We start from the raw sequence: 57,671 nt of genomic DNA, 5'->3' as shown, positions 1-57,671 counted from the left end.
TGCCGGACACCTCCGCGCCGGCCCCCCGCCGGGAACGCCCCGCCACGAGACCGGCCTCGGACGACGAGCTCGCGTTCTCCACCGTCCGCGATCTCGGCCGGCTCCTGCGCGCGAAAAGGATCTCCGCGACGGAGCTGACGAAGCTCTACCTCGCACGGCTCGCGAAGTACGACCCGGTCCTCTCGTGCGCCGTGACCGTGACGTCGGAGCTCGCGCTGGCGCAGGCGAAGCGGGCCGACGAGGAGCTCGCCGCGGGGAAGGACCGCGGCCCCCTCCACGGCATCCCGTGGGGCGCGAAGGACCTGATCGCCGTCCCCGGCACCAGGACGACCTGGGGCTCCGTGCCGTTCAAGGACCAGACGAGGCCCGAGACCGCGACGGTCTACCGCAGGCTCGAGGAAGCGGGCGCCGTCCTCGTCGCCAAGACCGCGGTCGGCGAGCTGGCCTGGGGCGACGTCTGGTTCGGCGGGACGACGAAGAACCCGTGGAAGCTCGACCAGGGCTCGAGCGGCTCGTCGGCGGGCTCGGCGTCGGCGACGGCGGCCGGCCTCGTCGGTTTCGCCATCGGGACGGAGACGCTCGGGAGCATCGTCTCTCCCTGCACGCGCTGCGGCGTCACCGGCCTGCGCCCGACCTTCGGGCGCGTCAGCCGGCACGGCGTGATGGCGCTCGCCTGGACGATGGACAAGGTCGGCCCGATCGCCCGGTCGGCCGAGGACTGCGCCCTCGTCTTCTCGGCGATCGAGGGGAAGGACGCCCTCGACCCGTACTCGGCGGACGGCCCGTTCGCGTGGCCGCCGCGCCGGAGCCTCTCGGACCTGACGATCGGATACGTGGAGGAGCTTTTCGAGGAGGAGCGGGGGAAGAACGCGAAAACGGACGCGGAGAAGGCGCGCGCCGCGGAATGGCGGCAGATCGACCGGCGGAGCCTCGACGTCCTCCGGCAGCTCGGGGCGAGGCTCGTCCCGCTGAAGCTCCCGTCGAAGACCCCGGCCGGCCCTCTCTCGCTCATCCTGACGGCCGAGGCGGCGACCGCGTTCGACGCGCTCGTGCGCGACGGCCGCGTGAAGACCATGGTGCGGCAGACGGCGGACGCCTGGCCGAACGTCTTCCGCCAGGGACGGCTCATTTCGGCCGTCGACTACCTGAGCGCCCAGCGGGCGCGGACCCTTCTGATGCGCGAGATGGACGAGAGCCTGTCGGGCGTCGACCTGTTCGTGGCGCCGACGTACGGTGGCAGCTCGCTCCTCATGACGAACCTGACGGGGCACCCGTGCGTCGTCCTGCCGAACGGCTTCAGGACGGCGGACGGGACGCCGACGAGCATCACCTTCACCGGGAAGCTCCGGGGCGAGAGCGACCTGCTCGCGGTGGCCGACCTGTTCCAGAGGGCGACCGACTTTCACTCCCGCCGCCCGAGGCTCCAGGAGGCGCCGGCGACGAAAGGGTGAGAATCGCAGGGATGTCCTTCCGGCGGCTCCTCGCGTGCGGCGCCTTCGTGACTCTGCTTCTGGGTGCCGGGGGCGCCCGGGCGCTCGACCCGTCCACTCCCCTTTCCCAGTACGGCCTCGACGCCTGGCAGGACGGGCTTCCCCAGAACAGCATCCACTCGATTCTCCAGACCCGTGAGGGGTACCTCTGGTTCGGAACCTACGAGGGCCTCGTCCGCTTCAACGGGGTCTCCTTCGTCGTCTTCGACACGCGCAACACGGCGGCGCTGAAGAGCAACAGCGCCTGGGCGCTCCTCGAGGACCGTCTCGGGACGCTCTGGGTCGGGACGCTCGGTGGTGGTGTCGTCCGTTCTCGCGGGGGGGTCTTTTCCCGCTACGGCGAGCGGGAGGGGCTCCCGTCGGAGTATGTGTGGGCCCTCTGCGAGGACAGCGGCGGCACCCTGTGGGCCGGCACCGACCGCGGGCTGGCCCGGTTCGACGGGACGACCTTCCGCGTCGTCGCGCTCCCGGGGGCCCCCGAGAGGCCCTCGATCAGCAGCCTCCTGGGCGACGCGGCGGGCGGCCTCTGGATCGGCACGGCGGCGGAAGGGCTCCTGCACTGGGACGGGAAGAAGGTCCGCCGGATCCACCCGACGGAGGGCCGTCCTCCCGGCGCCGTCTACTCTCTCGCGCCCTCGCCGGGCGGGGTCGCCGCGGCGTTCTACGGGCTCGGACTCGTGGAGGTCGGCGAGGACGGGACCGTGCGGATCCGCGGGAAGAGGGACGGTCTCCCGAGCGACCTCCTCTGGTCCCTCCACCGCGACCGCAACGGAGCGCTCTGGGTCGGGAGCGACGGGGCGGGGCTGGTCCGGATCTCGAAAGAGCGGATCGAGTCCTTCAGCGCGGGCGATGGGCTCTCGCACCCCTTCGTCCGCTCGATCGCCGAGGACCGCGAGGGGAGCGTCTGGATCGGGACGAACGGCGGCCTGAACCGCTTCCGCGACCGCAAGGTCCTCGTCTACGGAGCGCGCGAGGGGCTCGCCGACCAGAGCGTCCGCTCCGTCGCGCGGACCACCGACGGGACGCTGTGGGCCGGGACCGACTCCAGCGGTATCTGGGCGCTTCGCGGGGAGCGGTTCGTCGTCCCGCCCGAAGCCGCGGACCTGCGCGGCGTGCCGATCCGCTCCGTCGTGGCGGCACCGGGGAACGTCCTCTGGATCGGGACGAACGGCGCCGGCCTCATCCGCCTCGCGGGCGGGAAGCTCACCCGCTTCACGAAGAAGGACGGCCTCCCCTCCGACATCGTCTACGCGGTCGCGGTCGATCCGAAGGGGGACGTCTGGGCCGGGACCTACGGAGCGGGCGTGGCGCGGTACGACGGGCGGACCTTCACCGTGATCGATCGCGCGCGCGGCCTCCCCCGCGACGTGATCCGCTGCCTTCTCGCCGGCCGCGACGGCGCGATGTGGATCGGTACCGACGCCGGGGGGCTCGTGAGGCTGATGGACGGCGTCCTCACCGTCCTCGACACGCGGCACGGCCTGGCCGCCGACGTCGTCTTCTCGCTTCACGAGGACGCCGAGGGGCTCCTCTGGATCGGTACGGCGGGCGGCCTGTCCGTCCTCCGGCGGGACGGGAGCCTGCGCTCCGTCGGCCTGGCCGACGGGCTTCCCGACGAGAAGGTCTTCCAGATCCTCGAGGGGGACGGTGGCGGCCTCTGGATGACCTCGAACAAGGGGATCTTCCGTGTCTCCCGCGCCGACGTTCTCGAGAGGATGGCCGGGCGGCGCGGGCCGTTTGCGGCCCTCTCGCTCGGGCGCTCCGACGGCCTGCCGGCGGCGCAGTGCAACGGTGCTTCGTCCCCGGCGGGCCTGGGCGACGCCGACGGGCGCCTCTGGTTCCCGACCTTGAAAGGCCTCGTCGGCGTCGACCCGGCCCGGCTCCGCTCCAACGCGATGGCTCCTCCGGTCGTGATCCACCGCGTTCTCGTCGACGGCCGCCCCGTGGCGGGCGTCTCGCCCGTGGAGCTGCCGCCGAGGACCGGGAAGATCGAGATCCACTACGACGGCCTCAGCTTCCAGGCTCCGGAGAAGGTCCGGTTCCGGTACCGGCTGGAGGGGTTCGAGGCGTCGTGGGTCGACGCGGGGACGCGCCGCTCGGCCTTCTACACGTCCCTCCCGCCGGGCGACTTCGTCTTCCGCGTCGTCGCCGCCAACAACGACGGCGTCTGGAACGAGACGGGGGCCCGCTTCGCCTTCCGGCTGAAGCCGGGCCTTCACCAGAGGCTCGGCTTCAGGGTCGGGGCCGTCGTCGTCCTCCTCATCGCCGCAGGGACCGGCTACGCCCTCCGGATGAGGGGCGTGAGGGCCCGGCACACGGAGCTGCAGCGCCTCGTCGACGAGAGGACGCGGAGCCTGGTGGCGGAGATCCAGCGGGCCGAGGAGCTGAGACGGCAGTCCGACGGGGCCCTGCGCGAGGCGGCCGAAGCGAATCGGGCCAAGAGCCGGTTCCTGGCGAACATGAGCCACGAGCTCCGGACGCCGCTGAACGCCATCCTCGGCTACGCCGAGCTTCTCGCGGACGAACCGGAGGTCGCCGCGAGCCCGAGGGCGCTGGAGGACGTCGGAAAGATCCGCGGCGCGGGCGGCCACCTCCTGCAGCTCATCGGCGACCTCCTCGACCTGTCGAAGATCGAGGCGGGCCGGATGGAGGTCGTCGCCGAGACGTTCCTGGTGGAGGAGGTCGTCGAGGAGACCGCACGCACCGTGCGCCAGCTCGTGGAGGCCAACCGGAATCACCTCGTCGTGACCGTCGACCCGGACGCCGGGCGGATGACGTCCGACGCCTTCCGCCTCAAGCAGGTCCTGTTCAACCTTCTCTCGAACGCCGGGAAGTTCACCCAGGACGGCACGGTGGAGCTGCAGGCCAGCCGCGTGCGTGGCCAGGGCGCGGACGTCCTCGTGTTTCGCGTGGCCGACACCGGAATCGGGATGAGCGCCGAGCAGCTCGAAAAGGTCTTCACACCGTTCGTCCAGGGCGACGCCTCGCTCACCCGCCGCTTCGGCGGCACGGGCCTCGGCCTCGCGCTCTCGCAGCACCTCGCCCGGGTGATGGGAGGGGGAATCTCGGTGTCGAGCGCCGAGGGGCAGGGGACGACCTTCCTCGTCGAGCTCCCGGCCGAGGCCCCGTCGCCGCGCCCGGCGTGACGTCGGTCACATTCGCGGTCGCGGCGTAAACGCCGATACGACCGCGTGCGTCGATACGGGCAACCCACCGAAATCGGCGCCGGAAACACACCGACCGTCGCCGAACAGAACGGTAAGGGAAAAGGAGCTCGGGTATGAAGCAGTTCCTCCGGACGTCCCTCGTCCCCATGGCCGCGGCCCTCGCCTTCGCGCTGGTCGCCGCCCCCCTCCTCGCCGTGGATCCCCCGGCCGGCCCGCGCCCGGAAGCGCACGGACCTCAGGGGCCCCTCGCCGATTACCTGCGCTGCCTGGGCGTCGTCGGCCTGACCGACGTCCAGAAGGCGGACGTCCGGACGCTGCTGGAAGCGTCGAAGCCGCAGATGCAGGCGCTCCACGAGGCGCTGAAGGCCGACCGCGAGGCGCTGCGCACCGCCGTGACGGCCGCGACCCCAGACCCGTGTGTCGTCGGTGCCGCCCTTCTGAAGGTCGAGGCCGATCTGAAGGCGATCGGTGAGGCCGCGAAGGAGCTCCGGACCGCCATCGAGGCGCTCCTGACACCCGAACAGAAGGCGAAGCTCGAGGGGTGCCTGAGGGCCCCGAGACCGAACGCCGGCGAGAACGAGGGCGACGAGGGCTGACGTCCCTCCGAGCGCCCCCGGGGCCGACCGCCCCGGGGGCGCTGGTTCCCTGCGGCTATCTCACGAGCAGCGCGAGGCGCGCGAGCGAGGCCAGAGCAGCATCGAGCCCCTCGGCGACGGCCACCTCGGCGTCTCCGTCCGAAGGGGCGTTTCCGTCGTCGGTGCGCAGGAGGCCCTCGCCGACGAGGCGTCGCGCGAGGCTTCGGGCGACGACGTCGCGCGGGCGGCCGTCCAGCTCGCGCAGAAGAAGCCGCGAGGTGGGGTCGAGCTCGACGACCCGGTGCGCCAGGGACGTCACGAGAGGCCCCTCTTCCGTCTCGAACCGTGCAAAGGGTGAGGCGACCGGCGCCTCACCGGGGGAGACACAGCACGGCACCTCGTCCATGCGGGCTTCGACGAGCCCGATGGCGACACAGCGCAGGAGCGCCGGACGGAGCTCCTCGGGTGCTCCGGCCGCGAGCTCGGAGAGGCCGAGGGTGCGCGGCGCCGCCGCGTGGAGCGCGCCCAGCGCCGCGACGAGGTGGGGGTTGTCGGTGGTGACGGTAGCGGCGGAGCTTCGGAACGTCACAGAGGAACCCGAATCCGACGTCGGGACGAGGCTCGTCGTGAACCTCAGTTCGTCGAGCGCGGCGGGGTCGGGCTCCTCCCGCCCGGGCCCGCCGGCGCGAACGAGCAGGGTCTGGCGAAAGGCGCGATTCCGGAGGACGTCGAGGAGCTCCTCCTTCTCGAGCCGCCCCGGAGCGCGCGCCGAGAGGAGGTCGTCGATGTCAGGCTTGACACGGCCCATGGGCATCGATCCGAGGTGGGCGTCGGCCAGCGGCGCCAGCCCGTGACGGGCGGCCTGCTCGACGAACTCGAGGAACCAGAAGGCCCGGTTGTAGGGCTCGAGCCACTCGTGAAAAAGGTAGGTGTCCTTGAACCTTGCAAACTGCTCCAGGATGTCCCGGAGGGCGCCGCCGTAGGTCGCGGTCCGGTCACCGGAATTCGCCGTGACGAATGCGAGGAGATCCCGCGCGGCGGCGAGCCGTCCGGAGGGAGCGGGGATGCCGCGGGTGCCTCTGAGGAGGATGTCGCGGACGAGGCCCTTCAGGTGCCAGCCCGGATAGGTGTTGTAGGAGACGTACGCGACGCCGGAGGGAGAGAGGACGTCGCCGATCAGCGCGAGGACGGCGTCGGCAGCTTCCTCGGGGATCCACGAGAAGAGGCCGTGGGCGAGGACGTAGTCGAAGGTCCCGATCCCGGGTCCGAGGGTCGCCACGTCGCCGACGCGAAGCGACACGTTCCCGAGGCCGAGGGAGGCGCGTACCCGCTCTCCGGTCGCGATCTGCTTCGCAGAGATGTCGATGCCGACGAACGTCGCTCCGGGCGCGGCCACGGCCATCGGAAGGAGGTTTCCCCCCTCGGCGCAGCCGAGCTCGAGGACGCGCGCCGTCGCCGGAGGGGGCGGCGCGGCCCCGAAGAGCCGGGCTATCGCGGCGAGCCGGGAAGGAAGCGTTTCCGGTATCGACTGGCTCCCGTACGGCAGGTCGTCGTACGTGCTCGCCGCGCCGCCTTCCGTCGGGAAGGTGCGGATCTCCGAAGGGGCCCCGTTCCAGCGCCACGGCGATGCGTCCATTGTCCGATCCTGCCACAGGGCCCGTCGCACCCGGCAGCCGTTGCCGGTACCCTTCCGCGAATGGAATCGGAGCGAGAGGCGGACGGGTTCTTCCGCGGCTGGCGACGGCCGGGGCCGCTGCCGCCCGGAGGGCTGGCCCCGGGAGAGGGAGAGACGCTCGACTACCTGTGCGGGAGCTTTCGGATCTTCCAGGCCGCCCGCGGCCACCGCTACTCCACCGACGACCTCCTCGTCGCCTGGTGGGGCGTGCAGTGCGCGGCGCGCGTGGAGCGGCTGCTCGACCTCGGCTCCGGCATCGGCTCGGTCGCGATGGCGGCGGCGTGGAAGCTGCCGGGGTCGCGCGTCGTCACGATCGAGGCGCAGCCCTTCTCGATGGCGCTCGCCAGGAGGAGCGTCCTCTACAACGGCCTGCAGGAGAGGTTCCGGATCCTCGAAGGGGACCTCCGCGAGCCCGCGACGCTCGCGGGCGAGGCGCCGTTCGACCTCGTCCTCGGGGCGCCGCCGTACTTCGAGCCCGGTACGGCGACGCAGGCGCGGCACCCGCAGGCGGTTCCGGCACGCATCACGCTGCGCGGGACGGTGGACGCCTACGCCGCCGCCGCGCGTCGCAACCTCGCCCCGGGCGGGCTCTTCGCGTTCGTCTGGCCGGTGGCTCGGGAGGTCGAGGCGGACGAGACGCTCTTGCGCGAACGCCTCGTCCTGCTGCGGCGGCGCGACGTCGTCTTCCGCGAAGGGGATCGGCCGCTCGTCGCCCTCTTCGCCGCCTCTCGAGCGGAGGACCTGCCGAAGGACCTGCCGCGGGGACGCGGGGGATTCCCGGCCGCCGAGCCGCCGCTCGTCGTGCGCCGGCGCGACGGCCGGCACACGACGGAGTACGCCGCGGTAAGGCTTTCAATGGGCTTCCCTCCGGGCGAACTTTCGTCGCGCGGGATGCCGTAACGGGCGTCCCCGACCCGGCGGGGCGCTCACCCGGTACGGCGTGAGACCGAAGGGGCCGGCTGCCGAAGCGCGGATGCCGTATCGTCCTGCCTCACGTGGTTCCCGATCCTCCGCTGGCGCCCCTGCCGCCTCTGACGACGATTCCGTTCGGACGCGGACTCGACGGCCGGCCCATCCGGCACGTCAACGGGAAGATCATCGTCGGGACGATCCGCCACGCGGTCGACCTGACGCTCGACCGCGAGCTCCAGGCGTCCCCGGCCGATCCGTCGCCGGGGGAACGCGCCGCCAGGGCCCAGGCCGTGACGGCCCGCCTGATGGCGCGCCTCGTCGATCGCCTGAACGGGCTCATTCCGGACGCCCGCTACCACGTCACCTCCGAGTCCCTTCTCGTCGACGGGAACAACTACTCGCGCGAGCTCGAGGTCTACGTCGGCGAGATCTGCCGGGAGTTCGCCGGCGTGGAGTTCTTCTACTTCACGCGCGGGGCGAAGGTCGTCCCTCCGGCGATCGCGGCGATCTTTCGCCCGTTCGGCGTACGCCAGGCCTACTCCCTCATCGCGCGCGCGACGGAGAAGTTCGTCGAATCCGACGTCGAGGTCCTGGAGACGACCGCGCGCTCGGCGGTCGTGAGGTGGTACGCCGCCTCGCAGGTCGCCGACGTGCGCGAAGAGCTGCAGGAGCGCTGGCTCCTCCTCTCCTGCGCCGCCTACCAGGGGGTTTACGCCTCGATCCCCGCTCTCATCTACCCGGGGCAGCCCTGGGCCGACGTGGACGAGCTGAAGTGCCAGACGCGCGGGGACGACTGCTGCGAGTGGCGTTTCACGTGGGAGGACCCGCACCCGCGGGGACAGCGGCTTCTCCTCGCCGGGGCGGCGGGGACGGCGGGCCTCCTCGGCTGGGCCGTCTCGGGGGTCGCGGGCGCGGCTCTCGCGGCGCCCCTGGCCCTCCTGCCGCTCGCAGTCTCGTGGCACGTCGTGAGGCTCAGGCGGCTTCGGCACGATCGGCAGGAGCAGGACCGCCTCCTCGAGGAGCAGCGCGCGACCACCGAGGTGCAGGTGGACCGCGTCCAGGCCGCCTACGCGGAGGTCCAGCAGTCGACGCTGGCGCTGCGCGGCAAGGTCGCGGAGCTCTCGGCGCTCCGGGAGGTCGCGCTCGCCGCCTCGGCGTCCCTCGACCCGCTCGAGGTCGTCGACCGGAGCCTCGAGGCGGTGACGCGGAACCTGAACTACGACCGGGGGGTCGTCCTCCTCGTCGACGAGGCCCGTAACGCCCTCTGCGGCGCCCGGAGCCGCGGCGTGACGCCGGAGCAGGCGGCGCTCCTCGGGCGGCTCTCCGTCCGCCTCGACGACCCGCTCTCGCCGATCGTCCCGGCCGTCCGCGACGGCGTCGGGTTCCGCCTGCGCAACCTCCCCGACGCCAGCGGCGCGGCGACGCGCCACCTCGTCCCGATCCTGGGGTCCGAGGAGGTCTTCGTCGCTCCGCTCATGGCGAGGGGCCGGAGCGTGGGCGTCCTGATCGTCGACAACGGTCCGACGCGGCGGCCGCTCCCGGGCGAGGGGCTCGAGCTGCTGACGGCCGTCGCCTCGACGATCGCCGTCGCCGTGGAGAACGCGCGGCTCTACTCGCAGATCGAGCAGCAGCGCCGGACGCTGGAAGAGCGCGTGAGGGACCGGACGGCCGACCTCGAGGGCGCGCGGATCGCCGCCGAGGCGGCCAACCGCGCCAAGAGCGCGTTCCTCGCCAACATGAGCCACGAGCTCCGGACGCCGCTGAACGCGATCATCGGCTACAGCGAGATGCTGCTCGAGGACGGGGCGTCGACGGCCCCCGCCGAGGTCGGGGCCGACCTGGGGAAGATCCAGACCGCCGGCCGCTACCTCCTAGGCCTGATCAACGACGTCCTGGACCTTTCGAAAGTGGAGGCGGGCAAGACCGAGCTGAGCCTCGAGCGGTTCTCCCTCTCGGCCCTCGTCCGCACCGTGGCGGGCGACGTGAAACCCCTCGTGGAGAGAGGCGGCAACCGGCTCGACGTCGACGTCGAGGCAGGCGTGGAGCTCGACGGAGACCCCCGCAAGGTCCGGCAGATCCTGCTGAACCTCCTCGGCAACGCCGCGAAGTTCACCGAGCGGGGGACGGTGGAGCTCCGCGCCCGCCGCGAGGGCCAGGGCGTTCTTCTCGCAGTGCGCGACACCGGCATTGGGATGACGCCCGGGCAGATCGACAGCCTCTTCACGGCCTTCTGGCAGGGAGACCCCTCGTCGAACCGCAACTACGGCGGGACCGGGCTCGGCCTGGCCATCAGCAGGCACTACGCGCGGCTGATGGGGGGCGACGTGGCGGTGGAGAGCCGCGAAGGGGAGGGGTCGACGTTCACGGTCCGCCTCCCGCTCGGCGCCGCTCCAGCCGATGCCTCCCCACCGGCGAGCGCCCCGGAGGAACCGGGGCACGGCTCGAGGAGAGACGATGCCGACCCTCTATGACGTCAAGCCCGCGTTCGTGAAGAGCCTTTCGCCGGCGATCGCGTTCTGCGAGAGAAGGGGCATCACGCCGAACGCGCTCACGGCGGCCGCGCTCGTCCTGTCGGCCGCGATGGGGGCCGTCCTCGCCCTCTTCCCGAAGGAGCGAGTCGCGTTCGCCGCCGTCGCGGTCTCCCTCCTCCTGCGGATGGCGCTCAACGCCATGGACGGGGCGCTCGCGAGGAGGACCGGTCAGTCGACGCCGTCCGGCGAGATCTTCAACGAAGCCGCCGACGTCCTCGCCGACGCGGTCCTCTTCCTGCCGCTCCTCGTCGTCTCCTCCTCGGCTCCGCTCGCGGTCCTCCTCTTCGTCCTCCTCGCCGGGTGGAGCGAGCTCTGCGGCGTCCTGCCGAAGGCGGCCGGCTTGGCGCGCCGTTACGACGGACCGTTCGGCAAGAGCGACCGGGCGCTCGCCGTCGGCCTCTACCTCGTCGCCCTCGCGGCGGGCGTACCGGCCGGCGGGTGGGAGACCGCCTTCTTCGTCCTCCTCGACGCGCTCCTCCTCCTGACCTGCGCAAACCGCCTCCGGAAGGGGCTCACGCGGTGAAACTCCTCTCGAGCCCTCTCATCGTCCCGGTCGCCGTCGTGGCGGGCGTCCTCGTCGTCGCGACGCTCGCCTGGATCCTCCTGACGCGACTGAAGCCGGGCTCGGACTTCCGTGAGCTCGGCCTGAGGATCCGCTCCTGGTGGGTCATGGCGACGGTCGTCCTCGGGGCCGTCCTCCTCGTTCCCTCGGCCGCGCTCGCCTTCTGGGCGCTCGTCTGCTTCTGGGCGCTGCGCGAGTTCTTCTCGCTCGTCCCGGGGCGGTGGGAGGACCGGACGGCGCTCTTCCTGGCCTACCTCGCCGTCCCGATCCAGTTCCTCTGGGTCTTCCTCGGCTGGTACGGCATGTTCATCGTCTTCGTACCGGTCTACATGTTCCTCGCCGTCGCGGTCGCGCTCATCGTCGTGGGGCAGCCGAAGGGCTTCGTCGCGTCGGCCTCGCGGATCCACTGGGGGTTGATGTCGTTCGTCTTCGGCCTCTCCCACGCGGCGTTCCTCCTCCGGCTCCCCGAGAAGACGGGTTTCGAAGCGGGCCCGCGCGGCCTCTTCCTCTACCTCGTCCTCCTCGTCCAGCTGAACGACGTCTTCCAGTACGTCACGGGGAAGCTCCTCGGCAGGCACAAGATCGCGCCGGTCGTCTCGCCGAACAAGACGTGGGAAGGATTCCTCGGCGGGCTCCTCCTGACGGCCCCGCTCGGCGTCCTCCTCCGCTTCCTCACGCCGCTCTCGCTTCCCGAAGCCGTCGGGGCGGGGATCCTCCTTCCGGTCTTCGGCTTCTTCGGAGACCTGGCTGTCGGCTCGGTCAAGCGCGACGTCGGCGTGAAGGACGCCGGCAGCTCGATCCCGGGGCACGGCGGCGTCCTCGACCGCGTGAACTCTCTCTGCTACGCGGCGCCCCTCTTCTTCCACTACGTCCGCTACCTTGCGTACTGAGACGGCGGGAGCGGCAGCGGCCGGCGGCGCGAGCTCTGCCCGCCTGAGGGTCGTTCTCGCGACGCTCCTGCTGCGTCCGTTCTGCCGCTGGGTCGTCGGAGTCGACGTCCGCGGGGCGGAGAACCTCCCGCGGCACGACCCGTTCCTCCTCGTGGCGAACCACGACAGCCACCTCGACACCCTCGTCCTCCTCTCGCTCTTTCCCCTCCGGCGCCTCGCGCGGATCCGGCCTGTCGCGGCCGCGGACTACTGGTCGGCGTCGGCGTCGAGGCGGTTCGTGGCGCGCACCTGCCTGAATGTCCTCCCGGTCGCTCGCGGCGGCGCTTCGGCGGGCGAGGACCCGCTCGCGCCGCTCTCGGCGGCCCTGTCCAGGGGCGAGTCGCTGATCCTCTTCCCGGAGGGAACGCGCGGGGAGCCCGAGGTCCTCGACCGATTCAAGACCGGCGCCGCGCGGCTCGCGCTCGCGCACCCCTCGGTAACGGTCGTCCCGGTCTTCCTCGCGAACACGGGACGGAACCTGCCGCGGGGCACGGCGCTCTTCGTACCGTTCGTGGTCCGCGTGGAGGTCGGTGCACCGGTCCGGCTCCCGGCCGGCGTCCGCGAGGCGACGGTGTGCCTGGAGGAGGCTGTCCGGTCCCTCGCAAGCTCGGCGTCCACCGGCGGCTGAAGCAGGACCCAGAAGGGCGCTCTCCCCGAACGGTATTCTCCGGTCGTCGTGTCTTCGCCTCCGCCCGTCGCCGTTCTCTCGTTCGTCACGACGCTTCACATTGCAGCCGTGCTTCTGCTCTCTCACCGGCGAGCCGGCCCGGGACGCCGGCTGCTCCTCCTCCCCTCGGTCTCGTTCGCCGTCCTCGTCTGGGTCCTGCCCGGCCAGGCGTGGCTCCTCGCCGGCCTGGTGGCGCAGGCCACGTGGGTCGTCGCGTGCGAGAGGCTCCTTCCGGCGGAAGGCCCGGCGAGCGCGTCCGGTCCTGAGCCGGCGGCTGGGTCACCGGCCGGCCGGCCGGCCGTTGGAGGCACACCGAAGAAGCCGGCGGCTGCGGCGGGGTTCGTTCCCGTCAAGGTCCTCGCCGTCATCGACGAGACGCCGGAGATCCGGACGTTCCGGATGGAGAGACCCGAGGGATTCGATTTCCGGCCGGGCCAGTTCCTGATGATCCGCGTTGCCGCGCAGGGCAAGGACGAGGTCCGGTGCTACTCGATCAGCTCCTCCCCGGAGGCCGCGGGGTATCTCGAGATCTCGGTGCGGCGGCAGGGGCGGGCGTCCGGCGCGCTCCACGAGACGATCCGCGCCGGGGGAGTCCTCCCGATCCGGGGACCGGGAGGCGATTTCGTCTATCCGGTGGAGCCGGACGTGCCCCTCGTCCTCCACGCCGGCGGCGTCGGCGTCACCCCGATGATCTCGATGCTCCGGCACGCGGCGAAGTCCGAGCCGGGGCGGCCGGTGACGTTCCTCTACACCGTGAAGGCCGAGCCGGACGTGGCCTTCCGCGACGAGCTGGCCGTCCTCGCCCGCCGCGCGCCCGGCGTCCGGGTCTACGTCACGCTCAGCCGGGGCGAGCCGAAGCCGGGATTCCTGACGGGCCGGATGGACCCCCAGAAGATCGCCCGTTACGTGCCCGACCCCGCGAAGGCGATCCACCTCATCTGCGGGCCGGCCCCGATGATCGCGTCGCTGCGCGAAGGGCTCGCGAGCCTCGGCGTGCCCGACGACCGGATCCGGTTCGAGGCCTTCGAGGCGGCCGTGGCCTCGGCGTCGGGCGAGGCGGACGACGGTGCCACGTACGAAGTGAGCTTCTCCCGGTCCGGCGGGGCGACGACGATTTCGGGCGGGACGAGCCTTCTCGACGCGGCCGAGGCGGCGGGAGCGCCCGTGGACTCCATGTGCCGGGCCGGGACCTGTGGCACGTGCAGGACCCGGCTCGTCTCCGGGCGCGTCGAAGGGGAGGGAACGGCGCTCCGCCCGGACGACCGGAAGGCCGGCTGGATCCTCGCCTGCGTCTCCTACCCCAGGAGCAACTGCGACCTCGATGCTTAACGGTTGCCGAACGGGCGACGCCAACGGGGATCTCCCCCTTGCGTTGGATTTTCGGAATCACGACACTCCTGCAAAACCGGAGCGAGAGGTACGCCGGTAAGGGGCGGGATCTCCCACAGCGCTGACGGGAGGAACATGGAGGACAGTCGTTCGGCCCCGGCGGGGGTTCTGCTTCGAGGTGTACCCGGCGCGCACTCAAGCGCCGGAGTGGGGTCGCGCAGAAACATCAGCGTCCTCCCGATCGCCGCCGCCGTTGCCCTGGCCGCCTTCCTCGTCGTCCTCTTCCCGCTCGGCGGGCTCGACTATTACCGGACCCCGTACAGGGTGCGGGCGTACGCCCCTCAGCACCGGGTCCTCCGGCCTTCGGGCCCGGTGGGGCGGGCTCTCGGGATCGCGGGCGCGGCCCTCCTGTTCGGAGGGACGGCGGCCTACGAGGCGCGAAAGCGGATGCGGGTGCTCTCCGACGCCGGAAGCCTCAAGACGTGGCTCGACATGCACATCTTCTGCGGACTCGTGGGTCCGGCCCTCATCACCCTGCACACGTCGTTCAAGTTCAACGGGATCGTCTCCGTGGCCTACTGGTCGATGCTCAGCGTCGTCGCGTCGGGTTTCGTCGGCCGGTACCTCTACGCGAAGATTCCGCGAACGCAGCGCGGTGTCGAGATGGACCGGAAGGGGATCGAGGAGCGCGCGGCGGAGCTCAGACGCACGCTTTCGGACATGACGGTCCCGGTGAAGCTCCTCCTCCGGATCGAAGAGATGGAGAAAGACCTCCTGCCGCGGGAGGGCGAGCGCTACGGGCTCGCGAGCATGCTCTTCGGAGGCTTTGCCGTGAGAAGGAAGACCCGGGCCATCGAACGGACCATCCGCTCGGCGGGCCTCACCCGGCAGCTGATCCGGGAAGCCCTCCACGCCGAGGGCGAACGGATCAACCTCCTGCGCAGGGCGGCCTCCCTCGACCTGTCGCGCCGCCTCTTCGCCCTCTGGCACGTCTTTCACATGCCGTTCGTCTGGATCCTCGCGACCGTCTTCGTCCTCCACGTCGGGGTCGCCTTCTACTTCGGCTACGCGATGGGCGGCCGGTGAAACGCCTCGCGCTGGCCGCCGCGGCGGCGCTTCTCCTCGCGGCTCCGGCCGCCGCGCAGCTGGGCGACCTCGTGTCGCCCGGTCCGCTTTCCACCCCCCACGCGAAGCTCGACGGGCTGAAGAACTGCGAGAAGTGCCACGAGAAGGGGAACCAGGTCTCGGCGGACCGCTGCCTCGCGTGCCACAAGGACGTCGCCTCCCGGATCGCGCAGAAGAAGGGCGTCCACCGGGACGTGAAGGACGAGTGCGCCGCCTGCCACGCCGAGCACGCGGGGCGCGACGGGGAGCTGCGTCCGTTCGACCCGAAGGGCTTCGAGCACGCGAAGGAAACCGGCTTCCCGCTCGACGGCAAGCACGCCCCTCTCGCCCAGAAATGCGCGTCGTGCCACAAGACGCGCTCCTTCCTGAAGCTCTCGCCCTCGTGCGTCACCTGCCACGCCGACGCGCACAAGGGAGCGCTCGGCGCCTCGTGCATCACCTGTCACTCGGCGTCCGTGGCTTTCAGGGAAACGCGCCAGTCGTTCGACCACGGGAAGACGAAGTACCCGCTGACCGGTGCCCACGTGAAGGTGGCCTGCGCGAAATGCCATGCCAACGGCGTCTTCCGCGGCGTGAAGTTCGCGACCTGCGCCGACTGCCACAAGGACCCGCACCAGAAGGCGTTCGGAGCGAACTGCTCCTCGTGTCACGAGACGGCGACCTTCCGGACGGGCAAGGTCGACCACGGCAAGACCGCCTTCCCGCTCCGGGGCCGGCACGCGGAGATCCAATGCGCCGCCTGCCACAAGGAGCCGGCGACGAAGGTCAGGCTGAAGGCGGGGACCTGCGCCACCTGCCACCAGGACCCGCACAGGGGCGAGTTCAAGCAGGACTGTGCCAGCTGCCACGACGAGAAGTCCTTCCGGGGCGCTCCCTTCGACCACGCCGCGAAGACGAAGTTCGCCCTGACCGGCAGGCACGCCACGGCGAAGTGCGCGGCGTGCCACGTCCCGCCGGGCGCCGCGGCGGCAGGGGCGAACGGGAAGAAGAGCGGAGGCAACGGCGCCGCGAAGGCGAACGGCTCCCTGCCGAAGGTGGTCGTCTTCAAGGGGCTGAAGACCGAGTGCGCCACCTGCCACAAGGATCCCCACAAGGGTCTTCTCGGTGCCGCGTGCGGGACGTGCCACGGGACCGAGAGCTTCCGGCCGAAGGACTTCAGGCACCCGCGGTTCCCCGAGTTCTTCGCGGGGCTCCACGAGAACCTCGCGTGCGAGAAGTGCCACGGCGGGGCGAAGACGGGCCCGAACGGAAAGCCGGTGGCGATCGGCGAGAGGACGTACCGCGGCCTGGCGACGGCGTGCGCGACTTGCCACAAGGACCCGCACCTCGGCCAGGTCTCCGCCTCCTGCGAAACCTGCCACGCCGTCACGGGAGCGAAGTTCGCCCCCGTGAAGTTCGACCACGCGAAGTCGGCGTTCCCGCTCGCCGGCAAGCACGCACCCCTGGCGTGCGAGAAGTGCCACAGGAAGGAAACGGCGAAGTTCCCCGCGGCGAGCGGGACGGCGGTCCGGCTGAAGGGGCTCGGCACGGCGTGCGCCACCTGCCACAAGGACCCGCACCTCGGCCAGCTCGGGACGTCGTGCGCGACGTGCCACTCGCCCGAGACGTTCAAGGTGCCCACGTTCAAGCACCCGGGATCTCCCGAGTTCTGGAAGGGCGCGCACGCGACCGCGCCCTGCGCGAAGTGCCACAAGGCAGAAGCCGGGACGTTCCCCGCGGGGAAGGGGACGGCGGTCCGCTACAAGGGCTTCAAGTCCTCGTGCGCCTCCTGTCACAAGGACGCGCACCAGGGGACGCTCGGTCCGAGCTGCGAGAGCTGCCACACCCCCTCCGGGGCCTGGAAAAGCGCCTCGCGCGCCTTCCACAAGACGTCGTGGCCGCTCGAGGGCAAGCACCTCCTCGTCCCCTGCGCGTCCTGCCACGTCAAGGGGCAGACGAAGGGGACGCCGCGCCTCTGCGCCGACTGCCACTGGTACCGCAGGCAGGACGACCGGTTCAAGACGCGGCTGGGTCTCGACTGCCAGAACTGCCACCGGCCGGCCTCCTGGACCGCCGTCACCTGGAGCCACGCCGCGGCGACCGGCTTCGCGCTTTCCGGGGCGCACGCCGGAGTCGACTGCGAGAAATGCCACACGGGCGGCCTCTTCCGGAAGAGCGAGTCGTCGGGCTGCGTCGGTTGCCACAGGGAGGACTACGACCGGGCGAAGGAGCCGAACCACGTCGCGGCGGGGTTCCCGACCACGTGCGAGACGTGTCACAGGGTCTCCGACACGTCCTGGGAGCAGGCCCGCTTCGACCACCAGGCGTCTTTCCCGCTCGCCGGCAGGCACGCGACGGCGGCCTGCGCCTCCTGCCACAGGAACGGCGTCTACCGCGGGACGGCGCGCGACTGCTCGGGGTGCCACATCTCCCTGTACCAGAAGGCGACGAACCCGAGCCACATCCAGGCGGGGTTCCCGACGACGTGCGAGTCGTGCCACAGGTCTTCGGACCCGTCGTGGAAAGGGGTCTCGTTCAACCACCCGCAGTGGCCCCTCGTGGGCCGGCACGCGGGCCAGGCCTGCACGACGTGCCACCGGAGCGGCGTCTTCCAGGGTCTCCCGTCGACGTGCGCCTCGTGCCACCAGGTCGACTACCAGAAGGCCGCGAACCCGAACCACGCCGCCGCGGGGTTCCCGACGGCGTGCGAGACGTGCCACAAGGTCTCCGACGCGACCTGGCAGCAGGGCAGATTCGACCATGCCACCGCCTTCCCCCTCGTCGGGAAGCACACCACGCAGGCCTGCGTCGCGTGCCACGCGAGCGGCGTCTACCGCGGCACGGCCCGCGACTGCGCCGGCTGCCACCTCCCGCTGTTCCAGAAGGCGACGAACCCGAGCCACATCCTGGCGGGCTTCCCGACGACGTGCGAGACGTGCCACCGGGCGACGGACGCGTCCTGGACCGGGGTGGCGTTCGATCACTCGAAGTGGCCGCTCGCGGGGCGGCACGCGAACCAGGCGTGCACGACCTGCCATCGGAGCGGCGTGTTCCAGGGGCTCCCGTCGACGTGCGCCTCGTGTCACCAGCCCGACTACCAGCGGGCCGTGAATCCGAACCACGCCACAGCGGGGTTCCCGACGACGTGTGAAACCTGTCACAGGATCTCCGACTCCTCCTGGGCGCAGGGGACGTTCAACCACTCGAAGTGGCCTCTCTTGGGCCGCCACTCGGGCCCGCTCTGCGCCACGTGCCACAGGAACGGGGTCTTCCAGGGGCTCCCGAGCGACTGTGTGTCTTGCCACCTGCCCCAGTACCAGGCGACGAAGGATCCGAATCACCTGACCGCGGGTTTCCCGACGGCATGCCAGACCTGTCACAAGGTGGCGGACCTGTCCTGGAGCCAGGGGACGTTCAATCACGCGTCGGCGTTTCCGCTCGTGGGGGTTCACGCGACGCAGGCGTGCGCCTCGTGTCACAGGAACGGGGTCTACAAGGGGACTGCGCGGGACTGCGCGGGGTGCCACCTGGCGAAGTACCAGGCGACGAAAGAGCCGAATCACGTACAGGCAGGTTTCCCGACGACGTGCGAGACGTGCCACAAGGCGACGGACACGTCGTGGGGGCAGGGGACCTTCGACCACGCGGCGGCGTTCCCGCTGCAGGGCCGGCACGCGACGGCGGCGTGCGCCGCGTGTCACGCGGGCGGGGTGTATCGGGGAACGCCACGAACCTGCGTCGGGTGCCACCTGGCGAAGTACCAGGCGACGAGGGACCCGAACCACGTGCAGGCGGGGTTCCCGACGACGTGCGAGACGTGCCACCGGGCGACGGACACGTCGTGGGGGCAGGGGACTTCGACCGGCGCGTTCCGCGGGGCGGGCGGCGTGGCTCCGGCGGGGTGTATCGGGGAACGCCACGAACCTGCGTCGGGTGCCACCTGGCGCAGTACCAGGCGACGAAAGAGCCCAATCACGTGCAGGCGGGGTTCCCGACGACGTGCGAGACGTGCCACAGGGCGACGGATACGTCCTGGGGCCAGGGGACGTTCAACCACACGTGGTTCCCGATCACGACGGGCAAGCACGCGGGGAACCCCTGCTCGGCCTGCCACACCTCGCCGGCGAACTACCGCGTCTTCACCTGCGTCACGTGCCACGGCCGGACGGAGACCGACCGGGAACACCGGGGAGAGGCCGGTTACCGGTACGACTCGGCGGCCTGCTATGCGTGCCATCCGCAGGGAAGGTCCTGAGGAGGACCGATGACGCCGCGCACGGCTCGCCTCGCCCTGGTCGCCCTCGTCGCGTTCGCAGCTCCATCGGGCGCGCGCGCCCAGTCGGCCGGCTGGGGACGCGTGTCCCTGTTCCTGCAGGGTGGCCAGAGCCGCCCGGACGACGGAAGCGAGACCTTCTCCTCGAACGAGGCGGTCGCCACACTGACCCTCCGCTCGGCCGAGCAGGAAGAGAGCGGATTCGAATACGGCTTCGACGGGCGCGGATCTACCTACGGGGCGGGCGGAGACGATCGCCAGAACCGGTTCTCGCTCTGGGACGCCTGGGCCGGCGGCCGGTTCGCGGGCGGCCGGATCGGGCTCCGCGTCGGACAGCAGTGGATCACCGAGCTGGGGGGGCTCGGATCGGTGGGAGGTGCCCTCGTCGAGTGGCGCGGGCGGAAGGGTTCGGGGAAGCGGAAGCTCAGGCCGCGCTTCGGTCTCTTCGGAGGGCTCGAACCCAAGGGCTGGGAAGCGGGCTGGGTGAGTGGCGTGAAGAAGGGCGGGGTCTACGCCGCGCTCGACGGGGAGGGAGGGCAGCGGCACGTTCTCGGCTTCGTGACGATCCGCAACTCCAGCCTGACCGAGAGGTCGGTCCTCAGCACGACGAACTTCATTCCGGTCGGCAAGAAGCTCTTCTTCTACGTGGCGGGCGAGTACGACGTCGCGCAGCCCGGCGGCCAGGCGGATGCCGGATTGAGCTACGCCTTCGTCAACGCGCGCTGGTCCGTCTCCACGCGCGTCGAGCTTCAGGGCCTCTACCACAGAGGTCGTTCCTACGATGCCAGGACCATCACCCAGGACCAGATCGACGGGAGGCCGGTCGACCCGCGCCTCCTCACCGGCTTTCTCTACGAGTCGGCCGGCGGACGGCTCACGGTGGAGGTCGCACGCGGCGTCCGCGTCTTCGCCGGCTACGCCCGCGACCGCGGCAACCGGGACGACGGCTCGACGGGCCGGATCACCGCAGGATTCCACGCGAGCAACGTCTTGCGCTCCGGGATCGACGTGACCGTCTCGGACAACCGGATCGACCGCCCGGACAACACCTACGATTCCTGGTACGCGTCGATCGGACGCAGCTTCGGCGGGCGCGTCTACGTCTCTCTCGACTACGCGACGGCGCTCTCCGTCCTGAGGTTCACGTCGTCCGACGGCGTCGTCGTCGAGTCGCGACCGCAGACGAACCGCTTCTCGCTGAACGGTTCCGTGAACCTCGGGCGCTCGGTCTCGCTCCTGCTGGCCGCCGAGCGCGGTACGGATGACCGCGCCACCGACCTGCGCGGGACCGCGGGCCTCTCCGTGAGGTTCTGAAGGGGAGAACAGGCGCGCCGTCGTCTCGTTCTGGCGCAGGCACGCGAACGTCCGCATCCTTCGTCGTCGTGCCGGACGTCTTTCTCCTCGGCCCCGGAATCGACATACTGCGGTCGTGCGCGTCGCCGCCGTCCTCACGGACCTCGACGGGACGCTCCTCGATCACGGGGGCGTCCTCGGTGAGGATGCGCGAGAGGCGGTCTGCGAGCTGCGGAGCCGCGGGATTCCCGTGGTGCCGCTCACCAGCAAGACCGAGGTCGAGCTCCGCGAGATGCTCTGCGAGCTCGACCTCGGCGGCATCGGCGGCTTCGAGAACGGTGCGGGAGTCGTCTCTCCCGCCGGCGTCGCGGTGTCGGAGAAGGCGGTCGGGGTGGGCCGTCTCGGACAGCATCTGGCCGATTTGTCGAGCCGTTGCGGCGCGGCGTTGACACCCGTATCGGAGCTGTCGGTGGCTCAGATCCGGCGGATCACGGGCCTGCCCCGAGAGAAGGTTCCCGCGATGCTCGCCCGGCGATTCGGCCTCCCGTTCCTCGCGCCGGAAGGGGCGGAGGGCGCGCTTGCCGCCGCCGCGGCCCGGATGCCGGGAGTGCGGCTGACGCGCGGAGGCCTCTTCTGGCACCTCTCCGGGCCGCACGGAAAGGAGGACGCCCTCGCGCTGCTTCTCGGGGCCGGGCTCGTCTCGCGCCCGCTTGCGGGGTTCGGCGACGCGCCGAACGACGCGGGCTTCCTGGCGCGCTGCGACGTCGCGGTCCTCGTTCCACAAGCGACCGGAGGCGTCGAGGCCGGCCTCGCTGCGGCCGTGCCCCTCGGACGCGAGGCGCCGTTTCCCGCGGGGCGAGGCTGGGCCGCGACCGTCGGGGAGATACTCCGGGAGGAGAACCGATGAGCTCACGCCTCCCGTCTCTCTCCCGGGAAGTCACCGACGCGATCGGCCGGATCGGGAAGGTCGACGTCCTCGTCGGGATCCCCTCGTTCAACAACGAGCGGACGGTCGGGCACGTCGTCCGAGCCGTCGTCGCCGGCCTCGCCCGCCACTTTCCCGACGCGAGGGCCGTCCTCGTCAACTCCGACGGGGGCTCGACGGACCGGACGCGCGAGATCGTCGAGCGGACGGAAGTGGGGAATCTCGCCGAGATCCTCGTCGACGCGGTGCCGTCGGGCGCCACCGCCAAGATCATCACGCCCTACGACGGCATCCCCGGCAAGGGGAGCGCCTTCCGGACGATCTTCCGGATCGCGGCCGAGCTCGAGGCGAAGGCCTGCTGCGTCCTCGACAGCGACCTGCGCAGCATCACTCCGGAGTGGATCGAGCTCCTCCTCGAGCCGATCGTGAGGCACGGGTACGAGTTCGTCGCGCCTCTCTACGCGCGGCACCGCTACGACGGGACGATCACGAACACGATCGTCTACCCGCTGACGCGCGCGCTCTACGGGCGCCGGGTCCGGCAACCGATCGGCGGCGACTTCGGCTTTTCGGGCGACCTCGCCGCCCGCTTCCTCGCCTTCGAGGACTGGGAGGGGCCGGTCGCGCAGTACGGGATCGACATCTTCATGACGACGACGGCCCTCGCCGAGCGGCGGAAGGTGGCCCAGGCGTTCCTCGGCGCGAAGATCCACGACCCGAAGGACCCCGGCTCGGACCTCGGGCCCATGATGGTGCAGGTCGTCTCGACGCTCTTCTCGCTCATGGAGAGGCACGAGAAGGCGTGGCGCGGAGTCTCGGGCTCGGAGGCGGTTCCGGTCTTCGGTTTCCCCTACACGGTCGGCCTCGAGCCCGTGCCGGTGAAGCTCGACCGCCTCCTGGCACAGTACCGGCAGGCCGCGCACGACCTTCCGCCGATCTGGGAGGCCTTCCTGTCGCCGCTCTCTCTCTCGGCAATTCGCGAGGCGGCCCACGCGCCCGCGGTCGACCTCGGGGACGAGGCGTGGGTGCGGATCGTCGCCGAGGCGGCAGTGGGCTTCCGGCGCCGGGCCCTGCCGCCCGCCACATTGATCCGCTCGCTCGTTCCGCTCTATCTCGGGAAGGTGGCGACGTTCGTCGCCGAGACGGAGGCGGGCTCGGCCGAGGAGGCCGAGACCCGCCTCGAGGAGCTCGCTCTCGCCTACGAGCGGGGCAAGGGCGGGCTCGAGGCCCTGTGGGGCCCGGCCCACTGATAGGAGACGACATGGGAAGAACTCTCGGCCAGCAGATTGCCCTCGCCTTCGATCGCCTCCTCGAAGCGTTCCTCTCGGTCGTTCCCGCGGCGCTCGTTCTGCTCGTGTCGCTCCTGGTCGGGGTCCTGGCGGGGCTCCTCCTCCGGACGCTCCTGAGGTTCGCGATCGTGCTTCGGAAGCGATATCGCGGCGAGGAGGGATCCTCCTCGAGGCAGCTCCTGCGCGCCGCCGGCCTGAAGGCCGAACCCGAGCGGGTCGTGGGGACCGTCTCCTTCTGGACGGCGGTCGTCGTGGCGCTCGCCGTCGGCGTCAACGCCCTGGAACCGGGAGCCCTGCGCAACGTCCTCTCGGAGGCGGTCGGTTTCCTGCCGCGCCTTCTCGGCGCGACGCTCCTGGCCGTCGTCGGGCTCGGCGCCGGCGCGCTGGTCAGACGGAGCGTCCTCCTCGGCGCCGTGAACGCCGGCCTTCCCTGGGCGCGGGCCGGCGCAAGGGCCGCCTACGTCCTCGTCGCGGCGTCCTTCGTTGCGGCCGCGCTCGACCACCTCGGCGTCGGCCGTTCGATCCTCGTGGCGGCGTTCTCGATCGCCGGAGGCGCGCTCGCGCTGACGCTCGCCCTCGCCTTCGGCCTCGGGGGAAGGGACCTGGCCCGCGCGTGGCTCGAGAAGAAGCTCAGGGCCGAGGAGGAGGACTCGGGAATCCGGCACGTCTAGGAGCCGAGGGCTCGGTGCGTTCGCAGGGTTCGGACGAGAGGCAGGAATAGGACCGGGCGCACCGGTGTTATACGGCTTCGCGTGATTGCCGCCGTCCTGACCGGATTCCTCGTGGCGCTCCTTTCGCCCCTCGTCGAGAGGGGGCTGGGGCGGCGTGCCGCCCCGCTCCTGGCGCTCTTCCCGGCGGCCCTCTTCGCCTGGTTCGTTCGCTTCGTCCCGGAGATCGCCGAGGGCGGGGTGCGCACCGCCGCGCTCGCCTGGATCCCGGAGCTGGGCGTGTCGCTCTCCTTCCGGCTCGACGGCCTCTCCCTCCTGATGGCGCTCATCGTCACGGGAATCGGGGCGCTCGTCCTCCTCTACGCCGGGACCTACATGGAGGGGCACCCCCGCCGCGGCGCCCTTCTCGGGTACCTCGTCGCCTTCCTCGCGGCGATGCTCGGCCTCGTCCTCTCGGACAACCTCCTCGGCCTCTTCGTTTTCTGGGAAGCGACGAGCATCCTGTCGTACTTCCTGATCGGCTTCGACCGCGAGAAGGCCGAGGTCCGCGCCGCGGCGCTCCAGGCGCTCCTCGTCACCGGCGGGGGAGGGCTCGCCCTCCTCGCTGGCTTCGTCCTCCTCGGGCAGGCGGGCGGGAGCCTCGAGATCTCCGCCCTCGTCGCCAACGCCGAAGCCCTGAAGGCGAGCCCGCTCTACACGCCGGCGCTCCTCCTCGTCCTCCTCGGCGCCTTCACGAAGTCGGCCCAGGTGCCGTTCCACTTCTGGCTCCCGGGCGCCATGGCTGCGCCGACGCCCATAAGCGCCTACCTCCACTCGGCGACGATGGTGAAGGCGGGGGTCTTCCTCCTCGCGCGCCTCCACCCCGCGCTCGGCGGGACGCCCGAGTGGAGCTGGATCGTGACGACGGCGGGCGCGGCCACGATGCTGACGGGAGCCGTCCTCGCAGTGGGCCAGAAGGACCTCAAGCGGCTCCTCGCCTTCTCCACCGTCAGTTCCCTCGGGTCGCTCACGATGCTCATCGGCGTCGGCACGCCCGCGGCGCTCGGCGCGGCGATGGTCTTCCTCCTCGCGCACGCGCTCTACAAGGCGGCGCTCTTCCTCGTCGCGGGGATCCTCGACCACGAGACCGGGACGCGCGACGTCACCCGGCTCGGCGGCCTCTTCGCCCTCCTACCGGCGACCGGCGTCGCGGCGGTGGCGGCCGCGTTCTCGATGGCGGGCCTGCCGCCCCTCCTCGGCTTCGTCAGCAAGGAGCTGCTCTACGACGCGGCCCTCAGGGCCTCGCCGATCCCCCTCCTCCTCGTGCCCGTCGCGGTCGCGTCGAACATGCTCCTCGTCGCCGTCGCCCTCGCCGTCGGGTGGGGACCGTTCACGGGCGCGCGGGGCGAGACGCCGAAGGCCCCGCACGAGGCCCCCGCTTTCATGTGGCTCGGCCCCGTCGTCCTCGGTCTCGGGAGCCTCGCGTGCGGCCTCTTCGCCGGGGCGATCTCGCCGTTCCTCTCCTCGGCGGCCTCGGCCGCGCTCGGCCACCCCTACGGCGTGAAGCTGGAGCTCTGGCACGGGTTCAACCTCGTCCTCCTCAAGAGCCTCGTCACGCTCGCCGTGGGCCTCGCCTTCTGGGCGAACCGCGCCCGGCTCCGCTCCCTCGCCGAGCGCCTCGCCCCGGTGGCCGCCCTCGGCCCGGCCCGCCTCTACCGCGACGGGCTGGCCGGCCTCGTGAAGCTCGCGAAGGGGACCGCGAGCCTCCTCTCCGCGGGGTCCCTCCGCCAGGACGTCCGGATCGTCCTCCTCGCCGCCGTCGCGCTCTCGGCGCCCCTCCTCCTCTCGCGCGGCCTCTTCGGCGCACCTGACGCGCTCCGCTCCGTCCGGCCCATCGAGGCGGTCCTCGCCCTCCTCGTCGCCGCGGGCGCCGTCGGGACCGTCGCCGCCGGGTCGCGCCTCGCCGCCGTCGTCGCCCTCGGCGTCACGGGCTACGGCATCGCGCTCCTCTTCCTCGTCTTCGGGGCGCCCGACCTCGCGATGACGCAGTTCGCCATCGAGACCCTCTCGGTCCTCCTCTTCGTCGCGGTCCTCCGGAGGCTGCCGCGGCTGAAGAGCCGGTCGGCGCCCCGCTCGCGCGTGGCCGACGGCCTCCTCGCGACGGCCACCGGGGCGCTCATGGCGGGCTTCGTCCTCGCCGTCCACGCCGAACCGTTGAGGTCGCGCCTCACGCCGTTCTTCTCGGAGGCGAGCCTGTCTCTCGCGAAGGGACGCAACGTCGTCAACGTCATCCTCGTCGACTTCCGCGGGCTCGACACGCTCGGCGAGATCACGGTCCTCGCCGTCGCCGCGATCGGCGTCTTCGCCCTCGTGAAGCTCCGCCTCTCCTCTGGCGCTGCGGGCGCCGCGGGTCCGAAGGGGGAGGAGCGATGAGGTCGGTCATCCTCGCCTCGGCGGCGCGGCTCCTCTTCCCGCTCCTCCTCCTCTTCTCCGTCTTCCTCCTCTTCCGCGGGCACAACGAGCCGGGGGGCGGCTTCGTCGGGGGCCTCGTCGCCGCGACGGCCTACTCGCTCGTCGCCCTGACCGGGGGCGTCGAGTCGGCGCGAAAGCTCCTGCCGGCCCGGCCCGAGGTCCTCGTCGGAACCGGCCTTCTCGCCGCGCTCGCGAGCGGCCTTCTCAGCCTCGCCGCGGGGCGCCCCTTCATGACCGGGCTCTGGGGGGAGACGCCGCTCCCCGTCATCGGAAAGCCGGGGACGCCCGTCCTCTTCGACACCGGCGTCTACGTGACCGTCCTCGGCATCGTCCTCCTCATCCTCCTCACGCTCCAGGAGGAGGACGAGGCGTGACGATCGTCCTCGCGCTCACGGTCGGCGTCCTCTACGCGGCGGGGACCTACCTCCTCCTCCGCCGGGGCGCCGTCCGGGTCGTCTTCGGCCTCGCCCTCCTCGGCTACGCCGCGAACCTCCTCATCTTCACGGCGGGCCGGCTCGTCCGCGAGGGCCCGCCGATCGTCCCGCCCGGCGCGCTCGTGCCGCCGGTCCCGTCGGCCGACCCGCTGCCGCAGGCGCTCATCCTGACGGCGATCGTCATCGGCTTCGGCGTCCAGGCCTTCGCGCTCGTCCTCCTGAAGCGCACCTGCCAGGAGGCGGGGACCGACGACGTCGACGGGATGCGGGAGGAGGGCTCGTGAACCTCCTCCTCGTTCTCCCGCTCCTCGTCCCGCTCGCGACGGCGATCGCGACGATCCTCCTCTCGCGCGCCCCGCGGGCGGCGCGGGCCGCGAGCTTCGCGGGGGCGGCGGGCCTCCTCGCCTCCTCGGGCTTCCTTCTCGCCGCCACGCTCGACGGGACCATCCTCGTGACGCAGGCCGGCGCGTGGCCCGCGCCGTTCGGCATCAGCCTCGTGGCCGACCGTTTCGCCGCGGCGATGGTCGTCGTCGCCGCCGTGATCCTCGCCGCCGTCGTCGCCTTCTCCGCCGCCGGCATCGACGCCGCACGCGAGCGCTTCGGCTACCACACTCTCCTCCACGTCCTCTCGATGGGCGTCTGCGGCGCGTTCCTGACGGGCGACCTCTTCAACCTCTACGTCTGGTTCGAGGTCATGCTCATGTCGTCCTTCGTCCTCGTCTCGCTCGGGGGCGAACGCGCCCAGCTGACGGGGGCATTGAAGTACGTCGTCCTGAACCTCGTCTCCTCGGCCCTCTTCCTCGCCGGGGCGGGGCTCCTCTACGGGTCGGTCGGGACTCTCAACATGGCCGACGCCGCCGTCGCGCTCCGCGCCCTCCCGGGGCAGGGGCTCCCGAGCGTCGTGGCGACGCTCTTCCTCGTCGCCTTCGGCATCAAGGCCGCCGCCTTCCCCCTCTTCTTCTGGCTCCCCGCCTCGTACCACACGCCGCCGATGCCGGTCGCCGCCCTCTTCGCCGGCCTCCTGACGAAGGTCGGCGTCTACGCGCTCGTCCGGGTCCTGACGCTCGTCTTCAACCGCGACCCCGGTTTCACGAGCCCGCTCGTCCTCTGGATTGCGGGCCTCACGATGGTGACGGGAGTCCTCGGGGCGATGGCCCAGACCGACGTGCGGAAGGTCCTCTCCTTCCACATCGTCAGCCAGATCGGCTACATGCTTCTTGGGCTCGGCGTCGGGACGCGCCTCGCCCTCGCGGGGACGGTCTTCTACGTCCTCCACCACATCGTCGTGAAGGCAAACCTCTTCCTCGCGGCGGGCGTGATGCGGCGGGTCGGCGGGAGCTTCTCCCTCGACCGCCTCGGCGGGCTCCTCGCGCGCTCGCCCCTCCTCGCCGCGGCCTTTCTCGTCCCGGCGCTCTCGCTGGCGGGCCTCCCGCCGCTCTCGGGCTTCTGGGCGAAATACCTCCTCGTTCGCGCGGGCCTCGAGGCCGGGCACGGGGCGATCGTCGCCGTAGCCCTCGGCGTGAGCCTCCTGACCCTCTTCTCGATGACGAAGATCTGGGCCGAGGCCTTCTGGAAACCGGCCCCCACGGACGGCCCGGGCGCCTCCGCGCCGCCCCTCTCCGGCGCCGAGCGGGCGTCCCTCCTCGGGCCGGTCCTCGTGCTCGGTGCGATCACGGTCGTCATCGGCCTCGGCGCCGGCGTCCTCTTCCGCTTCGCGGACGGCGCCGCCGCCCAGCTCCTCGACCCGGAGCTCTACATCCGCGCCGTCCTCGGGACGCGGGGCGGGGGGAGCTGAGCCGTGCTCGTCGCCCTCCTCCTCCTCACGGCCGCCTGGGTCGCCCTGACGGGCGAGGTCACGCTCGCGAACGTCCTCGAGGGGGCGATCGTCTCCGCGCTCCTCCTGGTCCTCGTGCGGTTCCGGGGGCGGCGCGGCGTCCAGCTCTCCAAAGCGCCGAAGGCCGTCGGGCTCTTCCTCTATTTCCTGAAGGAGCTCCTCCTCTCGAACGCCGCCGTCGCCAGGAGCATCCTGCGGCCCGTCTCGTCGCTCTCGCCCGGCATCGTCGCGGTGCCGCTCGACCTGACGAGCGACGCCGGCATCACGGTCCTGGCGAACCTCGTCACGCTGACCCCCGGAACGCTCAGTCTCGACGTCTCCCCCGACCGGCGGACGCTCTACGTCCACGCCCTCGACGTCGCCGACCCCGACGCCTTCCGGCGCGAGGTGAAGGAAGGGTTCGAGCGGCGGGTGAAGGAGGTCTTCGAGTGACGCTCCTCGCCGACCTCGCCCTCTGGGTCGCCCTCCCCGTCCTCGGGCTCGCCCTCCTCCTGACGGTCGTGCGGATCGGGCTCGGACCGAGCCTCCCCGACCGGGTCGTCGGCCTCGACCTCCTCTCGACGCTCGGGATCAGCGTCGTGGCGGTCGTCGCCCTCGCTTCCGGAAACGCCGTCTACATCGACGTGGCGATCGTCCTCGCGCTCCTCTCGTTCCTCGGCACGGTCGCCTTCGCCGCCTACCTGGAGAGGTCGCGATGAGCATCCGCGAGCTCCTCGCCGCGGCGCTCATGCTCGCCGGCGTCGCCACGGCCTTCCTCGCCGCCCTCGGCGTCCTCCGGATGCCCGACGTCCTCACCCGCCTGTCGGCCACCTCCAAGGCGTCGACGCTCGTGAAGATGTGCATCTTCTTCGCCCTCGCCATCGCGTTCGACGACCTCGGCGTCGCGACGCGCGCCCTCGCGGCGGTCGCCTTCGTCTTCCTGACGGCCCCCCTCGCCGCCCACGCCATCGGGCGCGCCGCGTTCGCCCTCGGCGTCCCGCTCTTCCCCGGGACGAAGATCAACGAGATGCCGAGGCCGGAGGGAAACGTCCAGACCGATCCCGACCCCTGACCGCTCGCGCGAGGCCTCGTGGGGGCGGGGAGGCCGGGATGCCAGAATCCGTATCCATGAAGACGAGCTCCCCTGGCCTCCTCGCCGGCCGGCTCCTGCCGGCGATCGGCTTCCTCCTCTGGGCGCCTGCGGCCCTCGCGACGGAGGCGGCCGCCCTGGCGGAAGAGGCGCTCCCTCTCCCGCTGGACGCCTACACGGGCGAGACGGGGATGACGCTCTGGCAGCTCCTCGTCCACCGCGTCGAGGAGGAGCCGGTCAACCTCGTGGCGACGGTCGTCTTCGTCCTGGCCATCGTCCACACCTTCCTCGCAGCGAGGATCACGGCCGCCGCGCACCGCCTCCAGCACCGGACCGCAAAGGAGACGGGGGGCGACGGGCACAGCTTCCGCGTGGAGATGCTCCACTTCTTCGGCGAGGTGGAGGCGGTGTTCGGCATCTGGGCGATCCCGCTCCTCGTCGCGGCCGCCGCCATGAAGGGGTGGCACTCCGTCGAGGGCTACGTGGCGCACGTCCACTTCACCGAGCCGATGTTCGTCGTCGTCGTCATGGCGATCGCCTCGACGCGGCCCGTCCTCTCCTTCGCGGAGAAGTGCCTCGGGGCCGTCGCGGGCCTCGGCGGGAAGACGCCGCTCGCCTGGTGGGCCGCGATCCTCACGGTCGGTCCGCTCCTCGGCTCCTTCATCACCGAGCCGGCCGCGATGACGATCTGCGCGCTCCTCCTCGCGCGGCACCTCTACGAGCTGAACCCCTCCACGAGGCTGAAGTACGGCACGCTCGGGCTCCTCTTCGTGAACGTCTCGGTCGGCGGCACCCTCACCCACTTCGCCGCGCCCCCCGTCCTGATGGTCGCGGGCAAGTACGGCTGGGGCCTGACGTTCATGCTCCGCAACTTCGGGTGGAAGGCGGCGCTCGCCGTCTTCGTCTCGACGGCGCTCTTTGCATTCTTCTTCCGGAAGGAGTTCGCCGACCTCGCCGGGAGGAAGAAGGCGCGCCTGGCGGACCCCGTGGAGCGCCCGTCGGAGCGGACGGTCCCCGCGTGGATCGTCGGCACCCACCTCCTCTTCCTCGGCTGGACCGTCTTCACCGCCCACACGCCCGCCCTCTTCGTCGCGGGATTCCTCTACTTCCTCGCCTTCACGCAGGCGACGGCGCCCCACCAGAACCCGCTGAACCTGAGGCCGCCGCTCCTCGTCGGCTTCTTTCTCGCGGGCCTCGTCCTCCACGGGACGCTCCAGCAGTGGTGGATCGCGCCGCTCCTCGCCCGGCTCGACGTCGGGGCGCTCTTCGCCGGCGCGACGATCCTGACGGCGTTCAACGACAACGCCGCGATCACCTACCTCGCCTCGCTCGTCCCCGGGTTCACGCCCGAGCTGAAGTACGCCGTCGTCGCGGGGGCGGTGGCGGGGGGCGGTCTCACCGTCATCGCAAACGCCCCGAACCCGGCCGGGCAGTCGATCCTCTCCCGCTACTTCCCGGACGGCATCCTGCCGATCGGCCTCCTCCTCGGCGCGCTCGTGCCGACGCTCGTCGTCGTTCTCGCGTTCCTGCTCCTGCCCTGATCGCCGTCAGCCGTTCAGGATCCCCCCCTCGGCAACGACCGCCTCGAGAAGGAGGTCTCCCGCCTCCGGGACGGCGGAGAGGACCCGTGCCCAGTTCGGGATGAGCGGGGCGCCGAGCGGGTCGGCGAGGAACTGCTCGACGCCGCTCTTCAGCGCGCCGGCGAAGGTGGCGATCGCCATCTCCTCCTCGTGGCGCGGGAAGACGAGGCCGTTCATCTTCGCGAGGGCGTAGAAGCTCGAGGCAGCGTCCTCGGCCCGCCTCTGGTAGGAGGCGAGGAGCGACTTGAGCGTCCCGTCGCCGAGGACGGTGTCGGCCGCGGCGAGCGTCCGCAGCAGGTGCTTGGCGATGTCGGCCGCCATCCGGTGGAGGCCCTTCGTCGGGTCCTCCGGTGAGAGCACCTGGTGCTTGTGGTCGTAGCGGTCGGCGATGTCGACCTGGCAGACGCGCCGGGGCGAGCGGTGCCGGTAGACCTCGGAGAGCGTCCCCACCTCGAGGCCCCAGTCCGACGGGACGCGGATCTGCCGGAGGAGGTCGGCGGAGAGGGCGAACTCGCCCGCGAGCGGGTAGCGGAAGGAGGAGAGGAACTCGATGTAGGCGTTGGTGCCGAGGAGCGACCGGAGCGACCCGAGAAGCGGGCCGACGAAGAGGCGCGCCACGCGGCCGTTCAGCCGGTCGGTGAACCGTGCGTAGTAGCCCTTGCAGAAGTCGAAGTTCAGGATCGGGTCGGCGATCGGGTAGAGGAGCCGGGCGAGCATCGCGCGGTCGTAGTCGAGGACGTCCGCGTCGTGGAGCGCGATGTACTCGATGTTCCCCTGCGCGAGGAGGTAGCCGAAGCCGATCCAGCAGGCGCGTCCCTTCCCCCGCTCGCCGAGGGCGAGGTCGGCCTTTCCGAGCTTCTCCAGGAGCGCCTTCACGCCCGGGCCGTCGTTCCAGAGAACGACGGTGCGGCGCTTCAATCGCTTGAAGTACTCGAGGGCGCCCCGGTAGCCCGCCTCGTCGGCCCGGTCGAGGGAAATGAGCACCGTGTCGAGGTACGGCGCCTGCGCGATCTCGTCGCAGATCTTCAGGAGCGCGGGGCGCTCCAGCTCCGAGATGAGGGACGGGATGAGGAGGGCGGCCCTGTTCCGGCGCGTGTGGCGGACGAGGGCGTCCTCCAGCTCCACGAGCGGCCGGTTTCCGAGACGGGTGAGGGTCGTGATCGGCCCGTTCTGCGCGAAGTCGCTCATGGCCCATTGTTCCCCGCGGTCGCTTACGGTGGGAAGCGAAAACGGCCATCGTGCCGAATCTGCGGCGGTTTCGACAGGTCCCTCGCTCGTGCTAGCTTCTGCACGTGACGCGGAGCCTGAAGCAGGCCGCCGCGGACCCGTTCCGCGGTCTCGACTACCTTCCCGAGCCGGACTACGCGCAGCCTCTGCGGGGCCTGACGCCGGCGATCGCGGAACGGGTGCGGCGGCGCGTGGCATTTCTCTACGGCGACGAGCGAGCCGACACGGTGACGCGCCACGTCGACCGGCTCGTGCGGGTGCAGGACGCCTACGCGACGCCCGGGATCCGGGCCGCCGAGGCCGCGTTCGTCCCCCGCGACCGCTTCAGCGAAAAGGACGCCGTCCTCATCACCTACGGAGACCTCGTCGTCTCCGAGGGCCGCACGCCGCTCCGGACTCTCTCCGACTTCGCGTTCGTCTTCTTCCGCGGCCTCGTCACGACCGTCCACGTCCTGCCGTTCTTCCCCTCCTCGTCCGACCGGGGCTTCTCGGTCATGGCCTACGAGGAGGTCGACCCGCGGCTCGGCAGCTGGGAGGAGATCGCGCGACTCGGGCGCGGGTTCCGGCTGATGTTCGACGGTGTCTTCAACCACATCTCGGCCAGGAGCCGCCGATTCCAGCGCTTCCTCGCGGGAGACCCGGAGTTCGAGCGCTTCTTCCGCGTCTTCTCGTCCCGCGAGGAGATCGACGAAGACCGCCTGAAGCTCGTCCTCAGGCCCCGGACATCGGACCTCCTGAACGAGTTCGCCACGGTCGACGGACCCCGCTGGCTCTGGACGACCTTCTCGCGCGACCAGATCGACCTCAACTTCCGCCACCCGAGGGTCCTCCTCGATGTCCTCGAGATCCTCCTCTACTACGTGCGGCGCGGGGCGGACCTCGTCCGGCTCGACGCCGTCACCTACATCTGGCACGAGCTCGGGACGAGCTGCGCCCACCTGAGGCAGACGCACGAGATCGTGAAGCTCGTCCGCGACGTCCTCGACGCGACGGCCCCGCACGTCGCGCTCGTGACGGAGACGAACGTCCCGCACGCCGACAACATCACCTACTTCGGCGACGGGACGGACGAAGCGCAGATGGTCTACAACTTCGCGCTGCCACCGCTCGTCCTCCACGCCTTCGTCACCGGCTCGGCGGAAGTGCTCTCGCGCTGGGCGGCCGGGCTCGAGCCGCCGTCGGAGACGACCACCTTCTTCAATTTTCTCGACTCGCACGACGGCATCGGTCTCATGGGGGCCCGCGGCATCCTCGCCGGGGAAGAGATCGCGCGCCTCTGCGAGCGCGTGCGGGCGGTCGGCGGCCTCGTCTCGATGCGAACGGGCGAGGGAGGCGAGGCGGTCCCCTACGAGCTGAACGTCACCTGGTGGAGCGCCCTGAACGACGCGACGCCGGGGGAGGACACCGAGAGGCAGGTCGACCGCTTCGTCGCCGCCCGCGCGATCGCCCTCGCGCTGAAGGGCGTGCCCGGCATCTACCTCCTCAGCTTCTTCGGTGCGGGCAACGACCTCGAGGCGGTTCGGCGGGACGGGCAGGCGCGTTCGATCAACCGCTCGGCCCTCCGGGAGGAGTGGCTCTTCGACCAGTTCGCCGATCCCTCCTCGATTCCGTCGAGGACGGCGAGCCGTTTCATCGACCTCCTGTCGCGGCGGGCGGCCGAGCCCGCTTTCCACCCGGCGGCGCAGCAGCGGGTCCTGCGGCTCGACCCGCGCCTCTCTGCCCTCGCGAGGGTTCCCGCCGCCGGCGGGGCGCCGGTCGTGGCGATCGTCGACGTCTCCGGCGAGTCGGTCGATGCGCGCCTCCGTCTCGCCGACGCAGGGATCGCGGCGGGGCCGCTCGTCGATCTCGTCTCGGGCGACGACGTGCCCGTAGACCGCGGCGAGGTCGCGCTGCGCCTTCGTCCCTACCAGGTCGTCTGGCTCCGGGGAAAGGCGGCGTGACGAGGGCGGCCCGGGAAGGAGGGCCGCGCTGCCCGAATGGGGATCGCGTGCCAGGGGGGGGCGACCCGAAGTCGTCTCTCGCTGGGAGGACTCTGGGGGACTCCGCTGCCTGGTGCGACGACCTGAGTCACGTGGCACGCGGATCCTCCGGGGTGCCCGGGCTTTCGAGCGCAGTTCAGGGAGGGGGCGGGGCGGCGGACCGCGCGATCGCGAGGTTCGTGCGGAGGTCTTCCCGCAACGGGTCGATGCTCAGCCCGGTCTCGGCGAAGCGGACGGCATCGGCGATGCGGCCCGTTCGGAGCGCGAGGTACGACGCGATCGCGAGGCTGTCGACGGGGGGGCCGTTCCATTCCACGGCGCGAACGGCGAATCGGTAGCTCCGTTCGAGGTCGACCGGGATTCCCTGGGTCGCCTCGTCGAGAAAGACCTGTCCGGAGCGGCTGGCGGAAGGGACGAGCGGTTCGCCCAGCCGCATGCGAAGCAGAACGGAGTCCTTCCGCTGGCCGAGAGGAGCGCCGCCCGTTGCAGGACCCTCGCCGTCGAGCAGGAGGCGCAGCAGGATGCGCGGGCCGAGAAAGACGCCGGCGCGGGCCGGGACGTAGTGAGGGCGCTGGATCGGGTGAAGCTCCCCGGGCGCACCCGGGTCGCCGTGCAGGGCGACGAAGGGTCCGAACGATGCGAGAGAACCCGTTTCGGCCGCGGCGACGCGGTAGATCCGGTCAGGATCGAGGAGGTATCCCGGCATGTTGAGGAGGAATCCGACCACCACGAGGGCGCCGGTCGCGCGAGGCCACGCCCGCGCCCCCGCTGCGAGGCCGGGCGCGAGGAAGACGACGGCGGGCGCGAGGTAGCGGGGTGCCCAGCCCATGCCCCCTTCCCAGGCCCAGTAGGCGAGGTTCACCGCGAAGAACCCGCCGAACCCGACGAGCGCGGCCAGGCCTTCGATCCGGCGCGTGCGGTTCCGGAGGAGGAGCGCGATCCCGGCCAGCGCCACCATCGAGATCGGCGCGAGCCAGAAGAGGCCACGGTTCGGCAGAATCGTGATCCTGAGGAACGTCCAGAGCGGAGAGACGACGTCGCCGAGCGGCTGGTCGGCGTACCCGACCTCGAGGATGCGCCCCGTGCGCAGAGCGTTCGCGGCGAGGAAGAGGGCTGTCGCGGGGAGGGCCCCTGCGATGAACGCGAGGAGGCGGCGTCTCCGCTCGCGGCCGTCGCGGACGAGGAGCAGCGGGAGAGCGAGAGCGGGCAGCGCCGCACCGGCCACGGGCTTGACGAGGTTCGCGAGGACCCCGACGAACCCGGCGGCGACGAGGCTCTTCTCGGGGTGACGCCGCAGCCGGATCGAGCGAAGGCTCCGCTCGAAGGCGACGAGGACGAGCAGAACGAGGAGGGGCTCGCTGAAGTCCGTCCCCGCGAGTGGACCCAGGAAGGTGCCCAGGATGAGACCCGCCGCGATCACGGGCGCCGCGCGCGCACCGAGCCCGCCGTACCGGAGTAACCGGGCGAGCGGGAAGACGGCCGACGCCGTGAGCAGGATCGGCCCGAGGACGAGAAGGAGGTCCGCCGCGAGACCCCGGGGAAAGCCCGCCGGGACCGCCGCCGAGGCGACGAGCGCGGCGGCCCTCCAGACAGAGCTCAGCGGTTGGTAAACCGCGACGACGCCGGCCTGTCCGAAAGGTGCGGGCCGGAAGAACCACGGGTGCAGCTCCGTTCCCGGAGCGGCCGGCGGAAGGACGAAAGTTCCCTCGAACGCGAGGGCCTCGGCGGTTCTGAGAACGAGGAGCCCGTCGGGGGCGGTCGGAAACGTGAAAGGCGAAAGAAGAGCGAGCGTCCCGGCGACGACCCAGGCCGCGCGCCGGCGTCCCCGCCGGAAGGTCCCTGCGGGACGGCCCCGAACGGCGGCCGTCCCGGTCACCTGAGGGCCTCCGGTCCGGGGCTCAGGCCAGGCACGCCTCGATCACGCGGCGGAGCCTCTCCCCGATCTCCTGGCCGACCGAGGCCAGCGCGGGCAGGGCGAGGAGGCCCATCACGGCGGCCGGGTCCATCGCACGAACCACGGTCCTTCCGTTCTCGACGGAGACCGTCACATTGCAGGGAAGGAGGACGCCCACCTCGGGGGCTGCCTCGAGGGCGCGGTGGGCGGACGGCGGGTGGCAGGCCCCGAGTATGAGGTAGGGCTCGCGGTCGACGTCGAGCTTCTTCTTCAACGTGGCCTGCACGTCGATCTCCGTCAGGACCCCGAAGCCCTCCTTCGAGAGGGCCTCGCGGGCGCGGGCGACGGCCTGGTCGAAAGGGAGCGCCGAAATCGCCTGGACGGCGACGGGAGAGTCCTTCATGGGGAGGCTCCTTTCGTGCCCGCTCGGGGCGCCGGGAAGGGAACGAGGCGGCAGATCAGACCGTGGCGGAGGGGGCCCGACGGGCCCACGGGTTCACGACGCTCACGTGAAGCGGGTGCCGCACGACGAGCCGCCCTTCGCCGATCCCGAGGAGCCGGTCCCCGAGGCGAAGCGAGAGAGCGTCCGCGCAGTGCGCCGCGATTCGCAGGAGGGGCATTCGATCACCGTGTCGGCGTCGCTCGAAGAGCGCAGCTCCTCGAAGGTCCGGCCGCAGGCGTCGCATCGGTATTCGTAGAGGGGCATCGTCTTTCCTCAGCAGCCCCGGGTGAGCTTCGCCCAGACTTCGGCCGGGATACCCGAGGGATAGACCTGGTCGGTTCGGTACATCTTCCAGCAGCCCTGGCAACGCCAGAGGTAGATGCCCCCTCACGTGGGGACGGGCAGGATCTCCTCGCCGCAGGACTGGCAGCGCCCTTCTTCGACGGGTGCGGGAATGGTCGCGCTCTTGCTCTTCATCTCTTCTACCGTGTCTTCTCTCGTACCTGTTCTCCCGGGACCGTTTCCGGCAGGGAGGTCTTCACGTCGGGGGCCGCTTTCGTGGTTTCGGGTTTCCCGGGACGCGTCGAGCAGCTCCGGCCGCCGGCCGGAGTGGGCACCGCTCACGTGGGGACGCCGAGCCTCGGCAGGATGACGTACTGGAGCAGGATCCAGACGACGACGAAGCCGCCCATCATCAGGAGGTCGGGGCTCACGCGCGTGCCCCCGCGGCGAAGGCCGTTTTCCCCATCTTCAGGCCTTCCCTCCGGCCGTCCAGCGAGCGCTCGAGCGCCCCGCAGACGACCCCACAGATCGCGAAGACCGCCGGGTCGGCGATCCGGTAGTAGATCTGGACTCCCTGTCTCCGGAATTCGACGATTCCCGCCGCCCGGAGGAGGGCCAGGTGCTTCGAGACGTTCGCCTGACTGCATGGAAGCTCCGCGAGAAGGTCGTTCACGCAACGTTCCCCGCCCTGGAGGGCGTGGAGGATCCGGAGCCGCGTCGGGTCGGCGAGCGCCTTGAGAAAGCTCGCGATCCCGTCCATCAGCTGCTCCTTCGGAAGCGTGGCGGCCTTTTTCATGACCATATCACCATACGGTAATATAGCGTCCAGCGGCGGGATCGTCAAGCGAGGTTTCAGAGGAGCTCCTCGACGGCCCAGGAGGTGATCCTGAGGCGTTCCCCGCACTCGGCGCAGTAGGACTTCAGGTCGGCGGTCAGCGAGCGGGCCCTCTCGTCCTCGACGACCGTGAAGAGGACGGCAGAGGTCTTCGGGAAGGCGGCCGAGCCGAGTCGCGGGCCGGTCGTCCCCATGCCGGAGGCGCCCGCGATCTCGGTCCAGCCGGCGACGCCGGACTTCCTCAGGAGGACCTCGAGCTCCTCCTTCTTTCCGTCGTCGACGACGATCATCAGCATCCGCACGGTCAGGCCTCGCGGACGCCGATCTTCTTGAGGATCGTGATCATCGGGCACCAGCGGGTGAAGGCCGACTGGAGGAGGTTGAGCCCGACGAAGCCGGTGAACCAGAGGAACCGCTGGTCGACCGTCACGGCGAGGACGACGGAGAGGATGACGAAAAAGCCGGCGATCGCCCGGAGCCATTCGTTGAGGTTCATGGGGTCTTTCTCCTTGTGGTCTTTCGTCCGGTGAGTTGGGGGGTCCGGGGGGCGGCGAATAGCGCCCCCCGGGAGCGCGCCCCCCGGCGAGCGCCCCCCCGGGAGATCAGGCCGCGTCGTCCCGGGGCGGGAGGGCCTTCTCGATGCCGACCGCCTTCAGGTACATGTAGTAGAGGAGCGGGATGACGACGAGCGTCAGGGCCGTCGCGACGACGACGCCCGCGATGAGGGCGACCGCGAGGCCCTGGAAGATCGGGTCGAGGAGGATGACGCCGCCGCCCACGACGAGCGCGAGGGCGGTGAGGACGATCGGCCGGAAGCGGACGGCGCCCGCCCGGATGACCGCGTCCTCGAGCCGCTCGCCCATCTCGAGCTCGAGGTTGATGAAGTCGACGAGGAGGATGGAGTTGCGGACGATGATCCCCGCGAGCGCGATGAAGCCGATCATCGACGTCGCGGTGAAGAAGATGCCGAAGAGGCCGTGCGCCGGCAGGATGCCGATGAGCGTGAGCGGGATCGGCGCCATGATGATGAGCGGCGTGACGAAGCTCTTGAACCAGCCGACGACGAGGAAGTAGATCAGGACGAGGACGGCCGCGAAGGCGATGCCCATGTCGCGGAAGACCTCGTAGGTGATGTGCCACTCGCCGTCCCACTTCATGGCGTACTTCGTCGAGTCGGTCGGGAGCGTCGTCGACATGACCGTGAGGGGCGAGCCGTCGGGCGACTTCAGCGCCTCCACCTTGCCGCCCATGTCGAGGATGCCGTAGACCGGGGCCTCGGCAACGCCCGCCATCTCGGCGAGGACGTAGGTCACCGGCTGCAGGTTCTTGTGGTAGATGAAACGTTCGCTCTTGGTCGTGACGACGGTCACGAGCTCACGGAGCGGGACGAGGCGCCCGGTACCGCCGTGGACGGCGGTCTGGAGGAGGCCGTCGAGGCTGGAGCGCTGGGCGCGGTCGAGGCGGAGGACGATCGGGACCGGGTTGCGCGAGTTCTCGTCGCGCAGGAGGCCCGCCTCGGCGCCGTTCAGCGCGACGCGGAGGGTCCGCGTGACGACCTCGGGGGTGACGCCGGCGCGGGCCGCCTTCTCGCGGTCGACGACGAGCTCGACCTTCGGCGCCTCGTCCTCGACGAGCCAGTCGACGTCGACGACGCCAGGGGTCTCCTCGAAGATCTTCTTCACCTGGCCCGCGAGAGAGATCCGCTTCTCCATGTCCGGACCGTAGATCTCGGCGACCATCGTGGAGAGGACGGGAGGTCCGGGCGGCACCTCGGTGACCTTCAGGTTCGCGCCGTGGCCTTGGCGATCGGCAGGAGGAGCGTCCTCACGTCCTTGGCGAACGTGTGGCTGTCGCGCTTGCGCTGGTCCTTCGGGAGGAGGTTGACCTGCAGGTCGGCGACGAGGGGGCCGGACCGGAGGAAGTAGTGCCTCACGAGGCCGTTGAAGTTGAACGGGGCGGAGGTGCCGACGTAGACCTGCACGTCGGAGACCTCGGGGAGCTTGCGCACCTCGAGCGCGAGGTCGCGGGCGACGGAGTTCGTCGCCTCCAGCGTCGTCCCCTCGGGCATGTCGACGACGACCTGGATCTCGCTCTTGTTGTCGTACGGGAGCATCTTGACCTTGGCGACCTTGAAGTAGACGAGCGACATCGAGAGGAGGAGGAGGACGGCGACCCCGCCAACGAGCGCCCAGCTCTTCGCGGGGCTCTGGAGAAGAGGCGTGAAGAGCTTCTGGTAGAAGCGGTGGAGCTTGTCTTCCTGATGCGTCTCGGCGTGCCCCTCGAAGCTCGCCTTGCCGGCGTGCTCCTCGGCGTACTTGCGGAAGAGCTTGAACGTGAGCCACGGCGAGACGACGAACGCGACGAAGAGGGAGAAGATCATCGCGGCCGAGGCGTTGATCGGGATCGGCCGCATGTACGGGCCCATGAGCCCCGAGACGAACGCGAGCGGGAGGAGCGCGCCGACGACGGCGAACGTCGCGAGGATCGTCGGGTTGCCGACCTCGTCGACGGCGTAGATCGTCGTCAGGCGCGGCGGGCCCCAGCCCAGCTCGTAGTGCCGGTGGATGTTCTCGACGACGACGATGGCGTCGTCGACGAGGATGCCGATCGCGAAGATGAGCGCGAACAGCGTGACCCGGTTCAGCGTGTAGCCGAAGAGGTACGACGACGCGAGCGTGAGGGCGAGCGTCATGGGAACGGCGACGAGGACGACGATCGCCTCGCGCCGGCCGAGGAAGAAGGCCATCAGGAGGACGACCGAGAGCGTCGCGAGCGCCATGTGGAAGATGAGCTCGTTCGACTTCTCGTCGGCCGTGTGGCCGTAGTCGCGCGTCTTCGTGGCCGTCACGTTCGAGGGGATGACCTTCCCCTTCAGGCCCGCGACGACCTTGTCGAGGTCCTCGACGAGCTCGACGGCGTTCGTTCCGGGCTTCTTGGCGACGGAGACCGTGACGGCGGCGGTGTCGGCCCCCGCGGCGACGCCGCGGTGGGCCGCGCCCGGGCCCGCCAGCATCCAGACGTATTGCGAGGGTTCGTCGGCGCCGTCGGAGACGGTCGCCACGTCGCGCAGGAAGACGGGCTTGCCGTTCCAGACGGCGACGACCGCTCCGCCGACCTCGTCGGCGTTGCGGAAGAGGGAGCCGACCTCCACCTGGGTCTCGGCGTCCGCCGTGGCGAAGCTCCCGGCGGGGAGGCGCCAGTTCGCGCCGGAGAGGGCCATGTAGGCCTGCAGGAGGGAGACCTGGTGCGCGGCGAGGCGGTCGCGGTCGAAGGTGACCTTCAGTGCGCGCTTCTCGCCGCCGAGGACGGTCACCTGCGCGACGCGCGGGTGCTTCGTCAGCTCGACCTTCAGCTCCTCGGCGACCTGCTTGAGCTGCATCGGCGAGGCGTCCGCGGACCAGAGGGTGTAGGCGAGGACCGGGACGTCGTCGATGCCGCGGGAGACGACGAGCGGCGGCATGGCGCCGGCGGGAAGCTCGGCGGACTTCTCCTGGAGCTTCGTGTGGACCCGGACGGCGGCCTGGTCGGGGTCGGTCCCGACCATGAAGCGGACGATGATCATCCCGCCCGAGGGCTGGGTCGTGGAGTAGACGTACTCGACGTTCGGGATCTCGTAGATCGCCTTCTCGAGGGGCGACGTCAGGCGGCGCTCGACCTCCTGGGCCGTGGCTCCCGGCATCCCGAGGAAGACGTCGATCATCGGGACCTTGATCTGCGGCTCCTCCTCGCGCGGCGTCACCAGGACGGCGAACGCGCCGACGAGGAGCGAGGCGACGACGAGGAGCGGGGTGAGCTTCGACTCGAGGAAGGCCTTGGCGATCCGCCCGGAGGCGCCGACGGGGCGGCGCGTCATCTTGAGCCGGAGCGCCTCCCTCTTGGTCTCCTCGATCGACGCCTTGTTGCCGGCGTCGCCCGTGGGCTCGCTCACTTCTTCACCTCACCCGAGACCTGACCGCGGACCTCCGCGCCGTCGGCGGGGGCCGCCGAGAGGCCGACGAGGAGCTCCTCGCCCCCCTTGAGGCCCGAGAGGACCTCGACGACGTCGCCGTCGCGCGAGCCGAGCGTCACGGCGCGGGTCCGCGCCTTGCCCTGCTCGTCCTTCACGACGACGAGGCTCATGCCGCCCTGCTGAAGGACGGACGAGGCGGGGACGACGACGGCCGTCCGGCGGCCCGTCTCGAGGACGGCGCGCCCGGAGACGCCGGTCGGAACGAGCGCTCCGCCGACGTCGACCTTCGCCGTGAAGGAGTGGCTGGCCGGGTCGGCGCCCGGGGACATCTCCACGACGCGGCCCGGGAGCGGCTTTGCGCCGGGCGTCGCGTCGAGCGTCACGAGGAGCGTGGTGCCGACCGCGAGCTTCGACGTGGCGACGATGCTCTCGGGGACGGAGAGGACGAGCCGCCGGCCGGCCGTCGACTCGACCATGACGAGCGGACGGCCCGGGGCGGCGAGGTCGCCCGGTTCGACCATCTTCTTCGCGACGCGCCCGGCGAACGGGGCGACGACGCGCGATTCCTTCGCGACGGAGGCGGCGGCGCCGACCGCCCCCGTCGCCTGCTCGACGGCCCCCTTCGCCTGCTCGTACTGCATCCGGGCCATGTCGAGCTCGAGCTCGGAGGCCGAGCCGGACTTCTGGAGGGCCTGGAAGCGCTGGTAGTTCCGCTCGGCCAGGGCGAACCCGGCCTTGGCCTGCGCGAGGGCGCCGCGGGCCTGCGACTCCTGCCCCTGGGCGGTGGCGGGGTCGATCTCGACGAGGAGCTGGCCCTGGGCCACGAGGTCGCCCTCTTTCACCGGGACGGCGACGACGGACGCCATGACGCGGCTGCTCACCATGGCGGACTTGCCCGCCTCGACGGTGCCGGAGAGCTCGATGCGCTGGGGGATCTCGCGCGACGCGGCCTTCGCGAGGGAGGCGGAGACGGGGTCGGGGGTGGCGAGTGCGCCGGCCTTGTGCCCGCCTCCGCAGGCGGTGAGCGCGAGCGCGCCGGCCACGGTGAGGGTGACGAGGGAAACGGTCTTCCGGGAAGTCATGCGAGCCTCCGTGCTCTTCTGCTTTGTCGGGTCGGGGAGGAGGGTGTCGGGCGCGCTCACGGGACTGCCGTCTCCGGGGCCTTGCCGGCCTTCACCGCGAGGCGCAGCGCCGTGGCGTGGGCGTCGGCGCGGGCGACGAGCTCGCGCGTCTCGGCCTCCCTACGGGCAGTGGTCGCGTCGAGAAGGTCGATCGTCTTCACGACGCCGCTCTTGAAGCGCTCGTCGGTGATCCGCTCGCTCTCGCGGGCGGACTCGAGCGCCTTGACGGCGGTGGCGTGCCGGGCGCGGGCGGTCGCAGCCTCCTCGTACGCCTGCCTCACCTCGAGGGCGACGCCGTCGGCGAAGCGGGCGACGTCCTCGCGGCCGGCCTGGGCATCCAGGCGCGCCGCCGCGGCGGCGGCCTTGTCGGCCCCGCCCTGGAAGACGTTGATCGCGGCGAAGGCCATGACCGTCCCGGCCGAGCCGCTCGCCCCGAAGAGGTTCTTGTCGTGGAGGTCCCACCGGGCGGAGACGCCCACCTTCGGCCACCAGGCGGCCTTCTTCACCTTCTCCTCGAGCTCGCCGGCCCGAAGGAGGCTCCTCGCCGCGGCGAGGTCCTTCCGGGATCCGGCCGAGGCGACCCAGGAGGCGGCGTCGCCGTCGAGGGGCTTCGGGCCGGGGAGAGGCGCGAGCTGCCAGGTCGAGTCCTGCGCGACGCCGATCCGGAAGGCGAGGTTCGCGTTGGCGACGCGGGCCTTCCCCTTCGCGTCCTCGAGCAGGTCCTCGACGCGGGCCAGCTCCACCTCGGCCCGGAGGAGCTCGGAGCGGACGAGCATCCCCTGCTCGACGTAGCTCTTCGCGAGCTCCACGTGGGCCTTCACGGTGTCGCGGGCCTTCGTGAGGAGAGAGACGAACTCTTCGGCCTGCGCGAGCATCACCCAGGCCTCGCCGGCGGCGAGGGCGGCGTTGTCGGCGGCCCAGAGGGCCTGACTGCCGGCGGCCTCGGCGGCGCTCCGGGCCTGGTCGATCCGGCCGGAGAGCTCGCCGCCCGTGAAGAGCGGGACCATCGCCTCGGCGCGCGTGATCGCCGTTCCCGACCAGCCGGGGTCGTTCGGGTTGCTCGTGACGAAGGCCGGGAAGGAGAACTCGTTCCGGTTCAGCTCCAGCGCGAACGACTCGGCGGGCGAGTCGGTCCGGATGTAGGTTTCAGAGAGCGTCAGGGACGGCAGGCGGAAGGCCGAGGCCTGGCTCACGCGGGCCGTCGCCGCCTCCTGCCGGGCCTTCGCGGCGGTCACCTCGCGGGCTCCGTCCCGGGCCCGGCTCATCGCCTCCCCCAGGGAGATCGGTCCGTCCGCGCGGACGGCGCCCGAGGCCACGAGCCCCAGGACCGCCACCGCCACTCCGTATCGCATGTCTCCTCCTTGCCGGCGAGGGGCCCGAATCGGTCCCCTGTGTGTGACTATATGAAAATATAGTTATAAATCGATTTCCTGTCAAGCCCTCGCGCCGGTCCGTCGCGGGAATGCCCCCCCCGGGCGTCCGTCAGGTCTGGCGGGTGGAAAGAGAAACAGCTCATTCTGCTCCTCGACCGGAGCGCCGGGGTGGTCGAGCGGCTAACATCAGTCCGACCGGGAGGGGCATGAGGAGCGACGAGCCCGCGGTAGGCGAGGGGACGGACCGCTACCGCCGCCAGAGGCGCATCCAGGAGGCGACCTACGCGATCGCCCAGGCGGTGACGTCGAGCGAGGGCCTCGACGACCTCTTCGCGCGGATCCACCGGATCGTCGCCGGGCTGATGGAAGCCCGAAACCTCTACATTGCGCTCCTGGACGAGGCGACCGGCAGCCTCACGTTTCCCTATTTCCGCGACGAGATCGACGCCGAGCCCCCCGCGGGGCCCGTCCCGGTCGGGCGCGGGCTGACGGGCTACGTCCTCCGGAAGGGGGAGCCCCTGCTCGCCTCGCCCGAGGTCTTCGACGACCTCGTCGCGCGCGGAGAGGTGGAGTCGATCGGGGCCGCCTCGATCGACTGGCTGGGCGTGCCGCTGCGCGCGGGGGACCGGACGATCGGGGTCCTCGCGGTCCAGAGCTACGTCGGAAACCTGAGGTACGGCGCGGAAGACCAGGCGCTCCTCGGGTTCGTCTCGTCGCAGGTCGCCCTCGCCATCGAGCGCCGCCGGGGGGAAGCGGCTCTTCGCCAGAGCGAGAGGCGGCATCGCGCGCTCCTGGAGGCGCTGCCCGACCTCCTCTTCGTCCTCGGCCGGGATGGCCGCTACCTCGCGGTCCACGCCGCGAGGCCGGAGACTCTCGCCGCACCGCGCGAGACCCTCCTCGGCAGCGCGATCCCCACGGTCCTGCCCCCGGCGGCGGCGGCGGTCTGGATGGGTGCGATCGGCCGCTGCCTCGCGGGCGAAGGCACGCAGGTCATCGAGTACGCGCTCGACGTCCCAGCCGGCCGGCGCGTTTTCGAGGGGCGGGTCGTCAGGCACGACGCGGAGTCGGTGCTCTCCCTCGTTCGCGACGTCACCGACCGCGTCGAGGGGGAGCGGGCGCTTCAGGAACGCGAGCGGGAGCTGAAGCGGCTCACCGACAACATGCTCGACGTGATCTCCGAGACGGACCTCACCGGGGTCCTGCGGTTCGCCACGCCCTCCTACGAGGCGGTGACGGGCTGGCTGCCCGAGGAGTTCATCGGGCACAACGCCTTCGAGTTCATCCACCCGGAAGACGCAGAGCTCTCCCGGGAGATGCTCGGGAGAAAGGCGCGGCGGGACGGCTCCTCCTCCTTCACCTACCGCTTCCGGACGAAGGACGGCCGGTGGCTCTGGGTCGATTCCCTCGTGACCCTCGCGCGGGACGGGAAAGGGGAGCCGGACGGGCTCGTCATCACGAGCCGCGACGTCACCGACCGCAAGCGCGACGAGGAGATCGTCCGGCTCCAGCACGAGACGGAGCGGAGCCTGCTCCGGCGCGAGGGGCTCGAAGCGATCCTCGGGCGGATCTGCACCCGCGTCGCGGGGTTCTTCGACTTCCCGGTCGTCTGGATCGGCCTGAAGGTATCCGACGGGAGGATCGAGCCGCGGGCCGTCGCGGGCGAGGCCGCCGGGTTCGTGACGGGCTCGACCTTCCGCTGGGACGAATCCCCCGAGGGGCGCGGGCCGTCGGGAGAGGCGGTCCGGACCGGGAAGACCGTCTACGTCGATGGCCTCGGGGACGAGCGGGTCGCACCCTGGAAGGAGGGCGCGGTGGCGAGCGGCCTCGGTGCCGCGATCTCGGTGCCCCTCGTCGTCGGCGAGCGCGTCCTCGGGGTCCTTTCCTGCTACGCCCGCGGGCCGGAGGCCTTCCGGAGCGGTGCGGTCGTGCCGATCACCCGGATCGCCGACCAGGCGGCCCTCTCGCTCCTCGAGGCCGAGCAGCTCGAGCGGATCGAGCTGCAGACGGCGGCCCTCGAGGCGACCGCGAACGCGGTGGTCATCACCGACCGCGAAGGACGCGTGGAGTGGGTCAACCGCGCCTTCACCGACCTGACCGGGTTCAAGCTCGAGGACGTTCGCGGCGAGACGCCCCGCGTGCTCAAGTCCGGCGTCCAGAGCGACTTCTACTACGAGAAGATGTGGGAGACGATCCTGGGCGGGCACGTCTGGCGGGGCGAGCTCTACAACAAGCGCAAGGACGGGACCGTCTACGTCGAGGAGCAGACGATCACGCCCGTCACCGGGACCGACGGCACCATCGGCCATTTCGTCGCGGTGAAACAGGACGTCACCCAGCGGAGGAAGACCGAGGAGAGGATCCGCTACCTCGCCCTCCACGACCCGCTCACCGACCTGGGGAACCGCCGCTCGGTCGAGGAAAGCCTCGAGCGGGTCGTCGCGCGGGCGCGCCGCGGGACGCCCGGGTCGCTCGTCCTCCTCGACCTGGACCACTTCAAGGTCGTCAACGACACGCTCGGGCACGCCGCGGGCGACACCGTTCTCGTCGAGCTGGCACGCCTCCTCGGGACGCTCCGCCGGCCTGGGGACGAGATCGCCCGCCTCGGTGGCGACGAGTTCGTCCTCGTCCTCGAGGGGATCCCGGGGGAGGCGGGCCGCATGGTGGCCGAACGGCTCCGGCGGGCGATCCACGAGCACCGCTTCGAGGTCGGCGGCAGCCGGTTCGACCTCGGTGTGAGCGTCGGCGTCGTCCCGATCGACGGGCGCCTCAACGCCGCCGCGCTCCTCGCCCTCGCCGATTCGGCGCTCTACTCGGCCAAGGAACGGGGCCGCAACCGCGTCGTCCTCGTCGACGCCTCGATCTCGCCGACGCCGCTCTCCGAGGCGAGCGTCTGGGCCTCGCGGGTCAAGGACGCCCTTCGCGACCAGCGCTTCGTCCTCGCCTACCAGCCGATCTTCCGCCTCGCCACGGGACGGACGGCGCACTACGAGGCGCTTCTCAGGCTGCGCGACGACGCCGGAGAGCTCGTCGGCCCGGGTGCGTTCCTGCCCGCGGCCGAGCAGTTCGGGCTCCTCCCGCAGCTCGACATGTGGGTCGTCGACCAGGTGCTCGAGCTGCTGAAGGCGCGGGGGGACGTGGAGGTCTTCGTGAACCTCTCCGGCGCGAGCCTCGGCGAGGAGGGGCACCTCCTCTCGATCGAGGAGCGGATCCGGGAGAGCGGGATCGGTCCCGGCCGGCTCGCGTTCGAGGTGACCGAAACGACCGCGGTGAGGGACATGATGGCCGCGCGGGAGTGGATGCGGCGCCTGCGCGACCTCGGCTGCCGGTTCGCGCTCGACGACTTCGGCATCGGGTTCTCGTCCTTCTCCTACCTGCAGAGCCTCCCGGCCGACTACGTCAAGATCGACGGCTCCTTCATCCGCGACCTCGACACGAACCTCGCGAACCAGGCCCTCGTCAAGGCGATCGACACGGTGGCCCACACCCTCGGCAAGGAGACGATCGCCGAGCAGGTCGAGAACCTCGGATCGGTGGCCATCCTGAGGGAGCTCGGAGTGGAGTTCGCGCAGGGCTTCGCGCTCGGCGGGCCGAAGCCGGACCTGCCCCCGGCGGACGCCTGATCGCGCTCCTGAGCCCCCCGCCCGCGCCTTCCCGCCCCGGCCCCTAGAATCCCCGGGGCCGCGGTCCTCCTGACCCGGCCACGAGGGAGTGCGGAATGGCGAGCGAGAAACCCCGGCGCGTGGCGATCCTGACGAGCGGTGGCGACGCCCCCGGGATGAACGCCGTCGTCCGGGCGGCGGTGCGCGCGGCGCTGGAGAAGGGGCTCGAGATCTTCGCGGTGGAGGAAGGGTTCCAGGGGCTCGTGGACGGCGGTTCGCGGATCCGGCGGATGGGATGGAACGACGTCGGCGGCATCCTCGCGAAGGGGGGAACCGTCATCGGCACCGCGCGATGCCCGGCGTTCCGCACGCGCGAGGGGAGGCTCGCCGCCGCCCGGAACGTGGCACGCGAGCGGATCGACGCGCTGATCGTCGTCGGTGGAGACGGCTCGTTGACGGGCGCCGACCTCTTCCGCAGGGAGTGGCCCGGCCTCCTCAAGGAGCTCGCGGCAAAGGGCGAGCTCGCGCCGGAGACGGCGAAGGCGGCCGCGCCGCTCGCGCTCGTCGGCCTCGTCGGGTCGATCGACAACGACATGGCCGGGACCGACATGACGATCGGTGCCGACACGGCGCTCCACCGGGTCGTGGAAGCGGTCGACGCGCTCGTCTCGACGGCCGCGAGCCACCAGCGGACCTTCGTCGTCGAGGTGATGGGCCGCAACTGCGGCTACCTCGCTCTCATGAGCGCCCTGGCGACGGGTGCCGGGTGGGTCTTCATCCCCGAGGCGCCGCCCGACGGCGACGACTGGGAAGAGAAGCTCTGCGCGGTCCTGACGGAGGGACGGAAGGCGGGACGCCGGCACTCGACCGTGATCCTCGCGGAGGGGGCCATCGACCGGCAGGGAAGGCCGATCGAGGCGGAGCGGATCCGCAGGCTCCTCGAGGAGAGGCTCGGGACCGAGACCCGGACGACCGTCCTCGGCCACGTCCAGCGCGGAGGGGCGCCGAGCGCCTTCGACCGGACCATGGGGACCCTCCTCGGCGTGGCGGCGGTGGAGGAGGTCCTGCGTTACGGCCCGGACGACGTACCGTGTCTCATCGGCCTGCGGGAGAACCGCATCGCCCGCGTGCCCCTGATGGAGAACGTCGACAAGGCGCGCGCGGTGGGCGAGGCGATCCGGTCGGGCGACTTCGACCGGGCCATGGAGCTGCGGGGCACGGGGTTCCGCAACGCCTTCCGCATCCTGAAGACGCTCGTCCGCGCCTTCCCGCACGGCCCCCGCGACGGGCAGCGCCGGCGGCGCTTCCTCGTCCTCCACGCGGGCGCCCCGGCCCCCGGCATGAACACCGCGATCCGCGCGGCGGTGCGCCTCCTCGTCGACCAGGGGCACGTCGTCCTCGGCGCCCGGAGCGGCTTCGAGGGGCTCCTCGCGGGCCACGTCGAGGAGCTCGACTGGATGAGCGTCCACGGCTGGGTCTCCGCGGGCGGGGCCGAGCTCGGGACGAGCCGGAAGGTCCCCTCGACGGAGGAGCTCGGCGTTCTGGCCGGGGTCCTCACCGCTCACCAGGTCGAGGGGATCCTCCTCGTCGGTGGCTGGGCGGCCTACCAGGCGGTGTTCCGGATGGACGCCGCCCGAGGCGCTCACGCGCCCTTCCGCGTCCCGATCGTCTGCGTCCCGGCCGGCATCGACAACAGCCTCCCCGGCTCGGAGCTCTCCATCGGCGCCGACACCGCGCTGAACGCGATCGTCTGGGCGGTCGACAAGATCAAGCAGTCGGCCGTGGCCTGGCGGCGCACGTTCGTCGTCGAGGTGATGGGGCGCTACTGCGGCTACCTCGCCGTCATGTCGGGCCTGGCGACGGGGGCCGAGCGGGTCTTCACGCACGAGGAGGGGATCACGATGGCGGGCCTCGAGAAGGACCTCGAAAGCCTCGTCGCGGGCTTCCGGAAAGGGAAGCGCCTCGCGCTGATCATCCGGAACGAGCACGCCAGCCCCGTCTTCACGACGGACTTCCTGCGGCGCCTCTTCGAGGAGGAAGGCAAGGACCTGTTCGACTCCCGTCAGGCGATCCTCGGTCACCTGCAGCAGGGTGGCGATCCGACGCCGTTCGACCGGATCGTGGCGACCCGGTCGGCGGCCCGCGCCGTGGAGGTCCTCCTCGAAGAGAGCGCCAAGGACGACCCGGCGGCCTGCTACCTCGGGTTCCAGGCGGGGAGGCTGACGACATTTCCGATCTCGGGCCTCCCCTCGAAGGTGGAGGACGCGTTCGAGAGGGCGAAGGACCCCTGGTGGCGCGCCGTCGAGCCGGTCGTCCGCCTGCTGGGACAGTCCGGACCGGGCTCGGCCGCCTGACGGCGGCCGCCCGGCCCGCCGCCTACAGCGTCTCCCCCTCGAAGTACGACGCGCTCCCCGGGCCGGTCTCGTCGCGGTGGCCGGACGGAACGAGGACGATCGGCGGGAGCTCGTTCTCGACGAGGTAGCCGAAGCGGTCGCGGAAGTCGGCGAGCGACAGGCCGCACGTCGCCGCGAATCGCGCGAGCTCGTGCGGGTCCTCGAAGTCGTCCTTGCGGAGGCGGATCATGTAGCGGCGCGCGATGGCGTAGCGGGTCGAGTGGACGTCGACCATCCGCACCTTCGTCCGGCCCGTCTGCGGGTCGATCATCTCGGCGAAGGGGATCGGGACGAAGTTCCCTCCCTGCATCGACACCATCGCCCCCGTTCCCCCGGAGAGGATGTACTTCGCCGCGCAGTAGCCGAGGTCGCGGGTGTACTCGAGGTCGAAGGGGACGGGGTCGGCGCAGCGCAGCTCGTAGCCGATGTTCTTGTCGGTGACGGTCGCCTTCACGCCGAGCCTCTTCAGCTCTTCCTGGACGGCCATCTTCAGGATCTCGCCGATGTTCACGTCGGCGATGCGCAGGTGTCCGTGGGCGTCGCGCTCGGCCTCGGCGAGCCCCTTGAGCTCCTCGGGGTCGAGCTCGAGGACGAGCCCTTCCGCGATGATCGCCACGCCGTCCCGGCGCCCGTAGCTGAGCCGCTTCAGGATCGCGCCGACGAGCGTGTCGACGATCGCGCGGAACCGGACCTTCTGCCCCTGGAACTCCTCGGGGATCAGCGTGAGCGTCGCGCCGGCGGCCTTCCCGATCCCGAGCGCGAGGTGACCGGCCTTGCGCCCCATCGCGATGACGAAGTACCAGCGTGACGTCGTCCGCGCGTCGACCATCAGGTTCTTGACGATCTCGACGCCGACGTGGCGCGCCGTCTGGAAGCCGAACGTGTCGACGTCGGGCGGCAGGTCGAGGTCGTTGTCGATCGTCTTCGGGACGTGGACGACGGCGATCCGGCCCTCGGCCTTCTCCGCGAGCTTCATCGAGGAGAACGCGGTGTCGTCGCCCCCGATCGTGATGAGGCGCGAGACGTTGAGGCGCAGGAGCGAGATGACGGCGTTCTCGAGGAGCTGCGGGTCCTTCGTCGGGTTCGCGCGGGCGATGCCGATGTGCGAGCCGCCGCGGAAGTGGATCCGGCTCACCTCGTCGATCGTGAGCGGGTGAACGTGCTCGATGTTTCCCTGCATGAGCCACTGGAATCCGTCGCGGATGCCGAGGACGGTGACGCCTTCGAGCTGCGCGCGGATCGTCGCCGCGCTGATGACGCTGTTGATGCCCGGGGCCGGTCCTCCGCCGACGAGAATGGCCAGGTTCTTCTGCGGGCTGTTGGTCATGGAGCCTCCATCGAGCGGCGAAGTGTACGGCAGGGCGGCGCAGGCCCCGGCCGTCCACTAACATCGCCGGGACGACCATGTCCGCGACGCCGACCCTGCCCGCCTCGCCGTCCTCCGACGCCCGCCGTGCGGGGTTCCGATCGAGGGATGCGATCCGCGCGGCTCTCTCCCGGTCCGGCGTCTCGTCGGCGGGCGTCGAGGTCGACGTCACCGAGCCCGAAGCCGCCCTTCCGGTCGCGGGCCTCGCCCGCGCCCTCGTCGAGGCCTCGGCCCGGCCGTCCGTGCGACTCGTCCCGGGTGGAGGCTTTCCCGGCGCACCGTTTCCCGCCGGGGAGACCTACGTCACCTCTTGGGAGCTGCAGCTCCTCGACGAGGAACGGGCCGCGGGCCCGGCGCAATCGGCACCCTGGTCCGCCGAAGCGCCCGTCACGGTGCACGGGCGTCACGGAGACGGATTCGCGGAGTCTTTCCGGCCGTGGCTCGTCCATTCCTTCTCGGGGCGAAAGGGACACGCGCGCCCCGAGGTCCTCGCGCTCGTCCCCGCCTCGGCGCGGGCCGTCCTCGACGTCGGCTGCGGTGAAGGGGCGCTCGGCGCGAGCCTCGAGGCGCTCGGCGCGCGTGTCACCGGGATCGAGCTGGACGCCCGCGCGGCCCGCGTCGCCGCCCGCCGGCTCACGCGCGTCCTCGCCCTGCCGGCCGAGGAGGCCGTCGAGCTTCTCGACGCCCGTCCCGACGCGATCGTCCTGGCCGACGTCCTCGAGCACCTCGCCAACCCGGCCGCCGTCCTTGGCGCCCTGCGCGCGGCCCTCGCGCCCGGGGGGCTCCTCGTCTTCTCCGTCCCGAACGCCACGCACGCCTCGGTCCTCGGCGGAGCGTTCCGCGGCCGCTGGGACCGCGAGCTGGAGGGGATCGTGGCGGACGACCACCGCACCTACGCGGGACGGGCGGGCTGGGTTTCCCTCCTGGGGTCGTGCGGCTTCCGCGTGACCTCCTGCACCGCCGCGGCGGCGCGGACGGCACGCTCCGGCGAGGACCGCGAGGCGTTCCTCGCCTCGACCCGCCTGACGGCGGACGATCTCGACGCCGTGCAGTGGCTCGGGACCGCGGAGCTCGCGGCTCCCGGCACCCCGGGAGAGGGGCGCATCGCGGTGGAAGCCGAAGGACCTCTCGGCGAGGAGGACCCGATCGGCGCGGTCGCCTCGCGAGCCGGGTCGGGAGAGATCGTCCTCGCCGCCGGGAACCCCGTTCGCGCGGGTCTCGTCGAAACGCTCCTCGGGGGAGGCCTGGTCACGGGCGAGGACGCGATCGCGCTCCTGTCCGGCTGGACCCCGTCGGGCCTGGAAAGCCGGTTCGAGGGGAGCGGTCTCTCCGTTCGGGTCGCGCCGTCCTCGGAAGAGCCGCTTCCGCGTGCCGTTCAGCGGGTCGTCGACGAGCGGCGAGCGGCGATTCTTCCGACGGACGAGGCGGCGCTCGGGGCCGCCCGCTGGGCCGTGACGTTCGGTCCGGCCGTTTCCTGACGCGGGTCAGCGCGCCGTGCCGACGCCGGGAAGGCCCGGCTCGACCCGCGCCTCCTCGTGACGGATGAACGCGGCGAACGTGCCTGGCCACACGGACGGTTTCGAAGGGGCCGTCGCGAGAGGCGTCCCCGGGAACCACGGGGCAGCCGCGCCGGCGAAGCGCGAGGCCCTCTCGGGGTCCTTGCGGTCCCGCGCCAGGAGAGCGCGGACCGCGAGAATCGAGGGGGTGGCTTCCCGGTCCCGGGGAAGGGAGCCCAGGAACGCCGCCGCCGTGTCGAACCGCCCGAGGAGGCGAAGGCTCTCGACGTAGAGGGCGTCTCCTTCCTCGCCGGGCCGCAGGGCCAGGAGCCGGTCGGCGAGAACGAGCCCCTCGTCGAGCCGGCCCGTCTCGTGAGCCCGGAGGACCTGCCCGGCGAGGGACTGGAGATAGACGGAGCCGCTCGCGGGATCGCTCGCGCCGTGGAGAAGCGAGCGGCCGAAGAAGCCCCACCGCGGGAGCGGAGCGAGGATTGCCGCCAGCTCCGCCGGAAAGGGAACCAGCCTCGGCCCAAGGTCGGGCCGGCGGTCGTACCACGGGGGCCGGGAGAGCCGTGCCGCGACCTTGTCGGGCGTTCCCGCGAGGGTCGCGGCGAAGTACCACGGGTGGACGACGTGCGGGGCGGCGGCCGGCACCGTCGCCAGGACCTGGTCCGGCGGAACGCTCGGCCTGCCCTCGTCGTTCGGCTCGATCGCGATCGCGGGAATCTGCTTCTCGAGCCGGGGCGTCAACGCCGGGCGGCGTGCGTTCGCGACGTAGGTGTCGACGAACGACGTGTGGAGGAGGAGCGGGGGAAGGTTCAGGGCGATCGAAAGGCCGGCAACGATACGCCGGGGCCGGTCGGCCAGGCCCGCCGCGACGAGCGCCGCCCAGGGAGCGAGGAGCGGGACGGCGGGAACGAGGAGTCTCGGTCCCCATCCTCCTGCACCGTGCCAGGCCCACCAGCTGGCGGCCGTGACGAGAAGGACGGCCGCCGCGGCGAGGCTCGCGGCGGCCGCGAGGCGCCGCGGCGCATCGACGCCGGACCGGAGCTCACGAAGAAGGGCCACGCCCGCGAGCGCGGCCGCCGGGAAGAAGAGGAGGAGCCCGCGGTTCGGCCCGACGAGGAGGCGCCAGAGGCCGTCGAGGAGCGGGTGCGTGAACCCCTCGCCGCCGTAGCCGGAGAACGGCGCGCCGAACCGGACGATCTCGAGCACGAGCCACGCCGCCAGCGGCACGCTGGAGCCGAGCGCCGCGGCGAGGAGCCGCCGGCCCCGGAGAAAGGACGCGGCGGCGAGCGGCAGGAGGAGGATCGGCGCCACGGCCGCGAGGCTCGACTTCAGGAGGACGGCGAACCCGGCCGAGAACCCGGCCGCCGCCGCGAGGCGTGCGGACGCGCCCGGCGCCGTCTCTCGCGCGGCGCCGAACGCGAGAGCGAGCGCGCCGCCGAGCGCCGCGGCCTGGAGCGGCTCGGAGTAGTCGGACGTGGCGTAGGCGGCGAGGGGAGAGCCGAGCCCTGCCAGCAGGACCGCGAGGCTCGTCCCGGACGCCGACGCTCCGGCGAGCCGGGCCGCATATCCAGAAGCGGCCGCCGCGAGGAGCACGGCCGCGAACGGCGCGAGGAGGAAGAGCGGCTGCGAGGAGCCGGCCCCGAAACGACGTTCCACGAGGGGCGCGAGGAACGCGGCGGGAAGCTGCGCGAGCGTCGTTCCGAAGCCGTACCGCGAGACGGCGTGGTCGCCGCGGTCCACCGCGCGGGGCGCCCCCTTGGCGAGGCCGATCCCACCCGTCTCGGCGATCGCCACGGCGGTCCCGATCATCTGCCGGCCGTCCGATCCTTTGCCCGCGTGACGGTCGTCCGCCGACAGCGCGAGGACGGCAGCGACGACGAGAAGGGAGCGCCGCACGGGGCTCGCCGGTGCCGGGGGACGGGTTCTCGCCACCGGCTGAGGCTACCGCACGCCCTCTACGGGTGGCATCCTCGACCTCATGCTCGTCCGCAGTCTCCACTGGGTCGGCTCGAACGTCCTCGTCCCGATCGCGATCGCCGTTCTCGCCTTCGCGGTCCTCGAGGGCGGTTGCCGGGCGGGAGGACGCCTCCGTTCCGGGACGTGGCCGGTCACGGCCCGCGAGAAGGAAGCGCGCCTCGTCCGCGAGATCGGACGAGCCTACCGTCCGCACCCGTTCCTCGCGATGTCCGGCCGCCCCGGGGGCGTCATCCGGGTGGAAGGTCATGAAGCCCGCTTCAATTCGCTCGGGCTCCGGGGCCCGGAGGTGGAGAGGCCGAAGCCCCAGGGGCGTTACCGCGTCGTCTGCGAGGGAGGTTCGACGACCTTCGACCTGCGCGCCTCGGGCGACGCCTCGACCTGGCCCGCGCTTCTGGCGGGGAGCCTCGGCCCTGGCTGGGACGTGGTCAACGCCGGCTTTCCGGGCTGGACGAGCGTTCAGAGCCTCATCTCGCTGGAGCTGCGGGACGTCGACCTCGAGCCCGACCTCGTCGTCGTCTTCGCCGGGATCAACGACGCACAGCCGGCCGGGCACGTTCCGTTGGCGCGGGACTACTCGGCCGGGCACGGCGAGATCCTCCCCCGCGTTCTCGGCGCAGAGCCGGCGCCGCTTCCCCTGGCAGCGCGCTCCGTCTTCGTGGAGTGGCTCCGTCTCCGCCTGGGGCTTCTCGAGCCGCCGGCGGCCGGGAGCGGTTTCGCTCCCGCGTGGGGGTGGGCAGGAGGCGAGCGCCGGGACGTGATTCCCGAGGACGCCGTCGCCGTCTTCGCGCGAAACCTCCGGTCGATTTCGGCCGTCGCGCGGGAGCACGGGGCGAAGACCCTCCTCGTGGCGCAGGCGGTCAGGGTCCGAAAGGGCCAGCAAGAGGCCGACCGGGCCTACCTCGCGTCCTGGACCCCGGGGCTGACGCTGGCCGGCTACCTCGACGCCCTCCGCCGCTACAACGCGGCGGCCCTCGCCCTCGCCGACGGACGCGACGTCTTCTTCGCGGACCCGTTCGCCGAAGGCGACTTTTCGGACGCGGACTTCGCAGACCCGATGCATTTTTCACGCGCCGGCGCGGAGAAGTTCTCGAGGCGGATCGCCGAGGTGGCGGTTCGGATCCGGACCGTGGATCCGGCCCTTCCCGCTGCTAACATCCGGCCCTGATGCGGTGCGGGGCCCCGGCCGCGCGAAGATGGACGCAGACAGGAAATTCGGACTCGTCGTCGGGGGAGTGCTGGCCCTGCTGGGCCTCGCGCTCGTCCTCGCAGGCTCGCGGCTCGCGGGGCCCGTGCTGGGTGGCGCGGGAGCGCTGCTGCTCGTCCTCGGCTTCGTCGCCCCGGGACTCCTCGGTCCCGTCCACCGGGGGTGGATGGCCGTCGCCCGGACGCTCGGACGGGTGAACACGACCCTCTTCCTCGGTCTCGTCTTCTTCCTCGTCCTGACGCCGCTCGGCTTCGCCCTCCGGCTCGCGGGCCGCGACGAGCTCGCGCGCCGGCGGCGGCGCCGGACCGGCTGGGTCCCCTACCCCGAACGCAACCGCGACCCGCGCCACTTCGAGAAGATGTTCTGATGGCCAAGCACGAGGTCCTCGTCGAGCTCTGGGAGTTCCTGAAGTACCGCAAGAAGTTCTGGCTGGCCCCGATCCTCTTCCTCCTGATCCTCGTCGGGTTCCTGCTCGTCCTCGCCGAGAAGAGCGTCCTGGCGCCGTTCATCTACACCCTCTTCTGACCGTGCCGAAACGCATCCTCGGCCTCTCGGCCTATTACCACGACTCCGCCGCGGCACTCGTCGTCGACGGCGAGATCGTGGCGGCCGCCCAGGAAGAGCGGTTCACGCGCAGGAAGCACGACGCCGGGTTTCCGGGGCACGCGGCCCACTGGTGCCTGAAGGAGGGGGGCGTCGAGGTCTCCTCCCTCGACGCCGTCGCCTTCTACGACAAGCCGCTCCTGAAGTTCGAGCGACTGTTCGAGACGTACCTCGACTTCGCGCCGCGCGGTTTCCGCTCCTTCCTGAAGGCGATGCCGCTCTGGATGCGCGAGAAGCTCTGGATGAAGGACCGGATCCGCGAGGACCTCCGCTTCGAGGGGGAGATCCTCTTCGCCGAGCACCACGAGTCGCACGCGGCGTCGGCGTTCTTCCCGTCTCCCTACGAGGAGGCGGCCGTCCTGACGATGGACGGCGTCGGCGAGTGGGCGACCTCCTCGATCGGCCACGGGAAGGGCGCGTCGCTCGACATGCTCCTCGAGCTGCGCTTCCCCCACTCGGTCGGCCTCCTCTACTCGGCATTCACCTACTTCTGCGGGTTCAAGGTGAACAGCGGCGAGTACAAGCTCATGGGGCTCGCGCCGTACGGAGAGCCGCGGTTCGCCGACGTCATCCGGCGGGAGGTCGTCGAGGTGCACGACGACGGCTCGATCCGGCTCGACCTCGACACGCTCGAGTTCGCTCACGGTCTCACGATGACGGGACGGGCGTTCGAGCGCCTCTTCGGGGGGCCGGCGCGGGCCGCGGAGTCGCTCCTGACGCAGCGTGAGATGGACCTCGCGGCCTCCGTGCAGGCCGTCACCGAGGAGATCGTCCTGAAGATGGCCCGGCACGCGAAGGAGCTCACGGGCGCGAAGCATCTCTGTCTCGCCGGAGGCGTCGCGCTGAACTGCGTCGCGAACGGGGCGCTGGCGCGCGCGGGTCTCTTCGAAGACCTCTTCGTCCAGCCGGCTGCGGGGGACGCGGGAGGGGCCGTGGGCGCGGCGCTCGCCGTCTGGCACCGCAGGATGGGCGGGCCGCGGTCGAGCCCGGAGAAGCTCGGGACGTGGAGTTCCCCGGCGGGAGGAGGCGGCCTTGCGCCCTACGCCGACGGCATGAAGGGAGCGTTCCTCGGCCCCGCCTTCCCTTCGGAGGAGATCGCGGCCTGGCTGCGCGGGAAGGGCCTGCCGTTCCGGACCGTTCCGCTGGAGGAGCTGCCCGACGTCGT

Annotated in this window: 43 protein-coding genes and 1 pseudogene (2 of these 44 cut by a window edge); 31 read left to right on the top strand and 13 right to left on the bottom strand. The window is 71.5% G+C overall.

Translation table 11 applies throughout. The annotated features are described in order from the left end of the window. The 3 genes from IPN03_16140 to IPN03_16130 form a co-directional block, all read left to right on the top strand. On the top strand, positions 1–1,451 hold the 3' portion of the coding sequence (locus IPN03_16140) for an amidase (protein MBK9375202.1). It extends 316 nt beyond the left edge of the window; 1,451 of the gene's 1,767 nt are visible here — the last part of the coding sequence; the start codon falls outside the window, past its left edge; it ends in the stop codon at positions 1,449–1,451. Between the two features lie 11 nt (positions 1,452–1,462). Further along, positions 1,463–4,636, top strand: a complete 3,174-nt coding sequence (locus IPN03_16135) for a hypothetical protein (GenBank protein ID MBK9375201.1) — start codon at positions 1,463–1,465, stop codon at positions 4,634–4,636. Between the two features lie 134 nt (positions 4,637–4,770). Then, complete coding sequence (locus IPN03_16130; GenBank protein ID MBK9375200.1) at positions 4,771–5,253, top strand: Spy/CpxP family protein refolding chaperone; 483 nt, start codon at positions 4,771–4,773, stop codon at positions 5,251–5,253. A 55-nt stretch (positions 5,254–5,308) separates the two neighbouring features. Here the strand turns inward: IPN03_16130 and IPN03_16125 are convergent, their stop codons facing one another. After that, a complete protein-coding gene (locus tag IPN03_16125; protein MBK9375199.1) occupies positions 5,309–6,868 on the bottom strand; it encodes a class I SAM-dependent methyltransferase in 1,560 nt (519 codons plus the stop codon). A 60-nt stretch (positions 6,869–6,928) separates the two neighbouring features. On the opposite strand from IPN03_16125, the gene IPN03_16120 reads away from it, so the two are divergent. From IPN03_16120 to IPN03_16025, 20 genes are all read left to right on the top strand, one after another. Continuing rightward, a complete protein-coding gene (locus IPN03_16120) occupies positions 6,929–7,807 on the top strand; it encodes a methyltransferase (protein ID MBK9375198.1) in 879 nt (292 codons plus the stop codon). Positions 7,808–7,902: 95 nt separating this feature from the next. Continuing rightward, entirely contained in the window at positions 7,903–10,290 is a 2,388-nt protein-coding gene (locus tag IPN03_16115) for a GAF domain-containing protein (protein MBK9375197.1), read from the top strand. After that, entirely contained in the window at positions 10,274–10,873 is a 600-nt protein-coding gene (locus IPN03_16110; protein MBK9375196.1) for a CDP-alcohol phosphatidyltransferase family protein, read from the top strand. Before IPN03_16115 ends, IPN03_16110 begins: the two co-directional genes overlap by 17 nt. Continuing rightward, the gene (locus IPN03_16105; protein MBK9375195.1) at positions 10,870–11,802 is read left to right on the top strand and encodes a phosphatidate cytidylyltransferase; all 933 of its coding nucleotides are present in this window, start codon (positions 10,870–10,872) and stop codon (positions 11,800–11,802) included. The genes IPN03_16110 and IPN03_16105 overlap by 4 nt, the downstream gene beginning before the upstream one ends. Continuing rightward, positions 11,792–12,469 (top strand): 1-acyl-sn-glycerol-3-phosphate acyltransferase, encoded by a 678-nt coding sequence (locus IPN03_16100; GenBank protein MBK9375194.1) that lies wholly within the window; start codon positions 11,792–11,794, stop codon positions 12,467–12,469. Before IPN03_16105 ends, IPN03_16100 begins: the two co-directional genes overlap by 11 nt. Before the next feature lie 48 nt (positions 12,470–12,517). Continuing rightward, entirely contained in the window at positions 12,518–13,837 is a 1,320-nt protein-coding gene (locus IPN03_16095; GenBank protein ID MBK9375193.1) for an iron-sulfur cluster-binding domain-containing protein, read from the top strand. A gap of 207 nt (positions 13,838–14,044) precedes the next feature. Next, entirely contained in the window at positions 14,045–14,923 is an 879-nt protein-coding gene (locus IPN03_16090; GenBank protein MBK9375192.1) for a hypothetical protein, read from the top strand. Beyond that, positions 14,920–19,209, top strand: a complete 4,290-nt coding sequence (locus tag IPN03_16085) for a hypothetical protein (GenBank protein MBK9375191.1) — start codon at positions 14,920–14,922, stop codon at positions 19,207–19,209. The genes IPN03_16090 and IPN03_16085 overlap by 4 nt, the downstream gene beginning before the upstream one ends. After that, positions 19,206–20,528: a hypothetical protein gene (locus IPN03_16080; protein ID MBK9375190.1), complete on the top strand. Its 1,323-nt coding sequence runs from the start codon at positions 19,206–19,208 to the stop codon at positions 20,526–20,528. The genes IPN03_16085 and IPN03_16080 overlap by 4 nt, the downstream gene beginning before the upstream one ends. Before the next feature lie 115 nt (positions 20,529–20,643). Then, positions 20,644–21,414, top strand: a complete 771-nt coding sequence (locus IPN03_16075; GenBank protein MBK9375189.1) for an HAD hydrolase family protein — start codon at positions 20,644–20,646, stop codon at positions 21,412–21,414. Next, positions 21,411–22,682, top strand: coding sequence for a glycosyltransferase (locus tag IPN03_16070; GenBank protein ID MBK9375188.1), 1,272 nt, complete (start codon positions 21,411–21,413; stop codon positions 22,680–22,682). The genes IPN03_16075 and IPN03_16070 overlap by 4 nt, the downstream gene beginning before the upstream one ends. A gap of 11 nt (positions 22,683–22,693) precedes the next feature. Next, the gene (locus IPN03_16065) at positions 22,694–23,392 is read left to right on the top strand and encodes a hypothetical protein (protein MBK9375187.1); all 699 of its coding nucleotides are present in this window, start codon (positions 22,694–22,696) and stop codon (positions 23,390–23,392) included. 81 nt (positions 23,393–23,473) lie between these two features. Beyond that, on the top strand, positions 23,474–25,801 hold the full coding sequence (locus IPN03_16060; GenBank protein MBK9375186.1) for a putative monovalent cation/H+ antiporter subunit A: 2,328 nt from the start codon (positions 23,474–23,476) through the stop codon (positions 25,799–25,801). After that, the gene (locus IPN03_16055) at positions 25,798–26,214 is read left to right on the top strand and encodes a Na+/H+ antiporter subunit B (protein ID MBK9375185.1); all 417 of its coding nucleotides are present in this window, start codon (positions 25,798–25,800) and stop codon (positions 26,212–26,214) included. Before IPN03_16060 ends, IPN03_16055 begins: the two co-directional genes overlap by 4 nt. Continuing rightward, positions 26,211–26,558, top strand: a complete 348-nt coding sequence (locus tag IPN03_16050) for a Na+/H+ antiporter subunit C (GenBank protein ID MBK9375184.1) — start codon at positions 26,211–26,213, stop codon at positions 26,556–26,558. The genes IPN03_16055 and IPN03_16050 overlap by 4 nt, the downstream gene beginning before the upstream one ends. Further along, on the top strand, positions 26,555–28,069 hold the full coding sequence (locus IPN03_16045) for a Na+/H+ antiporter subunit D (protein MBK9375183.1): 1,515 nt from the start codon (positions 26,555–26,557) through the stop codon (positions 28,067–28,069). Before IPN03_16050 ends, IPN03_16045 begins: the two co-directional genes overlap by 4 nt. Before the next feature lie 3 nt (positions 28,070–28,072). Continuing rightward, on the top strand, positions 28,073–28,540 hold the full coding sequence (locus tag IPN03_16040) for a Na+/H+ antiporter subunit E (GenBank protein ID MBK9375182.1): 468 nt from the start codon (positions 28,073–28,075) through the stop codon (positions 28,538–28,540). Beyond that, positions 28,537–28,806 (top strand): cation:proton antiporter, encoded by a 270-nt coding sequence (locus tag IPN03_16035; protein MBK9375181.1) that lies wholly within the window; start codon positions 28,537–28,539, stop codon positions 28,804–28,806. The genes IPN03_16040 and IPN03_16035 overlap by 4 nt, the downstream gene beginning before the upstream one ends. Before the next feature lie 29 nt (positions 28,807–28,835). Next, complete coding sequence (locus IPN03_16030; protein ID MBK9375180.1) at positions 28,836–29,159, top strand: monovalent cation/H(+) antiporter subunit G; 324 nt, start codon at positions 28,836–28,838, stop codon at positions 29,157–29,159. A gap of 56 nt (positions 29,160–29,215) precedes the next feature. After that, entirely contained in the window at positions 29,216–30,718 is a 1,503-nt protein-coding gene (locus tag IPN03_16025; GenBank protein MBK9375179.1) for a putative Na+/H+ antiporter, read from the top strand. A 6-nt stretch (positions 30,719–30,724) separates the two neighbouring features. Here the strand turns inward: IPN03_16025 and IPN03_16020 are convergent, their stop codons facing one another. Next, positions 30,725–31,945, bottom strand: a complete 1,221-nt coding sequence (locus tag IPN03_16020) for a glycosyl transferase (GenBank protein ID MBK9375178.1) — start codon at positions 31,943–31,945, stop codon at positions 30,725–30,727. Positions 31,946–32,049: 104 nt separating this feature from the next. On the opposite strand from IPN03_16020, the gene IPN03_16015 reads away from it, so the two are divergent. Further along, positions 32,050–33,924 carry a sugar phosphorylase gene (locus IPN03_16015; protein ID MBK9375177.1) on the top strand — a complete coding sequence of 625 codons (1,875 nt, stop codon included), beginning with the start codon at positions 32,050–32,052 and terminating at the stop codon, positions 33,922–33,924. A gap of 175 nt (positions 33,925–34,099) precedes the next feature. On the opposite strand, the gene IPN03_16010 is transcribed toward IPN03_16015, so the two are convergent. The 9 genes and pseudogenes from IPN03_16010 to IPN03_15970 all read right to left on the bottom strand — a co-directional run bounded on the left by IPN03_16010 (position 34,100) and on the right by IPN03_15970 (position 43,838). Continuing rightward, positions 34,100–35,839 (bottom strand): hypothetical protein, encoded by a 1,740-nt coding sequence (locus IPN03_16010; GenBank protein MBK9375176.1) that lies wholly within the window; start codon positions 35,837–35,839, stop codon positions 34,100–34,102. Between the two features lie 22 nt (positions 35,840–35,861). Further along, positions 35,862–36,260, bottom strand: coding sequence for a DUF302 domain-containing protein (locus tag IPN03_16005; protein MBK9375175.1), 399 nt, complete (start codon positions 36,258–36,260; stop codon positions 35,862–35,864). 102 nt (positions 36,261–36,362) lie between these two features. Beyond that, a complete protein-coding gene (locus IPN03_16000; GenBank protein ID MBK9375174.1) occupies positions 36,363–36,563 on the bottom strand; it encodes a zinc ribbon domain-containing protein in 201 nt (66 codons plus the stop codon). A gap of 445 nt (positions 36,564–37,008) precedes the next feature. Continuing rightward, positions 37,009–37,377 (bottom strand): winged helix-turn-helix transcriptional regulator, encoded by a 369-nt coding sequence (locus tag IPN03_15995; GenBank protein MBK9375173.1) that lies wholly within the window; start codon positions 37,375–37,377, stop codon positions 37,009–37,011. A 56-nt stretch (positions 37,378–37,433) separates the two neighbouring features. Continuing rightward, on the bottom strand, positions 37,434–37,718 hold the full coding sequence (locus IPN03_15990; protein ID MBK9375172.1) for a hypothetical protein: 285 nt from the start codon (positions 37,716–37,718) through the stop codon (positions 37,434–37,436). Positions 37,719–37,720: 2 nt separating this feature from the next. Next, positions 37,721–37,912 carry a DUF2892 domain-containing protein gene (locus IPN03_15985; protein MBK9375171.1) on the bottom strand — a complete coding sequence of 64 codons (192 nt, stop codon included), beginning with the start codon at positions 37,910–37,912 and terminating at the stop codon, positions 37,721–37,723. A gap of 106 nt (positions 37,913–38,018) precedes the next feature. Beyond that, positions 38,019–41,269: pseudogene (locus IPN03_15980) on the bottom strand (efflux RND transporter permease subunit). A 71-nt stretch (positions 41,270–41,340) separates the two neighbouring features. After that, positions 41,341–42,447, bottom strand: a complete 1,107-nt coding sequence (locus tag IPN03_15975; GenBank protein ID MBK9375170.1) for an efflux RND transporter periplasmic adaptor subunit — start codon at positions 42,445–42,447, stop codon at positions 41,341–41,343. Positions 42,448–42,503: 56 nt separating this feature from the next. Next, the gene (locus IPN03_15970) at positions 42,504–43,838 is read right to left on the bottom strand and encodes a TolC family protein (GenBank protein MBK9375169.1); all 1,335 of its coding nucleotides are present in this window, start codon (positions 43,836–43,838) and stop codon (positions 42,504–42,506) included. 227 nt (positions 43,839–44,065) lie between these two features. On the opposite strand from IPN03_15970, the gene IPN03_15965 reads away from it, so the two are divergent. Both IPN03_15965 and IPN03_15960 read left to right on the top strand, forming a co-directional pair. Then, a complete protein-coding gene (locus IPN03_15965; GenBank protein ID MBK9375168.1) occupies positions 44,066–47,479 on the top strand; it encodes an EAL domain-containing protein in 3,414 nt (1,137 codons plus the stop codon). 95 nt (positions 47,480–47,574) lie between these two features. Continuing rightward, positions 47,575–49,812 (top strand): 6-phosphofructokinase, encoded by a 2,238-nt coding sequence (locus IPN03_15960; protein ID MBK9375167.1) that lies wholly within the window; start codon positions 47,575–47,577, stop codon positions 49,810–49,812. 22 nt (positions 49,813–49,834) lie between these two features. On the opposite strand, the gene IPN03_15955 is transcribed toward IPN03_15960, so the two are convergent. After that, the gene (locus IPN03_15955) at positions 49,835–51,178 is read right to left on the bottom strand and encodes a 6-phosphofructokinase (GenBank protein ID MBK9375166.1); all 1,344 of its coding nucleotides are present in this window, start codon (positions 51,176–51,178) and stop codon (positions 49,835–49,837) included. Positions 51,179–51,255: 77 nt separating this feature from the next. Between IPN03_15955 and IPN03_15950 the strand changes: the two genes are divergently transcribed. Further along, the gene (locus IPN03_15950; protein ID MBK9375165.1) at positions 51,256–52,695 is read left to right on the top strand and encodes a class I SAM-dependent methyltransferase; all 1,440 of its coding nucleotides are present in this window, start codon (positions 51,256–51,258) and stop codon (positions 52,693–52,695) included. Positions 52,696–52,701: 6 nt separating this feature from the next. On the opposite strand, the gene IPN03_15945 is transcribed toward IPN03_15950, so the two are convergent. Next, entirely contained in the window at positions 52,702–54,654 is a 1,953-nt protein-coding gene (locus tag IPN03_15945; GenBank protein ID MBK9375164.1) for a hypothetical protein, read from the bottom strand. A gap of 46 nt (positions 54,655–54,700) precedes the next feature. On the opposite strand from IPN03_15945, the gene IPN03_15940 reads away from it, so the two are divergent. The 4 genes in view from IPN03_15940 to IPN03_15925 are tightly spaced (at most 28 nt apart) and all read left to right on the top strand, a layout consistent with a single transcriptional unit that may run on beyond the window. Beyond that, positions 54,701–55,864, top strand: coding sequence for a hypothetical protein (locus IPN03_15940; GenBank protein MBK9375163.1), 1,164 nt, complete (start codon positions 54,701–54,703; stop codon positions 55,862–55,864). 28 nt (positions 55,865–55,892) lie between these two features. Then, positions 55,893–56,270: a sxtJ gene (locus IPN03_15935; protein MBK9375162.1), complete on the top strand. Its 378-nt coding sequence runs from the start codon at positions 55,893–55,895 to the stop codon at positions 56,268–56,270. Next, positions 56,270–56,428 (top strand): hypothetical protein, encoded by a 159-nt coding sequence (locus IPN03_15930; GenBank protein MBK9375161.1) that lies wholly within the window; start codon positions 56,270–56,272, stop codon positions 56,426–56,428. The genes IPN03_15935 and IPN03_15930 overlap by 1 nt, the downstream gene beginning before the upstream one ends. Positions 56,429–56,430: 2 nt before the next feature. After that, on the top strand, positions 56,431–57,671 hold the 5' portion of the coding sequence (locus IPN03_15925; GenBank protein MBK9375160.1) for a carbamoyltransferase. The gene runs 631 nt beyond the window's last position; the window shows 1,241 of its 1,872 coding nt (coding positions 1–1,241); its start codon is at positions 56,431–56,433; the stop codon falls past the right edge of the window.

It is taken from the genome of Holophagales bacterium (assembly GCA_016719485.1).
Classification (GTDB): Bacteria; Acidobacteriota; Thermoanaerobaculia; order UBA5066; family UBA5066; genus UBA5066.
This window is presented reverse-complemented; position numbering and strand designations above follow the sequence as displayed.

Coding starts and splice junctions, on each gene's coding strand:
- IPN03_15970 (MBK9375169.1), bottom strand. CDS start 43,838: ATGCGATACGGAGTGGCGGTGGCGGTCCTGGGGCTCGTGGCCTCGGGC.
- IPN03_16005 (MBK9375175.1), bottom strand. CDS start 36,260: ATGAAGGACTCTCCCGTCGCCGTCCAGGCGATTTCGGCGCTCCCTTTC.
- IPN03_16020 (MBK9375178.1), bottom strand. CDS start 31,945: ATGAGCGACTTCGCGCAGAACGGGCCGATCACGACCCTCACCCGTCTC.
- IPN03_16030 (MBK9375180.1), top strand. CDS start 28,836: ATGCTCGCCGGCGTCGCCACGGCCTTCCTCGCCGCCCTCGGCGTCCTC.
- IPN03_16065 (MBK9375187.1), top strand. CDS start 22,694: ATGGGAAGAACTCTCGGCCAGCAGATTGCCCTCGCCTTCGATCGCCTC.
- IPN03_15935 (MBK9375162.1), top strand. CDS start 55,893: ATGGACGCAGACAGGAAATTCGGACTCGTCGTCGGGGGAGTGCTGGCC.
- IPN03_15955 (MBK9375166.1), bottom strand. CDS start 51,178: ATGACCAACAGCCCGCAGAAGAACCTGGCCATTCTCGTCGGCGGAGGA.
- IPN03_16130 (MBK9375200.1), top strand. CDS start 4,771: ATGAAGCAGTTCCTCCGGACGTCCCTCGTCCCCATGGCCGCGGCCCTC.
- IPN03_16135 (MBK9375201.1), top strand. CDS start 1,463: ATGTCCTTCCGGCGGCTCCTCGCGTGCGGCGCCTTCGTGACTCTGCTT.
- IPN03_15930 (MBK9375161.1), top strand. CDS start 56,270: ATGGCCAAGCACGAGGTCCTCGTCGAGCTCTGGGAGTTCCTGAAGTAC.
- IPN03_15995 (MBK9375173.1), bottom strand. CDS start 37,377: ATGAAAAAGGCCGCCACGCTTCCGAAGGAGCAGCTGATGGACGGGATC.
- IPN03_16000 (MBK9375174.1), bottom strand. CDS start 36,563: ATGCCCCTCTACGAATACCGATGCGACGCCTGCGGCCGGACCTTCGAG.
- IPN03_15985 (MBK9375171.1), bottom strand. CDS start 37,912: ATGAACCTCAACGAATGGCTCCGGGCGATCGCCGGCTTTTTCGTCATC.
- IPN03_15940 (MBK9375163.1), top strand. CDS start 54,701: ATGCTCGTCCGCAGTCTCCACTGGGTCGGCTCGAACGTCCTCGTCCCG.
- IPN03_15960 (MBK9375167.1), top strand. CDS start 47,575: ATGGCGAGCGAGAAACCCCGGCGCGTGGCGATCCTGACGAGCGGTGGC.
- IPN03_15975 (MBK9375170.1), bottom strand. CDS start 42,447: ATGACTTCCCGGAAGACCGTTTCCCTCGTCACCCTCACCGTGGCCGGC.
- IPN03_16070 (MBK9375188.1), top strand. CDS start 21,411: ATGAGCTCACGCCTCCCGTCTCTCTCCCGGGAAGTCACCGACGCGATC.
- IPN03_15950 (MBK9375165.1), top strand. CDS start 51,256: ATGTCCGCGACGCCGACCCTGCCCGCCTCGCCGTCCTCCGACGCCCGC.
- IPN03_16110 (MBK9375196.1), top strand. CDS start 10,274: ATGCCGACCCTCTATGACGTCAAGCCCGCGTTCGTGAAGAGCCTTTCG.
- IPN03_16055 (MBK9375185.1), top strand. CDS start 25,798: ATGAGGTCGGTCATCCTCGCCTCGGCGGCGCGGCTCCTCTTCCCGCTC.
- IPN03_16120 (MBK9375198.1), top strand. CDS start 6,929: ATGGAATCGGAGCGAGAGGCGGACGGGTTCTTCCGCGGCTGGCGACGG.
- IPN03_16080 (MBK9375190.1), top strand. CDS start 19,206: ATGACGCCGCGCACGGCTCGCCTCGCCCTGGTCGCCCTCGTCGCGTTC.
- IPN03_15965 (MBK9375168.1), top strand. CDS start 44,066: ATGAGGAGCGACGAGCCCGCGGTAGGCGAGGGGACGGACCGCTACCGC.
- IPN03_16125 (MBK9375199.1), bottom strand. CDS start 6,868: ATGGACGCATCGCCGTGGCGCTGGAACGGGGCCCCTTCGGAGATCCGC.
- IPN03_16025 (MBK9375179.1), top strand. CDS start 29,216: ATGAAGACGAGCTCCCCTGGCCTCCTCGCCGGCCGGCTCCTGCCGGCG.